Below are 57671 nucleotides of genomic sequence, written 5' to 3'. Positions count from 1 at the left end.
GTCATTTCTTTCATTTGAGAAGGAAATGGAAACAGTTTTAGCGTGCAAAGAGCTGCTTTTCCTTTCCAATCTCCGAAAACATCGAAAAACTCCGGAAAATAACGTTGAATCAAATTTTGAATACGTCCTTCTGTGATGGCAAGCTGTTGAGTGAGCTGATCTCTTATTTTGACGCCTTCTCTTAGTTCCGCGTAAATACCGTCCTAAGAGATTTGGTACGGAGTATCGGCCGTCTTTTATCAGCTGTGCAATCACTCTGGCGTCTTTTGTATCGTTTTTTGTTGGAGAGTTGTCATCAAGCTCTTTGCTTTTCTTTACATGCATCGGATTGACTAGCACAAAGTCATAGCCCTTTGCGGTAAGAAAATAAGCGAGATTTAACCAGTAAGGTCCGGTTGGTTCAACCCCAAAAATCACATGGTTCTTATCATTTTCTTGTTGGTGTCGATTCACCCAATCTAAAAGCATTTGGAAACCATGTATGCGATTTTCAAAGATCAAGCGTTTTCCAAATTCAATTCCTCGATCGTCTTGTGCCCGTGCCACGTGTTTGTCTTTGGCAATATCAATGCCGATTATTAATGTTGATGGTGTGATTTGCGAGATTTTTCGATTTTGAGTATAATTCATTATTGAGTCCTCCTTGGTAACTTATTAATTCGGGGGCAATGCATTGACACCCTGTACTATACCAAGAGGGCTCTTTTTGTTTCAAACCTCAAATTTCTTCATTACAGGAATGCTCCTTGAATAATATAAAAATTGATTTTCTTCAATAATCTTTTTGACGATTTTTAAATTAGAGATTTTAGTATTTGCAATAATTTTACAATAATTGAATTTTTTTAATTTATTTATGTTAATTTCATTAAAACCTCTCGTTGCTTTTCATATGCAGCAGCCATATATGCTTCTCTTTCATCTTTATTTTTCTTTTTCCATTCTTTAATAAAATTTTCATATTTCGGAATAACCTCATTAATTGACCCAAAGTCTTTTACCATACCATATTCCAGCCATAACGCTTTATCACAAAACTCTTTCATTTGGCCTATTGAATGGCTAACGAAAATCATGGTTTTTCCCATTTCTTTAAATTCCTTCATCTTCGCCAAGCTTTTCTCAGCAAAGGCTTTATCTCCGACAGATAAGGCCTCATCAATTATTAATATGTCAGGATTGACAGTAACACTAATAGCGAAACCAAGTCGAGATTTCATCCCGCTTGAATAAGACTTAACTGGTTGATCAATAAATTTCTCTAACTCGGAAAACTCAATAATCTTTGGTTCCATTTCTTTAATTTCTTCTTTGCTAAAACCGAGCATTAAACATTTTAATTCAATATTGTCTCTGCCTGTTAAATCATTTTTTAAACCAGCATTTACCGCAATTAAAGACGCTTCACCATTTACTTGTATAGTTCCAAATGTTTGAGGAACTATACCAGCAATTATATTAGACAATGTCGATTTTCCCGAACCGTTAATCCCTAAAAAACCAATAACATCACCTTTATCTGCTTCAAAACTGACATCTGCTAGTGCATAAAAATCTTCTCCATAGCTTTTTGGAAAAATCAAATCCAAAATTCTTTCCCTATTGTTGTGATATAGTTTATATTTTTTTGTTATATTTCTTGCAATAATTGCCTTTTCCATAATTCTCACAAACCTTTATAATTTATAAATAGTCAATAAAATGTGATCTAAATTTCACATGTATTCTAGAACCGAAAAGAAATAGGACTATGACTACTCCCCAGAAATAAAACGTATATTCCCAATTCGTAATAAAATACCATTCTGTTCCAAATAAAGATACACGATAACCTTCAGTTAAATAATAAAGCGGGTTTAACTTTATAATAGTCACTAATATATCATTTTCTATAAAAGAGGAGATTGGCCAAAGGACAGGAGTTAAATATAGAAACATTCGTAATATTGCATTTAAAAACATATGCACATCTCTTATAATTGTCGACAGGGTCGATGTTATTAACGAGATGGAAAAAGTCAAACAAAAGGTAGCAAAAATAAAATATAGTAATTGTAAATAATAAATATTAATATAATATCCCATAAAATTTAGGATAATTATTGCTATAAGCATCATAAATAAATGTACGTAAAATTGAGAAAAGATAACAAAATTAGGGATAACGCTTATCGGAAAATTCATTTTCGATAGCATTTGCAACCTAGAATAAATTGATTTTGAACCTTGAATCGTTGCCTGATAAAAGAAATTCCACAAAATAAAACCAACAATCAGCCAAGCAATATAGGAAACATCCTGGCCCTCCATTATCTTAACATTAGCTCGTTTATTAATCGCTCCAAACACAAACCAATAAATTAAAATTTGTATGGTTGGGTTAAGTACCTCCCATGCCATTCCTAAATAATTGCTTTTGTTTTTGCTTTTTAATTCGTATAACGAGAGTCTTCTAATCAAGTAAAAATGTTTCAATTGCTCTTTTATTACAGTAATTACAGAGTTCATATAGATACCCTTCCAAGTTCACATTAAATTTTTGATAATTAATCATTATGCTTTTAGCATTATACTAATAATACTTCTAAAAAACAATAAAAGATTAATCAACAATATGTGGAAAGATAAAAGGTAGGTCAATGCTATCGATATAATTGAGAGCAAAACAACCTACCTCCTTTTTTAAAATCACCAAAAAACTTTTACAAATTAATATTATATGTTCTTTGCTTTAGTTACTTCTTCTAATAGAAGATCCCATTTACCGCCAATCTCTTCAAAGGAATATCTTTTTACACTTTCCCTGCCATTCATTCCTATTTTTTTCCGTAATTCCTTGTCTTCAATAAGCTGATTAATTCGTTCAGCAAATTTATCAATATCTCCTTCTGGAACTAGAATCCCATCTTTTTCATTTTCAATAATTTCCCTTGGCCCTGAACAAGCAAAACAAACACAAGGCAAACCGACAGACATAGCTTCTACAATTACCATACCAAATGATTCATTTCTTGAACTTAAAGCGTAGATCGATGCATTTGCCATTTCGTTTAAAATATCATTTGTTTTAGGCAGTAGTAAGACATTATTTGATAAGTTATATTTCTGTATAAGTTCAATCATATTGCTTCTTTCTACTCCCTGACCGAATATCTTTAGTTTCCAATCAGGATGTTTTTTTACGACTTTATTGAAAGCTTCTATAAGTAAATCAAACCCCTTTTCATGCACAAAACGCCCAGCTGAAATAATTACTTTGTTTGTATGATTGGAATAAAATTCTGGAATCTCTGTAGCATTTTCTATCTTAACAATTTTCACTTCTCCATTTGGAAATATTCTTTTATAATCATTAACCTCATTCTCTGATAAACAAGAAATAGCATCAAGTTTGCCGTAATATTTTTTTATTTTATTTTGTATGCTTTTATTATAAATAGCAAACTGTTTGTGTTCTTGGCCTATTTTAATGATATTTTTATTAGCAAATTTAACTGATAATACATTAAAAGAAGGAATTGTTGTAACTAAAATACCACTTTTCACATTTTTAATTGCTCTCAATAATTTAATATCTGTAAACAAATTAAACATGTGGTACAAGTCCTCAGACTTATCTATAAGTACGCTTGGTATTTTTAGTAAAGTACTCTTTACTATTCTTTTATATATTGGGAGTGGTTTGCTATTTTTCCCGGGTCTTCGAGCGTCCAACAAATATTTTATTCTTATCCTACTGTCAATGTAAAATAAAGGCTTTTTACTAGTTTTTCTAACACTTATTATTTCGACTTTATATCCTTTTTTAACTAAAAAGTTTGCTGTATTAACAACTGTTCTTACCGTTCCGCCCATACCAAAAATGTTATAGGTCAAAAATGTAATTTTCAATTTAACCACCCAAGTTTTTTATTTCATTATAAATTCTTTTGCAATTTTCTTTATCAACATAATCAAAATATTTCTTTTTCCGTAAACCAATTGCATTTTCTATGATAAAGTCATTCTTTATTATTTCTTCTAATTTTGAAATAAAATGTTGATCTGATTTCACTTGATAACCCGGAAGATCTTTATTCATATCGACATAAGAACCACGATGTATTAAGTAATCTTCTAAATCAAATTGATAAAACATGATAGGTTTATTTTGAAAAGCAAAATCAAAAGCAATACTTGAATAATCTGTAATCAACATTTTTGAGGTTTTAATGAGATCCTGTATATCAACCTCGTCCGGACTTAATATTTCTATATAGTCACTAATTGTTTTAAAGTAACGTGCATATTTTAACATTTCTACATGTAAAACAAATTTAATTTTTACATCATTATCTTGCAACAGCCTATTTAACTGCATATTATTTAGTAACCCGGAATAAATTTTAAAAAATTTTGAGTCAAGAAAATTATCATCAGATTCAATCAGCCATTCTCTCCATGTTGGCATCCACAATATTTCTTTTTTATCCTTATCTTTGGGATTCAAAAAATCAAATCTAGCTAAACCAGTAATCATTACTTGATTTTCTTTAAAGTTCATTTGATTGATCAATATATCCTTCTCTTGTGTTGAAGATACTACAAATTTTTTTATTTTCCCATTGTATGATTTTGAATTAAAAAACAATTTTTTCATAGCTATAATACCATGCTGGAGGTAAATGACAGATTTTTTATTTTCTCTCATTTTAGAATGAAAAAGAGTTGGAATTACATCCCTAATACCATGACTTACTATTAAGTATTTAGATAAATGATATAAATAAAAATGTTTAAAACTATCATATATTACTACTTTTTTACTATACGAACGGAGCTTTTCTATATCATAATTATTATCTTTTGCTACAAAATAAAAATCTTCAGGTATATTTTCTCTATAGCAATATCTAAAAAAGGCTAAACCATTATCCCTTGCTATTTGTCCTAAATTTTCACCAATTAACCATACTTCTTCTTTCTTAAAAGCTCTTGCAAGTTTAGCTGCAAATTTAGCCAATATATTCTTAATTTTCAAATTCCAACTTAAACCTAAGTTACCATTTATCGGTGTTTCTTCTTTCAACTCAACGACTAAATTTTTGTTCTTATTTAAGACAGTTATAGAATAGTCTTTGTCTTTATATTTAATTTCCTTAGCTTGATTCAAAACAGATTCGTCTACAATCATTAAAGGGAATGTGCTTTTCTTATAAACATCTGTTAGAGTCTGGAAATATAGAATATATTTATCTTTACCTAACTTTTCTTTAAGATTCGCGAAGTTAATCTGCACTTCAAAATCTGTTTCATCCTGTTGATTAGTTCTTACTTTTGCAGGAATATTATATTCTTTATTATCTGAACCTAAAAAAATAACAGATCCCTCTGTTAAAGATATCCCTTTTATCTTCCTTATTTTCAAAAACAGATTTTTATTATCAATAACTATTTTAGTAATATATAGGCTGGTACTTTTCCCAACCTTCAACATCAATTTTCTATCTATATTATAAAATGGAAAAACATATATATTTTCTTTATCAGCAAAATTATAAACAGGATATGTTCTTGCAAAGTATTCATTTCCATTTTCTGATACCAAATAATCTGTATAAATATTTCCACCTATTTTATATGTTACTTTTATATTTAGATCTATGTTTATATAATTTCGGATATTTTTTCCAAGACAATCCGAATCAATAACTACGCTTAATTCATTTCCGTTTTGACTAAATGTATTTAATGAATAATTTAGATTTGAATCAAACGCTGAAATTAACTCTACATTTAATGTTTGGTACCCATTATCGTGCATCTTAATTTTGCACAATATTTTAATGTTTTTATCAGTTTTCTCAATTTTATTTATTTCATGAATAGAGTCGATATTATATACAACAAATGATAAATTGTAATCTTTCGTTAAATACGGTCTAATTGACTTAATATTATTTTTAGTAAAAATATACTTTATAGGCGAAACAACCATACTTGACGATCTTTTTTGGGGAAGGTCATAACTTACTTTTAGATTTTTTACTATTTCATTTTGTTCAATTGTTAATATCAAATCATATACACCATTCAAACTAAAATAATCCTGTTTATTTATATCTCCCCTAATCGAAAAAGATCCATCCGCATGAAATATAATATTTTCTAATTCGCTAAAGTATCCGGTCATCCGGTGTTTTACTAAACATCTTCTTAACTGTAAATGTTCAAGCAATTTCTCATCTAAACTATTTAATTTTCCCGAAATAATTATACTATTACCTTCTATTGTTATGTTGTTAATTATTGGTGATACTTTTTTTTCTAAAAATAAATCTTCTGGTTTTATATATATATTTTCTCCTTTTGAATCACTTTTTTCGGGAAAATAACTTAAGAGGTAACCATTAGTATGGACATCAAAAGGAATTCCACTTACTTTTAGTTCATCATTTATTATGCAACCTAATAATAAGTGATATTCTGATATCATTGGGCTAAATGTATCCAAAGGAATAGAAACTTCAAAGTCCTGATGAAATGTATTTATTCTATATTTTTTTACCTCTTCAGTATCTGAATGTATACCTGGTAATGCCAAAAGAAATAAATTTTGTTGACCCTCGAAAGCGTTTTTATTAATAATACCTTTTATTATTAATTCGTTGTCTTCACATTCTACACTAGTAACTTTATCAATAATATTTAATTCTGTTTTTTTATAAAAAGTGATGAGACTAATATCTCTTTCATCATTAAAATAAATATTTAATTTTGCCTTTTCATTATTTTGGGTTGTAAAAAATAACGAGTTTACATAATTTCCATTTTCAGCATTTAAAACATCAATATAAACAATATCTTTATCTATTTGAAACTTTAATTTCAAATGCCATGCTAGACCATTCTCAAGAATTCTTTGTAAGCCAATCGGATCAATTTGAAAAATGATCTCATCCTTTTGCATTTTATATATAGGAAAATGAAGCTCTTTTTCTAAACTTACAAATATTAATGAATTAATATATTTTTGTGCAAAATCTAAGTCACTTTCTTCTATGAAGTCCAATAAAATTTTTATATATAGATTATTTCTCAAATCTATATCAAACGATTTAAGCTTAGGAATAATTCTCAAGTTGTAACAACCCCTTTTTCAATGTACAGGTTATATAAACGTTAACTGATTATGCCTCTTAATAAAACATTATTATTCAGGAATTATTTATATGAAGTTATTATTTTACCAAAAGTATTTTACTACAGAAAATAATATTGCTCAACTTGATATGAATAAATTTTGGTATAAAGCATTTTGCTAGATCGAGACAAGAAGCAGGAGTCCAAACGTCTCAAGCTCATGAACAGTTTCAGCAGCTTAGAGACCGCTGAAAAAATCGTGTATTTGATTTGATCATTCAAAATTTGATTCATCACCACTTTTTGTGATTTTGGCAAAAAAGAAGAAAACACTTACGAAAACCTAGCAATAATATTAGCTACCACACAAACATAAGGAGGTTGTTTTTTGCAAGCAAAAAGTGCAGAAAAATGCAGCGAAATTTACATAGGCTTGCAGTGATTTTTGCATTAATTACCATCTTGTGTTTTTATAGAAGAAAGGGCATTTTTCAATCGGTAACTTTCCCCTGTGAATGCTATGACATGTGCATGATGCACTAGTTTGTCCACAAGTGCAGAGGTTAGTCGATTATCCCCAAATACACGATTCCATTGACCAAATTCAAGGTTAGATGTCACTATAACGCTTTTATGTTCATAACAGTCTGCGATAATATGAAACAATAATTCAGAACCTTGCTTTTGAAAAAGGACGTAGCCCAATTCATCCAATATAAGCAAGTCGCACTTCTCAATTTGGCGTTTTAACCGGTTTAGTGTGCCCTCTTTCAAGGCTTCCTCTAATTGGGCTACTAAATCAGCCTCCCGGAAGAAACGCACTTCATATCCCATTTCACAGGCCTTTACTCCCAATGCTGTTCCTAAGTGCGTTTTCTCTGTGCCCGGTGTCCCTAAAAGTAGTAGGTTTTGCTTTTCCTTGATGAAACGAAGATCGCAAATTTCCTCTTTCGAGGTTGTAGCTGGCAAGTGCAGCTGCTCGGTCCACTCATAGTCCTTAAGCCATTTAAGCTCTCTAAATCTAGCCTTTTTAATCAGTCTAGCAATCTTCGTTGTCTGCCTGGAATTTACTTCAATCAATAATACATCACGCAAAAACTGTTCTTTACTTTCGAACGGAACCTGCTCAAACTCTTCAATAATATGGGCAAGGTGAAGAGTTTTACAAATAGCCTTTAAATTCGCCATTAGGAAACGCCTCCTTCCAAAGAAGGACAAAGCCTTTTATCATAGGCATTCAAATCTGTTTCATAGTTAAGCAGTATCTCGGGTGTATGGGCTTCACTTAGTTTCTCTGGATAAGCTGCTTCTTTCGCTTCCAGGATAAAACCAAGTTCATGTGGAGCCCTTTCAAAACGTTCTTCTGTTTTTAAAACCGCATGAATATCATTTAACGAATATTTTTCTAATAATTTCTTTATCCCCTTGACTCGAGATTTGGTTTCTTCCGATCGTATCGTCAGATACGTTTGAACTCTCTCCGGCAAATACTTAAAAAAACGCGAATACCTTACAGACCGTGGCTTCTTCTCCCAATCCATAAAAATATCATTCCAGGGAATCCTCCTTGTAGTATTCATATAGGGACGGGCTTCTTGGTAAACCACTTTTCCATCGTTCGTATAACAGGTAAATTTATCCCATTCCATCTTGATGAATAAAGTCTGTTTCATTTTCGCTTTGTGGATAACAAACTTTTCACCGTCGACTTCAATTTCCCCGTATTTATTAACCTTTGCGGATTTCACTGAAAAAATCGGAAGATCCGTTAAAGGCAAGGGTTTCAAATACTTTTTATCCTCAATCCACAGCTCCTCAATCAATACATCTTTTTCATAATGTGGACGTTTTCGGTCTTTTTCCATTTCTTCTTTCATCCAAGTCGCTAATTGCGGAAAACTTTCCATTATTGGTTCCGTTGTAAACAAATTATTCCTTGTATAACCAACTTTCTTTTCCACATTGCCTTTCTCATGTCCACTAGACGGGTTACACGGTTGAACTTCAAAGCCATAGTGACATTTAAATCTAATAAAAGAGTCAGTGTATGTTCGCTTGTCCCCTTTACCAATTGAAACAACTGCTACAGCTAAGTTATCAATTCGTAAATAGGTTGGAACTCCCCCCGCCTGATGAAACAGTTGTTTTAATCCTTCTAGGAAACATTCCGTATTTTCACTTGGAAGAGGGTAGGAAAATCCCGCGTTACTCTGTGGAAAACTCATGACAAGTGCCTTTATATCCTTATAGGCTCCATCTTTTACAACAGTCATGTTACCGAAATCCACTTGTGCTTCTCCAGGAGAGAGTTTCTTCAAAACTTTCTCCATCTGCGTATTTCTTAACTGTCCTCCAATTACGGTCAGTCTTTCTTGCAATTTCATTTATTGAAGATTTGCAAAACTAAAAAAAGCAAGATTCCTCCTGTTGCAAGGGATATGAATCTACAGGATCATCAGAAAGCACGCTTAGAAGAGTACCCAGAACTTGCTTGTGCTTATGATTTAAAGGAACTATTTCGAGATTTCTATAAGTTGACCGATTACGATGATGCCCATGATCTTTTAGAAGAATGGATTCAATTAGCACGGAATAGTCCTTACTCATCTTTCCATAAAGTGGCCAACACATTAGAAAAGTGGAAAGCACCCATACTCCAATATTTCATCTCCACACACGAATGTCCGAACAGAAGGAACCAATCATAAAATCAAAAATATAAAACAGAGGGTTTATGGATATCGGAATCTAAAGCGTTTTCGACTTCGTGTATTTTGGGATACGAATGTTGATCAAATTGCTTAAGGGCTCTTCTTCAGCAGCTAGCATGATAGTTGGTAGAAGACAGCCGTCAAGGAAGGCACTTGACTACTCCCATTCTACCAACTTAGTGGTCAGTAAGCTGAAGAAGGAGACGGCCTGATTGACATCTAAATCCAACTAACATGATGCAAGGTTTGTGTACAAATCACAGAAAATGGTGAAGAGACCAAAATTTTAACGAAAAATGAGCAAACGAAAGTTACGAGGATTTGCCGAAGCTCATGAAGACCCTTCAGCGAATATTTGTAGAACGTATTGTTAACCAAATGTTGTAAAGAACAAACAAAATAAGGAGAGTCACCTGTGTGGAGATAACACCCCCTCTCAATTCCAAATCCATATCAGCTGACCTATCGATCTTACATTACACAAAATTCTTGACTCTATGACTCTAGCACAAATCACCGATCAAACTGGTACTATATTGTCATTCCAAATAACTGTTTAACTCAAGTTTGACACCATTTCACTACATGTGGATAACTAAAGGTGATTATACCAATAGTTATCCACTTTTTTTATCGAAAATATAATCATTATGTAGTGTTATGTGGATAACTTTTGTATATCCAATAATATGTAATATATGTTATACTATTAGTGCTATGTATATTCGAATTAATAAGCAAAAAAATAAAAATGGTTCTGTTCGTCAATATCTACAAATATGTCGTACATTTCGTGTAGACAATAAAGTTCGGCAACAAACGCTTTGTAATCTAGGGAGGTTAGAACATTTATTAGAGAATGGCTCTGTCGATAACATAATCGAGGGATTAGCCAAATTTTCAGAGCGTTACTTTGACCGAATTCACGGGCAAGGCTCTTCCTCTTCTGTCTCCGTGCTTTGGACAAAAGAGTTTGGGCCGGTTTATCTGTTCCGAAAGGTATGGGAAAAGTTAGGGCTTGGTCGGCTATTACGTAAAATCATGGATGATTCCGAGGCTGCTTCTCAGTATGACGAAGCCATTTTTGCCATGGTGTTAAACCGTCTCATGGATCCCAATAGTAAGCATTATATCTTCAAACAATGGATCGACACGATTTATGCAGAAGGTCTTTCAGACATCCAACTCCATCACTACTATCGTGCATTAGACTTCTTAAGTGAACAAAAAGAAAAAATTGAGGAACAACTTTATGGACATTTAACCGATTTAACCTCATTAGAAGTAGATATCGTGTTTTACGACACGACAAGCACCTATTTCGAAGGAGAGGAAGCAGACGAACTGCTGGCTCACTATGGTTACTCCAAAGATCATCGTGGAGATCGAAAACAAGTCGTGATTGGCTTATTAATGACCAAAACAGGGATTCCGATTGGGCATCAAGTCTTCCCTGGAAACATGCATGATACGAAGACATTTGGCATGGTGGTTGGAGACCTGAAGAAGCGCTATCCTATTCAGAAAGTCATTCTAGTGGGAGACCGCGGAATGGTTAGTGAAGCCAACTTAGATCAAATTCGTGAACTGGGCATGGAATATATTGTGGGTGTCAAATTACGAAAGTCGAAGAAAGCCCAAGAGCTATTATCCATCCGTGGGCCATATAAGAAGGTTCTCCCGAATCTAAAAGTGAAGTCAAAGAAAATCGATGGCGAAACGTATGTACTCTGTTACAATCCGGACGCTGAAGAACGTGATCGAGCGAGTCGTCAAGTCGTGTTAGAAAACCTTCAATCGAAGCTTGATGAACTCGGTCCATCTGGACTCGTCAAAAACCGTGCGTATTCCAAGTTTTTAACGATAGAAAAAGCATCGGCCAAAATTGATGAAGAGAAGGTATCCAATGACGAAAAGTTTGACGGAAAGTACGCCATTCGGACCAACTCGTCATTAACGGATGAAGAGGCAGCACTTGCCTATAAAGAGTTGTGGAGAGTGGAACAAGCCTTTCGTAACCTGAAGTCGAATCTAGAACTTCGCCCGATGTACCATCGAGTGGAATCTCGTATTCGAGGCCATATCATGGTTTGTTTCCTTGCGCTTGTCATGGAATCCTTTTTGGCCTATAAGCTAAAAGAAATAGGATGCCAAACAAGTGTAAAGGATATTTTGCATGATGTAAGCCAGATGAAGGCCTCGAAAATACGCGTGAATGGTGAAGAGCAAATCGTTCGTACAGAATTACAAGGTCAAGCAAATCTAGCATTTGAAGCACTTGTCACACAAGCGCCTCCTAGAGTATTAGAAAAAAACACGTGCCACTAACAAGTGTAGTGGTACGTGTTGTGGGTAAAGTCCAAAACACCAGTATTTTCGGGCTTTTCTTTAGTGTACTCTGTCAAACTTGAGTTTAAAATTAACTTTTTTTCAAAACAAAAATAAAAAAATTGGATCTTCCAAGAGAGAAGATCCAGATACAAGTTATTTATAAACAGGTATATCCAAAATTAATGTATTTACACCTATTTCTTCATATAACTTATATATATTGTTAACTTGTTTATAAGCCCAGCCTATATCGGTAGCATACTGATGTGTAGCGTATCCCAATTTATCCATTGCTTCTGGATTCCAACGCATTTTATATAATGTGTTTTGACCAGCTTTAATATATTTATTTCCTATAAACGCTGCTCCCCCTACAATCGCCTTATACGGAGTAGTCCAATCATTTTCATAAGCGGTTTTTGCTGCACCATTATACGGATTACTATCTACTGCACCAATACCGTACATGTTATAAACAATTTTACCATTGTACACAAACTTTGCACTTTTTCCATTTCCTGTTTCTAAGATAGCATGAGAAATAAGATACAAATCATTTATATTATTTTTATTCGCAGCATCAACAAAGGCTTGTCCCATACCTTGGAGATCTCCTTTTCCGTTTAAAAACCTATTCAATTGATCCACAGTTGCCCCACTTGGCTTCGATAGATCAAGAAATTGATATCGTTGCTTTTCATCATTTTTAAAATTCGACGGGTCCAAGTAATATTTAACATCTGAATAAGTAGCATTTCTCCATGTGTTATAACTTATTTTATGCCATTGGGCACCCAATTCCAGCACTGTTAATAGCTGTCCCTTTTTTACCTGTCCGTATATATGGCTATTTAAACTCCTGTCAGCACGAACATTCACAAGATCTCCGGTGACTTCTGCGATCTTAGAATTTATAGTGGCCAACGAACTATGGACATATAAATCTTTATTATTATATCTAATCTTATACCATACCGAACTTCCAGAATATGTATCTCCTTTTACATTTTTATCAAGGACCAAAAACGCTGTTCCCTTATCAACTGTTGTATAAATATTATTGTTAGAATCTAACTTTGGTGAAGTTCTAAGTCGTACACCACTTTCAGTAATAGAACCACCTTCATAAATTTTCACAAAATCACTGCTTATATATGCCGGTTCATTCCGGTACTTATCAGTTTGCGGTGAAGCTTTCATTTGTATTTCTACAGCTTTAGTTAAACTAATATTATAAGAAGTGTATTTAATACTTGGTTCATTTGGTTTAACTACCCAATTTGAGTGCAAAAACACTTGCTTTCCATCTAATATTCCGCGGTACCAGATATTGTTTCCTACTTTTTCAGTTTTATTTACATAAAAAATATGATTCTTATATTTAGTCAAGTCATTATATACAATATCCTTGGTTCCGCCCCATGCTTTGCTGTATGCATGGCCAATTCCCTTTACATATAGAGTCTGTTGTTTCATGTCTACACCAACATGACTTCGGACATCTACATCCTCAGCATTTACCCAGCCTACAACGCCGTTTTCACTGCTCGGCTGCCTGCTCATTAGATAAAATGTTTGGCCGTCTAAACTCGCCTCTTTTTTGATATAATAAACGGAATTTGTTAATCCACTGGCGGTAAATGTCGTGTTATATTCACCTATCCTTTTAAAAATTTGAACTTTTTCATTCTTAAAATGGCCAAGTTTACTTGTACTCGATTCTTTTAAAGTATTCACCCAATTTGAATGTAAAAACACTTGCTTTCCGTCTAATATTCCGCGGTACCAGATATTGTTTCCTACTTTTTCAGTTTTATTTACATAAAAAACATGATTCTTATATTTAGTCAAGTCATTATATACAATATCTTTGGTCCCGCCCCATGCTTTGCTGTATGCATGGCCAATTCCCTTTACATATAGAGTCTGTTGTTTCATGTCTACACCAACATGACTTCGGACATCTACATCTTTAGCATTTACCCAGCCTACAACACCGTTTTCACTACTAGGTTGTTTACTAATTAAATAATAAGTGTTATTATGCTCCTTTGCCTCTTTTTTAATATAGTAGACGGAATTCGTTAAACCTTTAGCAGTAAAAGAAGTTTTACTATTACCTATTTCTTTATAAATTCTTACATTTTCGCTCCGCAAATGTCCTAATTTACTAGTATTATAGGTTTCAGCAGATGAAGAAGTAGGTAAGATTGTCAATACGAAAAATACGGCTGTTATAAATGCGATAATATTTCTCATTAAATCCTCCTTTTACTTTAAAATGTCGATATTCCTTAGATGATTTTAAGGTATTAAAAACTTTTCTAATTGCTATAATAACATATTTTCTGATGATGTATAAAAGTTTGTGAAAGCATTTTGCTAGACCAAAAGAAAAAAGGTAGGGTATTCTCTGATTTGACCAACAACACATTCCAGAGAAAGGAGAGCCCTACCTATGTCTAAAAGTATACCGAATGTAGACTGGGTCAATCAACTGGAAAGTGCGATTCGCCAGTTTGTAAAGGAAAAATTAGAACTCATCATGCGTGAAGAAATAAAACATTTCCTCGAAATGGAACAGACTGGAACGTCAAATATGAGAAACGGCTACTATCAGCGAAACCTAGATACGCAATACGGTCGGATTGAAGGGCTTTTAGTCCCAAGAGACCGAAACGGGGAATTTCAAACGCAGTTGTTTCCCCCTTACCAACGCCATACCGGCTGGCTCGAGGAAGCTGTCATCAAGATGTATCAAAGTGGCATGAGTACACGTGAGATTGGCAAGTTTATTGAACGAATTTTAGGAAATGCTTATTCTCCTGCAACGATCAGTCGTATGAAGGAGGACATCGAGAAATGGCATACGCGTCCTCTACAAAAGCGATATTCGGGATGGGTTGTACGTGAAACTTCGTCGAGATACGGTAGAAAAAGAAGTTATTTATGTCGTGTTAGGTGTAAACGAAGAAGGATATCGGGAAATTCTTGATTTTTTCGTAGGAGGAAAGGAAAGCGCCTATGGATGGCAAGAGATTCTTCAACAGCTCTACAAAAGAGGCGTACAAGAAGTGCTTCTGGGCGTATTCGATGGACTACCGGGTCTGGAAGAAGCCTTTAAGGCGGTTTATCCGAAAACCGATGTTCAGCGTTGTGTCGTTCACAAAATCCGTAACACACTCAGCCGTGTTCGAAAAAAAGACCAATTGGAAATGGCAGAAGATCTCAAACTAATTTTTTGCGCACCGAATAAGGAAATAGCGTTACAGATGTTTCAACAGTTTGAGTCAAAATGGTCAAGCAAGTATCCGTGAGAAGTTCAATCTTGGGGAAATGAGTTGGATGTCCTTCTTACCTTTATGAATGATCCAAGCAGGATTCGAAGTGTGATTTTACACGACCAATGCCATCGAACGATCAAGGAGATTCGGAAACGTCTAAAGCCGATGAACAGTTTGAGCAGTTTAGAAGCCGCGGAAAAAGTCATGTATTTGACCATCCAAGACTTTAATGAGAAATGGGCAGGGCGAAAGTTGCGAGGATTTGCCGAAGCTCAGAAGCCCTCCAGCGAATGTTTGAAGAACGTAATGATTAACCAAATAATGTAAATCGATAAGATGAGGGGATCTTCCTTTCCACACAGGAGACTGAATATTCAGTCTCCTGTGTGGAAGAAACAGACCCTCTCCATTCTAAATCCATTTCAGAGATGCCCTATCTATCTTACATTATACAAAATTCTTGACGGTACCTATTTTCTTACTTTTTTAACAAAACAATTGGATTAAAAATTTTAGTCTCATCGACAAGAAAACTATCAAATAGAAGAGGTGTCTCCTGTTATAAGGGCAAAAAATTAAACAATCAACTACTAAAAAGCAAATGCTGTAATTAGTGAACTTGAATTCTTAGCGCCAAAAAAAAGGAATCAAGAAATCTTGATCCCATCAATTTAAGTTATCTTTCGTGTAATTTTTGAATAAAAAAACTGGCATGGAATCTCTGAAGAAAAAATACTAAGTTAGGGTTTACTTAAAACAACACTACCTATTCCTTTTCACTAATCCAATTTCTGCAATTACTTCTATTTTTAACAAGCTAAACAATTAACAAAACATTACATCCCGAAGTATTGATCTAGATGATGCATAGATTCTCAAAAAATAAAGTAGAATTACTTACAAGGTGCTTTAATCATTGAAGTAATTTAACACTAAATCCCTATTCGATACTTCAAAAAGTATAAAGACCGATCCCTTGACTCATTGATAACTATACCACTATTGTGTACATACAAGATTCTCGATTGTATGGCAAAATGTATTTAACATCGATAACCGACTTTAGTAAACATGTTTCAGAATTTTACCGTAAGTTTAATAAATAAAGAATAATAGTTAATAGTTCTCTCTTTGTTAAAAATGCCAAAAATATAAATAAAAAATTTCATAAATTGAAGCAGAATTTACGGCTTTGTCTTTAAATCAGAACTTCTGCAGAATTTTAATTGTAAATTTTCAGGAATTAATTCACTATAAATACTAATATCCATAAAATAAAAATCAAAAAAACACACTTTCCACAACTCTTTTAGAAGCTTCACCGTCTTCCAAATAACAAAATTTATTATAGAACATTTCAAAAGAATGTGGAACTTCAAAATTGTTACGTTCAAAATATTGAATTTGCTGTAGCACCTCATCTGTAGTATATGCCAACGGTCCAGGTGCTTCTTTTTCAATATCAAAATAGAAACCGCGAAGTTTATCCCGATAACTATTGATATCATATACAAAAAAGATGATCGGCCGTTTTAAATTAGCATAATCGAAAAATACGGATGAATAATCAGTGATGAGGAGATCTGAAATTAAATACAAATCACGAATATCTTCATAATCGGATACATCATATGCAAATCCCTCAAAATTACTTAAATCAAGGTTTTCTGCAATTAAATAATGCATTCTTAACAGAATGACATAATCATCCTTTAATTGCTCCTTCAGTTTTCCTAAATCAAGAGCTAAATCAAATTTATATTTTCCAACTTGGTAAAACTGATCGTCGCGCCATGTAGGAGCGTAGAGAATCACTTTTTTCTTTACTGGAATATCCAGTTTTTTCTTTAATTGATCAATTATTTGCTTTGTGTTATGTGTATACAAAAAATCATTCCTTGGATATCCTGTTTCTAAAATTGTTTTTTCAAATTTAAAAGCCCGTGCAAATATTTCGGTTGAATATTGATTAGGTGAAATTAAGTAATCCCATCGTTTTGCTGCATTGGTGAAATTTCGCTTATATTTTTCAGTATTCGTTCCTGGCATATGGACTTCTTCCATATCATTTGCCAGCTTTTTCAACGGTGTGCCATGCCAAGTTTGTAAGTATATTGTATGCTTTGGCTTCGGGATCCAAAGCGGAAGCCGGGTGTTGAAAACCCAATATTCCGCCCTAGCCATTGCAATCAACCATTTTAGAGAAAAACGTTTAAGATAAGGCACTTTTTTTTCTACAAAAACATCTGTATACCCTTTCTGTACACTCCAAACCATTTTGAATTCCGGATGATGCTTCTGCAAATACTCATAGATTGCCCTGGGATTGCAGCTATATTGTTTTCCTAAGTAGCTTTCAAAGATAATAAAATTTTTTTTAACTGGCAGTTTAGAAATAACTATAAAGATCCATTTGTATATCTTTAACGCGATTGACTTAACCTTGAATTTCTTTACCAATCCCATGAATTTTTGATTCATAACTTACACCCTTATACATAAAATAATCCGATTGAAACAGTTCCCTAATTAACCTTTCACTAGATTTTCCATCCGAATATTGATTCCATTTTTTCGAAAACTCAACAATGCTTTCAATATTATAGTCGCCTTTCTTAATATGCTGAATAATTTCATCCGTGTTATAGACTATCGGCCCCGGAACTTCTTTTTTATAATTTTCTATAATACCCCTTGTATGGCTATATTGATCAAAATCATAAACAAAGAACAACATAGGCCGTTGAAGTAATGAAAACTCAAAAGGCACCGAAGAATAATCAGTAATTAATATATCCGTAATAATTAGCAATTCATTGATATTGTCATATTCAGACAAATCATAAACAAAACCATTATAGATTGATTCTAAATTTTTCGCCTGCTTGCGAACAGCAGGATGCAATTTTATGATGATTATATATTCATCGCATAAAGCATCGTACATTTTTTTAAAATCTAACTGAATCCGAAAATTTTCTATTAAATTATCTCGATATGTCGGAGCATATAAGATTACTTTTTTATTTTTCATTGTCGGAAAACGAGAAAACCAATAGTCTCGAATCTCTTTTTTGCTTTTTAAGTCAAAAAAAAGGTCGGTACGCGGAACCCCTGTTTTTAAAATCCGATCAGGGGTAAGATTAAATGACTCCATAAAAATTTTGGCCATCTCATTCGAACCGACAACAACTTTATGAAATTTTTCATACACTTTTAAAAATCTTTTTTGAGCTCTTTTGGATCGCTTTTTAATAGATAAATCTTTTAAACCGAACTGTTTTAAGGCTCCTGCAGCATGCCATAATTGGATGCATTGAACTTCTTTTTTAAACGAAACAGCCGATAGGAAACCGTAGTAGTTGTCAATAAATATATATTTTGAAGTAGCGAGATGGTAAATCGATTGAATCATGTCTATGACATTCGCCGTTTCAAAAGATAAAACAGGTTCATCGACTTCTTTTAAAAAATCAGTTTTTTGTTTTGCTAAAAAAATTACATCTGCATTCACATTTTGTTTCCGTAAAGCCCTATAAACATATAACGAATTGTCACCAAAAGAAACAACAAATGTCACTTTATTTTTTAGTGGAAAAAGTTTAAAAATTTGAAAAAAAACTTTAAAAACAACTAAGTAAAGCCAAATAGCCAATTCCCTAACCATTTTTTATCATTAAATCCTTTTTAATTCTAGTTGTCGAAATGCCAATTGTTCTTGGTAAATATATTACTTGGCAGTAATCTTTCAAAAAATCAAAATGTCCTTTCCAGTCATCGCCCATTACAAAAATATCCACATCATGTTCTTGGATGTCACGAACTTTTTGATCCCAAGATTCTTCAGGAATAACTTCATCGACATATCGAATTGACTCAAGGATTAATTTTCTATTTTCATATGAATGATAAGATTTTTTCATTTTTTGCTCATTAAACTCATCTGTTGAAAGACCGACAATTAAATAATCCCCAAGTTCTTTCGCTCTTTTTAATAGATTGATATGACCCCAATGCAGCAAATCAAATGTTCCATAAGTAATAACTTTTTTCACCTTTATCCCTCCTCCTATTTAAGGAAAGTATCCAAAGAACCATTCATATTTATATAATTCTGCTATATTATCATAATAAACAAAAAAATCCACAAAGGATTTACATTTAATTTACATTATTATAACTTTTTAATACAACATTAATCAAATTTAATTTTTACATTACAAATGGACAGTCAAATCAAAATAAAAAGCCTTTCATTTTTTTGCACATCATCCATTATAAGCCTTAACAAATTTAATTTCAAACTGATATTTTAACATAGACGAGATGCTATCCATTGAAAAAAGTCTTCCTGCAGGAATTACCCTTTTTGAAAAATTGGTTGTTAAATAATCTCAAATGGATTCGGCTTTATATCTTCAAAACCAAAATAATACAGAATCCCCTTTACAATTCGTTCTGATGCCTTGCCGTCTCCGTAAGGATTGGATGCTTGCGACATTTTCTGGTATACCTTTTCGTCTGTAAGCAGTTGTTTAGCTAATTGATATATTTGTTCTTCATCAGTACCGGCAAGCTTCAAGGTTCCTGCTTCAATTCCTTCAGGTCGTTCAGTTGTATCGCGGAGAACTAAAACAGGTACACCTAAAGACGGAGCCTCTTCCTGCACGCCGCCGGAGTCTGTCAGGATAATATGGGAACGGGCGGCAAAATTGTGAAAGTCCAAAACTCCCAGTGGTTCAATTAAATGAATCCTGCTGTCATTTCCGAGAATTTCAACTGCTACCTCGCGAACAGCCGGATTAAGGTGAACAGGGTAAACAACCTGGATATCAGCAAATTCTTTTACTAATCTTTTAATGGCCCGGAACATACTTCTCATCGGATGCCCTAAGTTTTCGCGTCGGTGTGCAGTAAGCAGTATCATTCGGTCATTTCCAATTTCATCAAAAATTTCGTGGTGATAATCATCTGTTACTGTTGTTTTTAAAGCATCTATTGCCGTATTGCCTGTTATAAAAATCGAATCTTCCGGCTTATTCTCTTTTATTAAATTTTCAAATGCTTTCTTAGTGGGAGCAAAATGCAAATCCGCCAAAATTCCTGTTAATTGGCGGTTCATTTCCTCTGGAAATGGAGAAAATTTATTATTAGTGCGAAGCCCCGCCTCCACATGGCCAACGGCAATCTGGTTATAAAACGCAGCTAAACTAGCAATAAATGTTGTCGTGGTATCTCCATGAACAAGAACAATGTCAGGCTTTACTTTTTTCATTATGCCATCTAAGCCTTCTAATCCTCTTGTCGTAATATCAACTAACGTTTGCCGATCCCTCATAATATTCAAATCATAATCCGGAACGATACCGAAAACATCCAATACTTGATCAAGCATTTGGCGATGTTGTGCCGTAACGGTTACAAATGACTCGATTTTGTCTGTATGTTTTTTGAGTTCCAGCACTAACGGAGACATTTTTATTGCTTCAGGTCTAGTTCCAAAAATCGTCATTACTTTAATTTTTTTCAAGAACATCACCTTCACAAATTTTTTTCGAACATAATATATCTTAACATTTTTAATAAAACTCATTAGCATTGCATAAATATAGTTAGAATTTTCTGTTAATTAATTTTTGTGAACTTGTGCCAAAAAGACAAAACCTAAAGAAAGGTGGCACTGCCCATTTGGTAAATATATACAGTTAAACCAGAGCGACAACGACAAAAGGGAGATTATGGACTGGCTCGCCCATCAAATTTTCGCAACCAAACATAAGCTGGTTTCCACAGAGCTCTCTTTAACCAACGAGTAATTCGAAGTAGGGATTTCTTACTTTTCATCTCCAATTGAATGAGAACATGTAAGCAATACGTGATCAGGGCTAAGAAAATTTGATTTTGAATAGCTGTTTCACTCATTCCATAAAAGTGCTTAATTTCTACGTGTTGCTTGAGCCATTTGAAAAAGAGTTCAATAGCCCAGCGAGATCGGTAAATATCACTTATCTCTTCTGGTTTTAAATCAAATCGGTTGGTGATGAAACGAAGTAAGTTCCCTTTTGTGTCCATAACTTCTAGTAGACGAAAGACATTTTCAGTACGATTTTGTGTGGTACCAATGTAGACCATTTTATCGGATAGAACGTGACAATCATCAGGAAGTGAAAATGTATAGACTTCACGAATGACTGCGTTTTTCTTCAGTCTTGAAACGAAGAAATAGCCATCATCTGTCATCCGATCAAAACGTTCATAGTCCACATAACCGCGGTCAAACACATACATGGCTTCTTGATCATCCACTAGGACTTCGAGTTGATTTCGGTCATGTTCTTTTGCTGTCGTAATCACTGCTTTTTCAGGATAGACGGTGTCTTTATCCATGAAAACAAGCCGTAAGTGTAGCTTTACACCAGCTTTTGTTTTCCGGAATTTTGCCCATTTATAATGGGTCAAGTTCAACGGGAGTGTACTTGAATCAATGATTTTCAGTGGCATATTCTTTCCGTTTTTATAATGGTACCGTTGAATTTTCCAAACAAGATCCAAGAACAAATTTGCAAGAATGAGTGGGTGGATCTGATTGTTTTTTCGGGATAGCTGAGAGGCACTTATCGATTCAAATCCGAGTGCTTTTTGAAGATCTTCGTCTACAAGTGCATCACTCATTTCCTCTAAGCTCTTAAATTCGAGCAGCTGGGCTACCAATAAAAGTTTAATATAGGCTTCTGTTGTCAGCTTTTTTGTGTAATAGTCCTGTTTCAATTCTTTGACTTGTTCGCTAAGTTTTTGAATATTTATGGGTGAAACCCATTTACCAAATGATGAAATTAGTGTATTCTTGTCCATAATGGTTATCCTTTACGATTGGATTTGGGCAGGAACCACCTGTACTTCCATTGTAAAGGTTTTTTTTGTTTCGAAATCAATAAAAAATTGAACATTCTTAGTATTTTGAATCATCAGATTTAATTACTGCAATGCTAGTGAATAAAACTGATTTGTAAATTTCTTGAGATTCCCTTATTTTTTACCTAATATTTCCGTTTTCTAATCGAATATTCCAAAAAGTCCTCCTTTAGTTCATCTCGGCTTAGAATAGAGAATAAAGGATACAATTGCCTCAGGGTAACCAAGTTAGTCGGTGATGCTCTAGCAGAATAGCGAACATCTCGCTGCCGATAAATGTTTTGATTCATAAATTTGATTCATAAAGTTGACCCTTTCGACTCATTGGCGAAGCTTAGGATCTGTCGCACAATTTGGAGCAAATCCTATATTTTTCTATACAAATTTAAAAATGTTCTCCAACCTCTCGTTTTTCTCTGCATATGCCGATAAGAATTCAAAGGCAGCCAGCTTCCTATGGAATGCTTGTCAACACACAATTCGCAGTATTTCTTTTGACTATGTCTTAGTTGCCGCAAAAAAAAATGTGCCTAAATCGACAGTAGACAGGGATGAAGCTTTTTTTATTTAGCACAATCCTCACTATTGTTTCATATATTATGAACCGACAGCTAGCAACACTATGGAAACAACAACTAAAAAATGACAGCGTTTTGCCTTGACGTTGATCTTTGTCTAAGCTACCATTCTCAACAAAAAAATCGACAAAATCACTATTTCCCGGAAAATGTTATATTATATACTTCCTTCCGAAAAAATTTATCATTAATCCGCAGCGACAAAATATTTAATTAAATACTCTCCCCATACCTGATTTCCTTTTTCGCTCGGTTTGGATCGGTCTTCTGTAACGTATTGCTTCAATTGCTCGTCTTCCTTATCCGGCCAATTTTCCCAATGGTTTAAATATGTAAAATGGTTTTCTTCGGCATATTGTTTGAGCGCATCTACTTCCTTAGGATAAAATTTTGCACCAAAGAGCGGGTGTGCAGGCTGCAGCATAATCGATACGTCAGGATTTGCTTCTTGAATTTTCCGCAAGATGTCCGTAATGTTGCTTAGAGTATTGTCAATGCCGACAACGCCGTTATCATTCAAAATAAACGGCTCGAAAAGGAGGATGTCAGGTTTTTTGTCTGCAATTTTTTTATATAATTTTTTATTCAATACACTATGCGTTGTCTCCTCGGCATCGGAAACAATCGAGATGTTAAAGAGCTCATCTCCATATGCAGAAAGAAGCTCCTTTTTCAGTTTTTCCGGCCACCCATTTTGATCGGAAGGAACTGATTCAGATCCCCAAATTACAAAGTTCAATTGTTTCTCTTCTTTTAATGCTGTTTTGATTTTTTTCTGAACATCCTCCGGTAAATTTTTGGCGTAGTCCTCTCGTGTATCATTTTGTTTACTATTGTCTTCCTTTATATTTTCTGCAGATGATTCCACAGAAGCAGCTGTCGGTTTTGAAATTTTCTGTTTCCAATAAAAATGGCCGACAATAATTGACGCTATACATAAAACGACAACATTACTAACAATAATCCTTTTTTTCACAGATAATCCTCCAAACGACAAATTTCTCACTTTATTATAGCGGAAAATGCCCTGCCGTTCCATGCTGTCAATTCATTTTTTCAAGCGGTGCTGACAAGTGTATACGAAAATATTTTCCTCACAAATATATTGTCTTAATAGAATTGGAAACTTATAATCAGATTAGATAAATTTAGTAATGAGGGATGAAATTATGAGATCAGATAGACAGAGAAAAAAGAGAAAGAAATGGCTCTGGATTTTGTTATCAGTCATTGTAGTTTTCATTATTGCCACGGGATCCTATGCCTTTTACATTTGGAACAAAGCACAATCGACCATTGCCAACATTCAAGAAAACATCGGGCGGGATAAATCAGACAAACGCGATCAGAAAGTCAACTTTAAAAATCGCGATCCTATTTCCATATTGCTGATGGGTGTTGATGAAAGAAAAGGAGACCGAGGACGGTCTGATTCGCTCATTTTGATGACAGTCAATCCAAAAGAACAGTCAATGGAAATGGTCAGCATTCCCCGCGATACAAGAACAGAAATTGTCGGAAAAGGCATTCAAGACAAAATTAACCACGCCTATGCTTTCGGCGGAACAGAAATGGCTATTAAAACGGTTGAAAATTTCTTAGATGTGCCGGTTGATTATTTTGTCAAAGTGAATATGGAAAGCTTTCGCGATATTGTCGATGCAGTCGGCGGTGTGACGGTTGAAAATGATTTAGATTTCACTTATGAGGGCTACCATTTTGAAAAAGGAACCATTCACTTGGATGGCAAAAAAGCTCTTGCGTATTCAAGAATGCGATATGATGATCCAAGGGGCGATTTCGGCCGCCAGGAAAGGCAGCGGCAAATTATTGAGGCGGTTATTGAAAAGGGAGCAAGCATTACATCCATTACAAAATTTGGAGAAATGTTTAAAGTCATTGAAAACAATGTAAAAACAAATCTTACATTTGATGAAATGTGGGCAATTCAAGAAAATTACAAAGATGCCCGAAAAAATGTCATTCAGCATCAAATAAAAGGGAGCGGGAAAAAAATTAACGGCATTTACTACTATATTGTGCCTGAAGATGAACGTCTTTCCCTTTCCAACGAGCTGAAAAAACATTTGGAATTAAAGAAGGAAACCGCTGAAAAATAAAAAATAGTGCGGCAGTTCACCATTCGATCGCATTTTTATAAGAACTGCCGCCATTCCCTATAATAAAAAATCCCCGCAAGCCTAGAATAATTCAGCAGCATTATGATTTTCGTTTACAATCATAACAAGATGGCTTCTCATATAAAATAAAGGAATGGTATTCCTTCCCCTCATTGATCCTTCTCTTATATGTATCATTGATATGAGACGCACTTTTCATTTTGTTGTAAATGATACTCATATGCTTCTCCACTACTACTTTCTCATGATTGATTAAAACGATTGTTGAATGCTTTCCTTTTGAAACGACATGTCGAATAGCCGAATGCGCAATCCATTGGCAGTCTAAATGCTCCATTGATTTAGTAGGGAAAAAACAAAGATCAAGGGCAGGAATGCATACAGGAAGCATGCGCTGGCGCGGCAGGATTTTCTTAGCTGCCTCAATGATACCGTTAAGAGACACACCATAATAGCTGCAGCTCTCCGCCAAAAGATCCTTCGGCTTCTTTTTCACAAGATACTTTTCATACTTTTCAATAACAATTGTCCAACATTCCCCATACGTATTAAAAAAAGGAAGCAATGCTAACGTGTCACAAGTTACAATATAATTTTTGACCTGCTCCACTCTTTCACCCCTTTTTCTTCACTATTTGACAATCCTTGCATGACATTAGACTTTTTTACTAGTTCTTTCGATGTATATTATACACGAATTTCAAGAAAATTTGGTAAATTTCTAAACTTTTTTGTAAAAAAAGAAAAAAATTCCATGATAAAACCAAAAAATTAGTATAATATTATCATTACGAGGTGAACTTATCGTGAGAAAAAAATCGACGATGGGGCGAATGGCATCTATTTTTTTATTTACGTTTTTTCTTTTAAGCGTTTTTTTTATTACGTGGCGCTCGAAGCATGTCGATTCAAACGACTCTTTTGCAAGCATTGAACCTCAAATTCCGACCATCTTTGTCCATGGCTATAAAGGAACAATGCGCTCGTTCCAACATATGCTGCATCGTTTTGAATATGATTACCGCTGGGGAATAAAATCAATGGTCATTCGAGTTGATCGCATGGGCATTGTCCATATTTCCGGAACAATCCCACAAAACTTAAAAAATCCTTTTATACAAATTGTTTTTGAGGAAAACCGCACAAGTATTGAGGAAACGGCAAATTCTCTGAAAAAGGCAATGCGCTTATTAAAAGAAAACTATTCGGTAGACGAGCTATACATTGTGGCTCATTCGATGGGAGGACTCGTTTCGACAAAATATATCGAGGACACGAACAACTTGAAGGATTACCCGATTGTCCGCAAAATGGTGGTCATAGGCAGCCCGTTTCAAGGAATAGAACAGGAATCTTACCATAAGCTGAATACAGGTAAAGCAATCATTGATTTAAAGCCAGATTCTCATGCTTTACTAGAAATATTGAACAACCGGAATCAATTTTCTAAAAAAACGAAAGTTCTCAATATCGCAGGGATCAATCCCGAGTATAAAGACAGTGATGGAGTTGTCTCCATCCAGAGCGCTCTCAGCGCTAGAAATATTGTTCCGTTAGAAAATTATCATGAAATCATTGTTAAAGATAAACTTGCCACACACAGCGGTCTTCATGAGCATCCGAAAGTGGACAAGTATATCGGCGAATTTCTATGGGGGTACAATTGAGTTGGGGAAAGTATTTCTTCAACCGAATGACCTTTTTTCAATAAAAACCCCGATTCTTCTCCCTCCTTTAAAAGGAGAAAGAAGAGTCGGGATAAATGTTTTATACATGAGATACAATGAGAACACATTTTCCTTTTATTGCGAAATCGCCCGTTTGGTTCGGCAAAATAAAATGAGCCCCTTTTTTTAGTGTGTATGAACGGCCATCATGAGTAAGCTCCCCGTCTCCCTCAATCACGCTTGCAAGAAGGAACGGATGATTTTGAACAAACTTCCCTTCGCCGTCAATCTCCCATTTGTAAACTGAAAAAAATTCGTTTTTGATAAATGTGGTAATCGTTGCTCCTTCCTTTACTTCCACAGAACGTTCAATCGTGTAATCTTTATGAGGAACAGTCGCCACCTCTATCGCTTGTTTCAAATGCAATTCTCTTTTATTTCCGTTTGCATCTACGCGGTCGTAATCATACACTCTGTAAGTCGTATCAGAACTTTGCTGCGTTTCAAGGATGAGCGTTCCTTTGCAGATGGCGTGGATGGTGCCGCTCGGAACATAAAAGAAGTCGCCCGGTTTTATTTTTACTCTTCTCAGCAATTGATCCCATTTTCCACTTTGAATCATGGATACGAGCTCTTCTTTCGTTTTGGCATGATGACCGTAAATGATCTCCGCATTTTCTGAGCAGTCAATGATATACCAGCACTCCGTTTTTCCTAATTCACCATTTTCGTGCTTTTTTGCATATTCATCATCTGGATGCACTTGTACGGACAAATCGTTGTTTGCATCCAGAATTTTCGTTAAGAGAGGAAATCGATCCCCTTTTATTCCGCCAAACAATTCTCGATGGTTGTCCCATAATTCACCCAATGTTTTCCCTTTAAACTTTCCTTCTGCTACAATGCTTTGACCATGCGGATGGGCAGAAATCGCCCAGCATTCTCCTGTTGTCTCCGTTGGAATTTCGTAATGAAAATGAGTGCGAAGGTTTTTTCCTCCCCATATTCGATCTTTAAAAACAGGCTTTAAAAAAATTGGAGACTGCACCATCTTGTTCCACTCCCTTTCTGCAATAATTTCCCCATTATTTATATTAAGCAGTTCTTGAAATTTTTTCACCTTTTTTCATTTTTTATACAGAGATCGCTGAAGAGGAACCTTCAATATCAAAACAGAAAAGGATGCTGAATTCTTTAAAGCATCCTTTTCCTTTTGATTTGTTATCAAATTTTCGGATCACTGTTCGTTAGCATATACAGTGCCAGCCGCCTGACTGGAAGCCTGCTCTTCTTGAGAAGCTTTTTCCGGATGAAACTCTCCTTCCATTTTTGAAACAACAACTGTTGCGACACCGTTTCCAATTAAATTCGTAATCGCACGGGCTTCTGACATAAATCGGTCAACACCGATGAGAAGTGCAATTCCTTCAACCGGAACCATTGGAAATGCAGCCAAAGTAGCGGCTAATGTAATAAATCCGGAACCAGTCACACCTGCAGCGCCTTTTGAAGTCAGCATTAAAATTCCAAGTAGAGTCAGTTCTTGCCAAATGGTTAAATCGACTCCATATGCCTGTGCAATAAAGATAGCCGCCATTGACAAATAAATCGACGTTCCATCTAGGTTAAAAGAATACCCAGTCGGAACAACAAGACCAACAACAGACTTAGAACATCCGTACTTCTCAAGCTTTTCCATCAATTTTGGCAATGCGGATTCAGAGGAGGAAGTTCCTAACACAAGCAATATTTCTTCCTTTATATATGCGATAAATTTTAGAATGCTGAACCCGTAAAATTTTGTGATCAGTCCCAACACGATCACGATAAATAAGAACATCGTCATGTAGACAGAGGCCATTAATTTTCCTAAAGACACAAGCGATCCCAGACCGAAATTTCCGATTGTATAGGCCATTGCACCAAAAGCTGCAATCGGTGAAATTTTCATAACCATATTTACGATGCCAAAAAAGATATTTGTTAATTGTTCAAACAAATTCATAACAGGTTTTGCTTTTTCCCCTAGTCTTGCCGCTGCTAATCCGAAAAGGACTGCGAAGAATAAAATTGGCAAGAGCTCTCCATTCGCAAGCGCTCCCACAGCATTTTCTGGCACAATGCTCATGATAAAGTCCAAAGCACCGTGATTTGCTTCTTCTGCTTGCTTCGTATATTGAGAAATATCGCCTCCTTGCACACTATCGGTGTTAAAGCCCTCACCAGGCTTCATCATGTTTACGACAAAGATCCCGATAGCTAGAGCTATCGTCGTAACAATTTCAAAATAGATCAGAGCTTTCCCGCCGATCCTGCCTACTTTTTTCAGATCACCCATCGATCCGATACCGATGACAACGGTGAAAAATACAATTGGTGCAATCACCATTTTCACTAGTTTAATAAAAATATCTGCCAAAATCTTTAATTTTGCCCCGAACTCCGGGAATAAAAATCCAACTGTAATCCCTAAAATTATTCCGATAATAACCTGTACTGTCAGGTTTTTAAAGTTTATTCTCATTTATCTCTCTCCTTTCCCCTTTGATAACGTTTTCAAATGTCCGTAAATCTATGTTAATAGAATGTTCAAAAAGTTTTAATATTATGGTTTTATTAATCTTTTTGTTCTTTTTGGTCTCAAAATTAATTTGAATGGCCAAAAATGAGAAAGGATCAGCACCTCCCTAGTCATTCTGGGAAACAGAAGCGGAAACTCTTAATAGATTCATTTTTGCTTTTCAACTACTCACACTTAAAGTCTAACGAGCTTGTCACTCCAAAGAAACGTAAACGGCTTGCTCTCCTTCCTTAGCAGAGCAGGTTAACTACTGCCCAACGACTCTCATGCTTCAGTCGTAACTCCAACGATGACCATTTTCATAACCGATTGTCCATTTGTAACCCCAAAAAAAATCAAAACACAACGGGCGATAGACGATGCGATCGAGTTTTCTTAGAATCATTCATTCGTTTCAAATAGTTACTGCCGATAAGCTGAAAGGTTTTATTTCAGCCATTCCTGTAAAGAAAGTGCAGCCACTGTGATGTCCATGTACTTTATCTTACATCTTTCCACCGAATGCTCGTTGGACTATTTCTTGTGGTGTATCATGCGTAAAAATGGATGAGAGCGGCGAATATAACACCTCTTTTTTTTCTCTCAAATTCCATAACTCAAGTTTGACACCATTTCACTACATGTGGATAACTAAAGGTGATTATACCAATAGTTATCCACTTTTTTTATCGAAAATATAATCATTATGTAGTGTTATGTGGATAACTTTTGTATATCCAATAATATGTAATATATGTTATACTATTAGTGCTATGTATATTCGAATTAATAAGCAAAAAAATAAAAATGGTTCTGTTCGTCAATATCTACAAATATGTCGTACATTTCGTGTAGACAATAAAGTTCGGCAACAAACGCTTTGTAATCTAGGGAGGTTAGAACATTTATTAGAGAATGGCTCTGTCGATAACATAATCGAGGGATTAGCCAAATTTTCAGAGCGTTACTTTGACCGAATTCACGGGCAAGGCTCTTCCTCTTCTGTCTCCGTGCTTTGGACAAAAGAGTTTGGGCCGGTTTATCTGTTCCGAAAGGTATGGGAAAAGTTAGGGCTTGGTCGGCTATTACGTAAAATCATGGATGATTCCGAGGCTGCTTCTCAGTATGACGAAGCCATTTTTGCCATGGTGTTAGGTAAAACTTATAAAAATCAGGTTGCTTAACCATGCCCTTCATCAGCTTTCCGCATTGTAGTGGCTAGAATGGAAGCCGTCAAGGAAAGCGCTTGACCTCTTCCATTCTACCCACTTAGTGGTCTGCAAGCTGACGAAGGAGCTACTCTAGATTGAGTATCAATCTCGCTAACTTATTGCCGGAATTGTGTGAACATCACAGAATATGGTGATGAGACATTTTATTTAGGTGGATGGCCTAAAAATTTACAAGAAATTTTTGGGATGAAACCGATTGAAACAGACAGCCTCTATCCAAAGGACCGGAATTACGTTTTATACCATGATAAAAAGTATGAGTTGAGGGATTATGCCACAGTCCTGGAATTATATACTGCAAAGAGTGAAGGAATTTATTTGCAAGATTTTTATGCCAATACACCCGCAATAACCAGCCATCAATATCAAGCTGGTAAAGCTTATTTCATAGGTGCGAGATTAGAACGACAATTTCAGACTGATTTTTATAATAATTTAATGGAGGAATTGTCGCTAAAACCCGCCTGTCCTGTTCAGCATGGCAAAGGTGTATCTGTCCAAGTAAGGCATGACAATGAAAATGACTATATCTTTGTAATGAATTTTACGGAGGAAGCACAATCCGTTACGTTTCATTCAACGGTCAAGGATATGATAACCGGCAAGGAATTAATAGGTGAAGTGACCTTAGAAAAATATGAGGTAAAAATTGTAGAAAAAACGAGAACGAATTAGCTGTTTTGCACACAATCTCATGAGCGGGAGAAAAACCTCCTGCTTATGAGAGTTTTATAATCTGTTGGCAACAATCAATGTCTTTTTTATATAATAATGAAAGTTTTGAAGTTCAGTTTATTGAAAGCGGTTTCACAAGCTATCGTATTCGGTTAATGACAATCCTTTAGAAACTTGAATAGAGTAATTGGTTTTTTCAGGAGAATAACGGGTTGACCTATAGATATGCCCTATATTTCCAAATCTATAAAACGAACAATCAACCTCATTAACTATAAAATTTTTACGAAAATACGAACTATTTCCTTTACTCTCAACAATTTTGTATTACTATCTTTTTCAATTGGTGATATAATGTTCAAAAAATATTTCCTTTTCAAATTTTTTTTCGAGGCGATGAAGGGATGAAAGTAAAAGATGCATTAAAAATTGGCGAATTAGCTTCAGGAAAGATCGTTGCTGGTGAAAAGGGGATTTTCCGGAAAATAGAAACCGTTGAAGTCATGGAAGTACCGGAAGTATTGAATTGGGCAACTCCCGGTATGTTAGTATTAACAACCTTTTATTCAATAAAAGACGATCCGGATAAACAAATTCAAGTTGTAAAGGATTTGATATCGATTGGGGCGGCTGGTTTAGTTATAAAAGTCGGAAGATTTATTGATACGCTTCCGGAAGAAATGATTGCCATTACCAATCAACATGACTTTCCCATCATCTCTTTGCCTAAAAACATTTCCTATATAAACGTGTTAACACCACTTTATGAATGTTTATATAAAGAGAAGTATTTTGGACAGGGTCGTTCGGAAAATCCTTTGTCAAAATTTGGAGCAATGGAAATCGATTCGGTTCAAGAAGCGCTTGATGTGCTATCAAAGATGTTAAATGGATCCGTTTATATAGAAGATAACGAAGGAAGACTTCTATATGCTGCAAAAAACTTTACATCCGATGGATGGAGAAAGTCAACGGCACTTTTTTCACTGCCAACCTATCAGCGGTATGATGAAATGTTGGAGGAGTGGACAACTAAATTTTCACACACGAAAAATATTTTATTTAGTATAGAAGGATATCGAAAGCAAATGATTATCCCGCTTACTTATAAAAACCGCGTATTTGCCGTTGTCCACATTCACTGTATCAATTCTTTAATCACGGATCCTGTCTTTCAAAATCATTTAGAAGAAGTGGGGAACAAGCTAAAAGATGTATTATTGAAAGAACAGTTGTATAATCAGAGAAAACGTCTAAACGATTATGAACAAATGAATGGGTTTCTGAAGGGTTTTGACCATTTGGATCAGGCAAACGAAAAGAATAATGTCATTATTCACTTTTATTCGGACAGTTTAAACATCCCGTATTCCAATCCGTCTTTGATTGACTATGAAGGTTTAATTCGAAATAAGTTAATGGATTTCATTGAGCAATTGCAAATTCATAAAAGTCAAGTGTTTATCTTTATGAAAAACAGAAAATTTTATGCGCTCCTAACAGGTATTGAAGAGAATTATAGTGAAATGGTCCAACGGTGGAAAAACCAAATAGAGGCGTACAATAAATTGGATCCTTTAAGGGGATTATATGTCTCGATTAGTCCTTATTTTGGAAAAGGAGCCAACCTCGATACGGTCGTGCAATCTGTTACAAAAATCATCGAAGTCGGTTCGAATGTAAAAAAGGGAGAATATGTTTACACATATAATGAAATGGGAATTTATCAGTTTTTACTAAATTTAATTGATGACCCGTTTGCGAAACAATACGCACTGAACTTTTTGGCGCCATTGCTGGAAGATAAAAAGAATGATTTATTAAAAACATTGGAAGTTTATTTACAGGAAAATGGCAATGTTTCAAAGTCGGCAGAAATTCTGTTTATTCATCGGCGTACGATGACCTATCGATTGAAAAAAATTGAACAATTACTAAATATAGATTTAAACAATTCGGAAAATCGTTTTATTTTAATATTTTGCTTAAAAATCATGAAAATAGCTTAAGAGAGGCGAAATAAATGGTTCGTCTCTCTTTTTTGATTCATCACCACATTTTGTGATTTAACCCAAAAAATAAGGAAAACACTCACGAATTCCTGGCAATAATGTTAGCGTCACTTAACATAACAGGAGGTTCTAAAGTGTTTTCCGTATCACTAGATTTGCCAGAATTTGAAGTTGTTAAACAAGTGTTTCTTGAAGATTGCAGTTTGTTACATGTTGAGAAAAATACTACAGAAGAACGCTGTTCTTACTGCGGTTTTTTTTCTAGTCATGTCCATGACTGGCGGACAAGAAAGGTTCGTGACTTGTCCGTATTAGGTAAGCCCCTTTTCTTGTTTGTCAGAGTGTATAGATACCGTTGTCACAACTGTAATGAGGGATTTTCACAAACATTTGAATGTATCCGTCCTAATAAGCATCAGACCAATCGGTACAGAGAATATCTGTACGAAATGTGCATTGGCTCTACTATCCAAGAAGTGAGTCGAAAGGAAAAAATACCTTATACAACCGTTGAGAGAATATTTTATTCCGTTGCTAAAGAAAAAGAGAAGGAGCATTTAGAAACTCTTGAAAGTGTTTTAGAAAACAATGAATTAATCCTTAGCCTTGATGAGATCGCTGTCCGAAAGGGTCACCGATATGAAACAGTTCTTATGGATACCCAATCCGGGAGTGTGCTTGGTATGGAACATCAACGGAGTTATCGTTCAACTCAGATCTTACTTGCCAAGAAGATTCTGTCTGATAAATGCGTTCATACCGTTGTTATGGATATGTGGGATCCCTTCCATAAAGCTGTTAAATCTATATTCCCAGAGGCCTGTATCGTCATTGATAAATATCATGTGGTGCAAAAGGTGACACATGCACTTGACCAAGTTAGAAAGAAAACTCCTGGACTAAAAAAGGGACGGTTTAAACTCTTGAAAGGTTCTGAAAAGTTAACGGCTAATGAAAAACAACAATTAGACGAGATGCTCAAAGAGCATTCAGAATTGTCATATGCCTATTTTCTAAAAGAACTCTTTAGAGAAATATACCAAGTGAATGACTATGATACAGCTGATTCACTCTTAGAAGAATGGATTCAACTCGCATGGAGCAGCCCATTTCCTTCATTTCATCAAGTTGCCAAGACGATAGAAAATTGGAAGGCACAAATTTTACAATATTTTCTTACCCCTTTTACGAATGGCCGGATTGAAGGTACAAACCATAAGAGTAAGAACATCAAAAGACGTGCTTTTGGCTTCAGAAACCTTGAAAGATTTCGGCTACGTGTATTTTTGGAATGTACAGGTAAAACTTATAAAAATCAGGTTGCTTAACCATGCCCTTCATCAGCTTTCCGCATTGTAGTTGGTAGAATGGAATCCGTCAAGGAAAGCGCTCGACCTCTTCCATTCTACCCACTTAGTGGTCTGCAAGCTGACGAAGGAGCTACTCTAGATTGAGTATCAATCTTGCTAACTTATTGCCGGAATTGTGTGAACATCACAGAATATGGTGATGAGACTCTTTTTTTATCAAATAGATCATTTGCGTAAAGATCAACAATGCACAATATGGATAATTCAGAAAGAAAATGATTTCACTCTTTTTGCATTTATAGAAATAGTTGAAAAATTTATAATGGTGAAAAATCCGATAGAGGTGGTTCAATTGTTAGGGATTATTCGTGTTTTAACAACTGATGATGAAAAAATTTTAAATGAACACGGGAAGAAATTGAAAGAATATTTTTCCATAGAATCGGTCACACGCTGTATTCCATCGCAACCTAATGGAATATACGATGATGAATCGGAGAAAAAAGCCATACCCAAAATCGTTGAGTTAGCTAAAGAATTGGCGGAAAAACCGAACATTGATGCCATTACCATTAGTTGTGCTGCAGATCCAGGCTTGGATGAAGCAAGAAATGAAATTGATTTGCCGGTTTTAGGTGCTGGGGGTTGTGGGGCGCATGCTGCAAGTATGGTAGGAAACCGTATTGGCATCATTGGCATTACCGACGCACCTCCAGCACGAATGAAAGAGGAATTGGGAAGGAAATTCCATTCCTACTCCTATCATCCTTCTCTTAGAAAAACAACCGATTTATTCGCTTCCACGGCAAAAGATGAATTATTAGAAGTAGTAAAGGATGTCATCAACTCTGGCGCCGATTGTATCCTGTTTGCTTGTACAGGTTTTTCCACTATTGGACTTAAAGATTATTTAAACGGAAAAATTTCTGTACCTGTTATCGATTTAGTGGAGGCGCAAGGGATTGGTTATCAATTAATTAAAAAGGGGTCATAAAGATGCAAAATAGGACATTCAATTTAACCTTTTTTATTTTTTCTGTTCTTATTTCTATTTTTGGCGCCATTATCGGGATGCAACTAATTACAACGCTCGGTATTACGCCAAATACATCCATTATTGGCGCATTAATCGCCATGTTATTTGCGAGAATTCCAATTAAAATCTTTGAACAATTTAAGTCGTTGGAAAATCAAAATTTAGTTCAGACATCCATTTCAGCTGCCACTTTTGGGGCTGCCAATAGTTTATTAATACCAATTGGACTTCCATTTGTAATGGGCTTGCCGGACCTTATTATCCCAATGTTAATCGGAGCCGGATTGGCGCTTTTAACCGATGCCCTTATCCTTTATAAAGTTTTCGATACGAAACTTTTCGGGGCAAACGAAGTATGGCCTCCAGGTGTTGCCACGGCCGAAGCTTTAAAAGCCGGTGATGAAGGCGGCAAAAAGGCAAAATATCTTGGATTGGGGATTCTTGGCGGATTAGTTGGATCCCACTTCGGCATTTCCATGTCGGCCTTTGGTGTTGCATTCATCGGGAATTTTTGGGCTTTGAGCATGTTCGGTATTGGTTTATTACTTAACGGATACTCGCAACCGTTGTTTGGCTTGAATTTAGGAGACTATTATATCCCACATGGCATGATGATCGGCGCAGGTCTCGTTGCTCTTATTCAGTTTATCATTACTTTTACGAAAACGAGAAAACAAGGTGGAAAAGTTACAGACACAAGCGGATACGAATATACCCGCGGTGCTGACGATATTAAAAAAGGTTTTGGTTTTGGATTCCTGCTTTACTTAGGAATCGCTATTCTAATTGCCGTCATGGGCGGGCTCATTACTGAAATGCCATTTGGTCAATTGATTCTTTTCATTATATTTGCTGCTTTTGCTGCATTAGTGCATGAAATTATAGTCGGGATTGCGGCTATGCACTCCGGTTGGTTCCCGGCATTTGCGGTAACACTTATTTCATTGTTAATCGGCATGATACTCGGCTTCCCGCCAGTTGCATTAGCATTGCTGACCGGTTTTACAGCAGCAACAGGACCTGCTTTTGCAGATTTTGGATATGATTTGAAATCCGGCAACATCATTCGGACTGGCGTTTCCGTTGAACAAGAATTATATGGACGGAAAATACAATTGAAAAGTGCATTTATCGGGTTCATTATCGCAATTGTGATGGTTGCCCTATTTTCCAAGAACTTTTTTGGACAAGGCTTAGTTCCGCCGGTTGATCATGTATATGCATCCACCATTAAGTCTGGATTAAGCGGGAATGTTGGTCTTATGTTGCTCTTATGGGCCATTCCCGGGGTGATTATTCAGCTGATTGGCGGTACGGAAAGACAATTGGGCATTATGCTGGCTACTGGGTTGCTTATTATGAATCCTTTAGCAGGATGGGCTGTTATTGTCGGTTTAATAATTCGCGTTCTTGTTATCAAATTTATAGGATCTGAAGCTGAAAATAAGATGTATACGACCGCAGCTGGATTTATTGCCGGCGATGCATTATATAGTTTCTTCTCATCCGTGTTTAAAGCGAAATAATGAGGTGATAGAATGGCTAGAAAAACATTAACGATGGAAGATGCGAAAAAAGCCGTTTACGGCGGCTGTATTCTCGGCGGGGGAGGCGGAGGCTGGATTCATGACGGTCTCCAAAAAGCCGAGTCTACTTTTTCCATTGGCCAGCCGGAATTAGTTTCAATTGATGAATTACAGGGCGGCGATTATGTAGTCAATGTTTCATTAGTAGGGGCTCCATCTTCTAAGGAAGCTTCTGTTAGTTCCGACCAGTTTGTTGAGACTGTAAACCGGATGCTAAAGGAGTTTCACCATCCTATTAAAGCGCTTATGACAAATGAAAATGGGGCAGCAACAACGATAAATGGCTGGCTGCAGGCAGCGGCAACCGGGCTGCCGGTTATTGATGCGCCAAGCAACGGACGCGCCCATCCAACAGGGGCGATGGGCTCCATGAATTTGTCTGAAGTTGACGGTTATGTTTCGATCCAGTCATTTGCCGGCGGAAAAGGGAAAAGACAAGTGGAAGGTGTCGTAAAATCATCCCTGGAATCAGCCGGTAAAATTGTCAGAAGTATTTCAGTAGAAGCGGGCGGAATGGTTGCCGTTTGCCGAAATCCGGTAACTGTTGATTATGTAAAAGAAAATGCAGCAGTAGGCGGCATTACTCAAGCAATTGAACTCGGCGAAGTCTTTTTGTCAGCACCGGAGGGACCGGAAAGAATTGAAGCCGTTGCGTCCCATTTAAAAGGGCGTGTTATTCATTCCGGAACGGTTAGTTATTGCGAGCTTGAAGAAAAAGGCGGTTTTGATGTAGGGTTTGTAAAAGTTGATGACTTGGAATTAACATTTTGGAATGAGTACATGACAGTCGAAGTCAATGGCCAGAGAAAAGGGACATTTCCTGATTTAATTATGACTTTCAATGCCGAAACAGGAATGCCGGTTGTCAGTGCTGAGGTGAAAGAGGGACTGAAAGTAGCCGTCATTTCCGTTCCAAAAGAGAATTTGAAATTAAGCTCAACCATGTATAACTACAATTTGTTAAAAACCATTGAACCTGTTATTAACAAAAAAATTGTATAAGGAGAGAGTGGGATGTCTTTAAAATATACAATGGAAGTTTTGGAATTACTAGATGATGCTTCAGTTAATGGAGAAGCGGTTGTCCGCTTATTTGAAGGAAAAAAATATGTGGAAGCAAGCTACACAACAGTAACTGGTGAAAATGGGTCAACAGATTTTGTCAAAATATTAATTAAAGGGACAAATGGGAAATCGAGCGGCGGACATGCTCCGACATTGGGTGTTGTCGGAAGACTTGGCGGTTTGGGCGCACGTCCAAATCGGATTGGATTTGTTTCCGACGGTGATGGAGCAGCCGCGGCTGTAACAATAGCTTTAAAACTTGCAATCATGTCCGAAAAAGGGGACCGGTTGCCCGGTGATGTTTATGTAACGACACATATTTGTCCGGATGCGCCTACACGGCCGCATGAACCTGTAGATTTTATGGATTCTCCTGTTGATATATTAACAATGAATCGATATGAAGTAGTCCCGGAAATGGACGCCGTTTTATCGATTGATACAACGAAAGGAAATAAAGTGATAAACCACCGTGGTATTGCGATTTCTCCAACAGTCAAATCAGGATATATTTTAAAATTCAATGATGATTTACTGCGAATTATGGAAATGACAACGGGGGATTTACCAGTCACGTTTGCTGTCACAACGCAAGATATTACGCCATACGGCAATGGCGTCTACCACTTAAATAGCATTCTTCAGCCTGCCGTTGCAACAGATGCACCGGTTGTCGGCGTCGCTATCACTGCCAAAACAGCTGTGCCGGGATGCGGTACTGGTGCTAGCCATGAAGTCGATATTGCCCAAGCTGTAAGATTTTGCATTGAAGTGGCAAAAGAATATACACAAGGCAACTTTGAATTCTATGATAAAGAAGAATATGAACGTTTAGTGAAACTCTATGGTTCCATGAAACATTTGCAAACTTTAGGGGATGAGTAATCATGGCTAAGGTTGGTGTACTAACAATCGGCCAATCCCCTCGCACAGATGCCACTCCTTCCTTTCAAAAAATTTTCGGTGCGGGTGTAGAAATCGTGGAAAGAGGCGGATTGGATCGGCTAACGGAAGAAACGATGGATGCCATCAAACCTGAGGGTTCGGACACAGTTTATATTTCCCGACTCCGCAATGGTCAATCAGTCGAGATTGGAAAAAGCAAGCTGCTTCCATTATTACAGGATGAATTGACCAAGTTGGAACAAGATGTGGAAGTAGTGATTATGTTATGTACCGGTGATTTTCCAACATTAGTGACAACAAAACCAATCATTTATCCGGATAAAATTTTAGTGCATACAGTTCAAGCCATTATGACGGGCGGCAGTAAATTAGGGTTAGTGGTTCCATTAGAAAAGCAGCGGCATTCATTAGCGAAAAAATGGGAGGGTGTCGGACTGGAATTGGTAACGGCAGCCGCTTCTCCTTATGAAGAAAGCGATATCGCCGGAGCGGCAGCATCCTTAAAAGAACAGGGTGCAGAGTTAATTGTGTTGGATTGTATGGGGTACAATGAAACCCATAAACTTGAAGCGAAAAAAGGGAGCAGTTTGCCGGTGATTCTTCCACGTACACTTGTGGCACGGATTGCCACAGAATATGTCTTTTAGTTGATCCGGATCTATCCGGATCTCTTTTTAAAGTAAGAAATTACATTTTGAACTTAAATGCTGAAGTGCTTAAGCAGGAGCGAGGTTTCCATCGCCTCCGTACGATTTGGACAACATCGGATCACAAGCCCCATCGTGCCTTTTATCTCCCCGAAAAAGCATTCGCTTTTTCTTTATGCGATGCTGTTTCACCGATGTTGTTCACAGTCCTGCGGCTCTAGGCCTGGAAGCAGATCGCTTAATGGGCGCTTTCGTTTTCCTATAGCATGGAAGGATGTAATCTGAAATGCCAGTATTGGCTTTATTTGTATTAAGCCTCCTTTGGGGATCGACATTTTATTTTACAAAATTGCTTTTACCAGATTTTCATGCGGTTTCTATTGTTTTTTATCGTTGTTTATTTGGCGGTCTAGTTTTGTTGCCATTCGTTCTATTGAAAAAGAAAAAAACAGACTTTAAAAATAAGGGTGCCTTAATTGGAATTACCTTGTTAAGCGCAGGTGTTCCATGGGTATTTATGATTTTTAGCCAAAAGGGTTTAGATACAACCATTAGTGCGGTTATCAATGCAACAGGTCCGATTTTTGGCGTTTTATTTAGTGTTTTTCTATTAAAACAGAAGGTTCATCGACAAGAACTATTAGGTGTCGCCATTGGCTTTATCGGTATAGTATTATCTTTTGTTTTTGGATTTTCTTCAAGTGGGCAATTTCAGGTAATGAGTGCCATATTTCTGTTAGTAGCAGTCAGTTTTTATACATTGTCTTCGATTTTGACAGGCAAGTTTTTGAGTTCGGTTTCTGTCTACACATTGTCCTTTGTTTCAATGGCTGTCGGCAGTATTTATTCCGGTATTTTTATGCTTTTACTGTAGATGAGCAAAATCACTAACATAAATTTACATCGAAACAAAAAAGGAGACATGAACCCGATTCCTTGGTTAGAATAGATGTGCCAACAAACCATTCACACAAGGAGGTTCATGTCTCATGAATAGATTAGCACATCATCAAGGAATCCACAAGTTTTTCACGATGTTGGGGTTGGCACTTTATTTTTCAAAACCTGTCATGAAGCATCTCGTTCATATCGTGGATGCGATGATCACGAAAGGCTTTTCTGGAACGTTGACCGATCTTCATCATTGGAGCTTTCACCCCAATCATCGAACGACACTCAGCCATTTTTTCACGAAAAGCCCTTGGGATGAAGAGACGCTGCTTCGCAAACTCCAGCAATGGATGCTTCATCGTGTCGAACGGATCGCCAAACAGAAAAATCAACCCCTTTTTGTTTCGATCGATGATACGATTTGCCAAAAAATCAAGCCTTCGTCACGGGCAACGCACGCCATTCAAGGGTGTGATTGGCACTATTCTCACACAGAGAAAAAGTCGATCTGGGGACATTCTCTTGTTTGGCTCATGGTTCATACGATGACCCAGGCTTTTCCCTTTGCGTTCCGCCTCTACGACAAGGCCGCTGGGAAAAGCAAGGGGGAACTCGCGATCGAGATGCTTTCTTCTTTGGATGTACGCCGTCCCGTTTATGTGCTGATGGATTCGTGGTATCCATCGCAAGCGCTCGTGGAAGCCTGTCTGAAAAAAGGATTTCACGTCATCGCGATGCTCAAAACGAACCGGATTCTCTATCCGAAAGGCATCGCCATCCAAGCCAAACAGTTTGCCCGCTATATCGAACCGAACGACACCCATCTCGTCACGGTGGGAGAAGAGCGTTATCGCGTGTATCGCTACGAGGGATCGCTGAAAGGTCTCGATGATGCCGTTGTGTTGTTGGCTTGGAAAGCCGATCAGCCGATGACACCCGAACATCTTCACTGCGTCTTGAGCACCGACCGGGAGCTAAGCGATGAAGAGATCTTGCGCTACTATGCCCAACGTTGGTCGATCGAATGCTTTTTTCGACAAGCGAAAGACCAGCTGAAGCTCGATGGGTACCGCGTTCGTCAACGTCGGGCGGTGAAACGGTATTGGATCTTGGTGCAACTCGCTTATGTGTACAGTATGGTCGAGTCCAACCGGGATTTCTCTACTGGGCTTGATCTTCTCCGAACGAAGAAAGGGCATAGTCTCGTCGAGTTCATTTACCATGCAGCGAAGCAAGATATTCCCATTGATGTTGTCAAAAAACAGCTCCATGTGGCATAAGGGATACCCTGTTTGTCTCTTTTGGTATGGTAATTATTGTTATGAAAATTGCTCATCTACAGGCTTTTATTTGATCTTGATAGCTATCAATATTTATTTAGTGGAAATAATTTTTTCTATTTTGTTATGTTAGGCGTATTTAATTCGGGTATCGGGAATCTGTTGTATTTTTATTTAATTAAATCCGGCGGCGCCATTTTTGCCTTATTTATTACCTATTTGATGCCAATTACCACGATTCTGTTAGGTGTTTTTTTATTGGATGAACCACTCGGTTTCGGTACGATCATCGCTTTCATTTTTGTTTTGGCAAGTATATATTTTACGCAAAATAAGGAGTGAAAAGGGTATGAGCAGTTTTCAAGAAACCGTTCATAATTTAATGAAAAATAATTTTTCAGTAGACAAAAATATATCTATCCTTGTTTTAACGGATAATAGTACAGAATCGTTAGGGAGAAAATTTGAAAAGGCTCTAAAAAATGATGGGTGGAAAACGAAAATTCATGTAATGGAAGATCGGAGTAAATCAGGGGAAGAACCTCCGCAGGAAACGGCAGAAAAAATGCTGGAATTTGATCTTGTCTTTTGTTTAACGAAACATTCATTGACCCATACTGCTGCAAGGAAAACGGCCAATCAACATGGAGTTAGTGTCATTACCATGCCGGGAATTACAGAAGATATGTTTTTGAATGGTGCGATGAGTGCAGATTATAGCATAGTTGAAAAAGAAACAAATGAAGTAGCGGAAAAATTAACAAAGGCAAAAATGGTTATTATTAAAACCGGCGACAGCTATGAATTAAAGATTCCTGTTGAAGGCAGAGACGGCATACCAAGTACAGGTGTTTTCCGCGGAAAAGCGGCATCCGGAAATCTTCCTTCAGGTGAGGCGTATATAGCTCCATTAGAAGAACAAGCGGTAGGAAAAATTGAGATTACAGGTTCGATTGCAGGTATAGGTTTAGTCGATGAACCTGTTGTATTAACGATTGAAAAGGGGAGGTTGGTAGATGCCACAGGTGAGACAGGTGCTCAATTGCTGGCGCTGCTCGGGGATGGAAACGGCCGTTTGTTAGGCGAGTTAGGCATCGGAACAAACTATGCAGCAAGAATCACAGGCGTTATTTTGGAAGATGAAAAAGCGTACAATACCGTCCACGTTGCATTCGGTTCCAATCACACCTTTGGCGGAATGGTTAAAGCAGATGTTCATATTGATTGTGTAACGAAAAATCCGACAGTGGAGTTTGTTTTTTAATGGAAGGAAGCAGTATACAATCCAGTAATATTAAACCATGAAATGTTTGCAGCATAAAAAAGCACGGCCATCAGCGGTATACAACCCAGTAATATTAAACCACCATTTCTCATCCTTTAGGATATGAAATGGTTTGAATTTTGCCTGTTGCGTTTAGTTGATTGCAGCTGGAATTTGTATAAGTTAAGCTAAAAAACTTGTTGGAGGCGATTAAGTCCTGAATTTTGTGTGAAAAGGAAGCGGTTTGATTTGCCGGGGGTCTTCGCACCCATTCATACACTCCCCCTTTCCTTTTTTAATGCGGGACATGCGGTAAAGGAATGCGCAGCAAAGGAATGCGGACTATGATGAAACTCGTCCAATCTTCTCCGGATGAGGCGCGGATCATGGCTAGTGCTTGTCTTTTCTTTCGATCGATTCCAATAAAGACGATGCCTTCATTTCCGCCTCCATTTATGTTTAAGGAAAATGAGGAGGGATTCCTCGTCTTCCTGTTTTTCAGAACAATAACCTGTGACCAAATCACCGATTGCTCCCATGGGATTCCCCATCTTCCTGTTTTCCAAAAGACAACAAGGATCTATTTCTAGGGGAAAAGGAGAGCCTGTCTTGTAAACTAGGCTCTCCTTTTTGATGCAGTGTTTGGCGGGGATGCGAAAATTGTCGAAATGTTGGTGGTTGAAAGAGAAGATAAAGTGTATTACAATAGCATTAACAGAACATATGTTCTTGAAATGTATGGTGGTAAAGTTTTAATTAAAACGGCTGCTGGTTGGGATGCACCAAGCAGTGCGTTTTTGGAAGGCGATGCGCTCCTTTTTGTTTGAAAACTCTGTCAATGATTTTGGCTTTTCTTTAGATGAACCTCAACTCCTCTCCACATTCTCCTCGAAAGGATGATCCCTGTTATGTTATGAAGGAATACCTCGATTTAAAACTGGACTTTATGTTTAAACAATTGTTCGGTCATCCGAGCCGAAAGCAGATAACAATCGCTTTTTTGAATGCGGTTTTGCATCGGACAGGCCATGACCGGATTGTTGATGTGCAGTTTGAAAACATGGAGCTGACAAAAGAGATAGAAGAGGGAAAAATGAACCGGTTGGATGTGCTCGTGTGGACCGACCGAGGCGAGCGGATCAACGTGGAAATTCAAATCATTGACCAGCACGATATGCCGGAGCGGATTTTGTATTACTGGGCGAGGCTCTTTTCCCAGTCGCTTTTCAAAGGTCAAGGGTACAGCGAACTTCCGCCCACCATTATGATTGCCATCCTCAACTACCCGCTCTTTCCGCATGAAACGGACCGTTTCCACACCATCTTTCATATCCGCGAAGACAAAGAACAATTTCTTTGGAGCACGCATCTTGAATTTCACGCCATTGATGTATCACAATTTATGGTAAAATGGAAGAAATACAGACGTGAGATCAAACGATCTTCGGAGTGGCCCTGGTTGATGATGCTGTCGGCGGTAGATGCCCGGAAACGAGAGATCGATGAGACGATTCTCAAGGAACTGGAGGTGTTGGCGATGAACGAGCAAGAAATTCGCGAAGCATTGGAAGAGTGGGAGAAGCTAAGCGTCAGTTCGGAAAATCGCTACGCATATGAAATGCGGCTGAAATGGCTGCGGGATCAATTGTCCAACCTTCTGGGCGAACGGCGTGCGGGAATGGAGGAAGGGTTGAAACAAGGGCTAAAGCAAGGATTGGAGCAAGGGATGAGACAAAAAGAGCGTGAACTTATTTGCAAAATGAGGGGAAAAGGAATGAGCGTAACAGAAATTGCGCAAATGCTGGATTTGCCGGAAGAAGAAATCCGTCACCTGTTGAAAGAGTAGTTGGGTATGGTGCCGGTCTCATCCTCACGGGATCGTATTCCCCGAATAGCCGCTGTATGTTATACCAGTCCAAAAGTTCCAAACTGAATTGTTTCATGCTGCCGGCTGGCGTGCAAATGAAACATATAAACGTCCATTCGGAAGAATCAGAGTGGAGAGGGGAAAGTAGGTGATGGGCGTAAAGCTTGTTTTACGAATATATCATCGGTGGAGAAAACGGTAAGAATTTAGAAAAAAACACGTGCCACTAACAAGTGTAGTGGTACGTGTTGTGGGTAAAGTCCAAAACACCAGTATTTTCGGGCTTTTCTTTAGTGTACTCTGTCAAACTTGAGCATAAAAAAAGACTGCCGCCTCGCGGACAGTCCATTTTTGCTGAAACGATGGCTAGTTCAGCTTGCTGCATTTCTTATTTCTTTTAATAGCTTTCCATATTTCGCTTCATATTCTTGGTAAAGCGGCACAAATCGTTCCTGCCATTTCTTTCGCTCTTTTTCCGTTAACGTATGAATATGTATATTTGGATTTTGCCTCATTTCTTCAAGCTGTCTTATATTTTGCTGTTTTGATTGCTTCATATTCCAAGCTGTCGTTTCTTCTATTGCTCCCATAATTTGTTTTTGAACGTCTTTAGGTAGCTGATTCCAAAATGTTTCATTGACCATTACGACATATCCTAAATAACCGTGATTGCTAATTGTTACATACGGATGAAATTGATAAAATCTTTTTGAATAAATATTCGAAATTGTGTTTTCTTGTCCGTCAAATGCTTCCTCTTCTAATGATTCATAAACTTGATCAAATGAGAGGGCAATCGGTTCCGCTCCTAACATGTTAAATTGTTTTTTTATGACTTTATTAGGCATGATCCGAAATCTTTGGTCTTTGAAATCATCCGGATTTTTCATAAACATTTGACTATTTACCATTTGTTTGAATCCATTTCCCCAAAAAGCCAGTCCTTTAAATCCTTTCGGTTCTAACATACTGAGCAGCTCTTCGCCAATTTTTCCTGTTAAAACCCTTTCAACATTATCATCGTTTTGAAAAATAAACGGTAAATCTAACACTTCCCATTCCGGAACCAATTCTGCCACGTTTGAATAGGAAGGAGCAATCATTTGCACTTTGCCTTTTCTTAAAGCTTCTATTTCATCTTTATCTGAATATAATGAACCGTTTGGAAACACAATCACTTTTACTCGGCCCTTCGTCTTTTCCTCGACCAAATCTGCAAACCTTTGGGCAGCCAAGCCTTTTGGCGTATCCTCCGCCACTACATGGCTGAAATAGATTTTAATTTGCTCTTTTAGCCCCTCTTGCTCATCATCGTAAACCGGTGGATCATTTTGAGATTGTATAATGATATTATAGGAAAATAACGCAAAGGCTAACCCGGCACATACTATAGCCAAATACCTCACGATTTTTTTCTTCATGATTCATCACACCATTTGTTTTTGATCATTTTAACATAAATTATACCAAGCATGCTCTTTCTCTAAAGTAAAGGAAAGCAAATCTGTGATAAAATAAAGCAAGTATGAACGTTTAGCTAAAAGAGGTTGCCTTATGAAGCGATTACCAATTATATGGAAAATAACAGGTTTAATTTTTATTATTGTCTTTTTATCGCTTTTTTTCGGAGGATTATTTATTGTAAACGAATATTTAAACCAAAAAGAAGAAGAGCTTAAACAGCAATCTATATTAGCTGCGAGGACGGTTGCGGCGCTGCCTGAAGTCAGAAACGGGCTCAATGGAAGCTTGAAAGATCGCCAGCTGATTCCTTCGATGATTGAACGTCTTCAAATCATTAACGGAACAGAATATATTGTTGTGCTCGATATGGATCGTACCCGCCTTTCCCATCCGGTCAAATCTTTAATCGGAACAAAATCGGAAGGAGAAGATGAAGGTCCTGCCTTTGCCGAACACACATATACGTCAAAAGCAAATGGAGAAATCGGCACTGTTATCCGCGCCTTTGTACCTGTCATGAATAAAGAACATAAACAAGTTGGAGTCGTCATCGCAGCCTATAAGCTTCCAAGCTTATATGAGCTGCTTGCAAATTTAAAATCGCAAATTTTTTCGATTTCTTTTCTTGTCTTACTATTAGGCGGTTTGGGGGCCTGGCTCCTGGCAAGACATATAAAAAAGCAGATGTTTCACTTGGAGCCTTTTGAAATAGCTAAAATGCTAGTTGAACGGACTGAAACATTTAATGCTATGCACGAAGGAGTCATTGCCATTGATAAAAATGAACGTATAACTATTTTTAATGACCGTGCCAAACAAATGATGGGCATTGAAGGAGATGTGATCGGAAAGCCGATTCGCGACGTTATTTCCGACACCCGACTCCCGGAAATATTAGTAATTGACCGTCCTATTTATAACAAAGAATTGCAGGTAAGGAATCTAAGCATTTTAAGCAATCGCATCCCGATCAGAGTGAATAACGAAACGGTCGGAGCTGTCGCCATTTTCCAGGATCGAACTGAAATCAAAAAGCTTGCGGAAGAATTAACCGGAGTGAAAGCTTTTGTTCACGCGCTTCGTGTTCAAAATCATGAACATATGAACAAATTGCACACGATAGCAGGTCTCATTCAGCTTGGACATAAAGAAAAAGCGTTAGAATATGTATTCAAAATAACGGAAGAGCAAGAAGAGCTGACAAACTTTTTAACTGAACATATTAAAGATGAAAGCATATCGGGCCTTTTACTCAGCAAAATCAGCCGGGGCAAAGAGCTCGGAATTAAAGTAGTCATTGACAGAAACAGCCATTTGGAGCGATTTCCAAAAAATATCGATCATAACGACCTGGTGATCATCATTGGGAATTTAATTGAAAATGCTTTTGATGCCTTTCAAGAGTCGACTGATCCTGACAAAGAAATATTCGTCAGCATCGATCAAAATAAAGAAATTTGCACGATATTAGTTGAAGATAACGGTCCTGGCATAGACGATTCTGTATTACCGAACATTTTTGAAAAGGGTTTTTCCACAAAAAACAAGCAAAATCATGGAATAGGCTTATATCTGGTCAAACAAATTGTTGACCGAGCAAACGGTCACATTCAGGTTGAGTCGCAAAAAGGTATGGGAACTACATTTATCATCACATTTGATATGTAAAAAACAAAGGGGGCAAAAAATTTGAACAAAAAAATTAGTGTATTGTTGATTGAAGATGATCCCATGGTTCAAGAGGTGAATAAACAATTTATCCAAAAAGTCGACGGCTTTACTGTGATTGGAATCGCAGGGAACGGAAAAGAAGGCATAGAGCTTGTTCGAGAATTGAAACCTGAACTAGTTATTATAGATATTTACATGCCTAATCAGGATGGATTAGAAACGCTTAAGCAAATCCGGTCAGAGGGTCATTCCGTAGATGTCATTGCGATTACCGCTGCGAGAGATATGGAAACTGTTCGCCGTGTCCTGCAAAACGGCGCTTTTGACTACATTATGAAACCGTTTAAATTTGAACGGCTCCAACAATCATTAAAAAACTATTTGCTTTATCATAGCCAGCTGAAGGAAAAAGAAAAATTAACGCAAAAAGATGTAGACACTATGTTGTTAAACAATAAATTCAAGAAAAAGCCAGAGAATCCAGAACTGCCTAAAGGGTTGAACCAAGTAACACTTGATAAGATTATCCGTTTCCTTCAAAATCAAAAAGAACCGATTTCCGCTGAAGAAGTTGCGGAAGGAATCGGTATTGCACGCGTTACTGCACGAAGATATTTAGACTACCTGGCGAAAATCAAAAAAGTCTCAATCCATGTTCAGTACGGCAGCATCGGAAGACCTGTCAATCGATATATGTTTCATTCTGATTAAGCTTGACAAGAGGCGAAAAACAAACGAAAAAATCATTGAGCTGGACCACTTTTCTCATTTTTAAATTGCTAGGACAAATAAATGCTATGTTGGCTTTATCAGGGGAACAGTCATCGCACGTTGAATACTAATGGTGTCAATTTTCTCTTACGGACATTTTCTTTTTTAATCGGGACATAGAAAGGCTTTCGAACCTACATTATGAGTTCTCAATAAACAACGATTATTCTAAAAACGAGTTCAGAATTTTTCGCCGACTTTGCCTTTCAATGCGTTGAATTTTCAACTTTTTCCCTCCTCCCTTGCTTTCCTTCAACCTATTGTCCGCTCTTTATCTGTTCCTTAGCCATTACCATTTTCAACTTTGCTTTTAAATTTTTTACCCCACTTTTTTAGTGGAATAACTGCCTTGTAATGATCCGTTACAAAATGCCCCATGCTAAACAAAGACACGTGATTTTTTTAAGTAAGCGTCGACGTTTTAAATCGGCAAAATATTTCAGCAAAATCAAAAAAACTCCAACTTCAAAACTTAATGATTTGAGAGTTGGAGCCATGTTCAATCAAATTAAATTTTTAGTTTGCTGTAGAAACAAAGGATTAGTCCAATTCTATAAAACTATTAGTTTATTTTATTTGGTCTTTTATTTATATAATAAGCTGTTGCTAAAGCAATTAATGCAATAATGATCAAACCAATATACCCTAATTTTGCACCGAATAAAAAGATGGCAGTCGTTGGAACCGCTCCGTCAACAAGCGATGATATTGAGTTCGCTCCTTCCGGGAAAGAAAAGCCTACATTTTTTGCTGCTTGTGTGAAAAGTGGTGAAATATATGTTGCCAACAATAGACCAAAACCTAATGCAATCGTGCTTGCTACAACTGTTCGAACAACGTTCCCTCGGAAAATCGGAACCATCATACTCACAATGAATGGTATTGTTGCCAAGTCGCCAAACGGCAATACTTTGTTACCAGGAACAATAATTGCCAGTAACAGTACAATAGGCACCATGATCAAAGATGAAGCGATCGCTGCTGGATGTCCTACTGCCAAAGCACTGTCCATCCCTATAAATACTTCTCGGCCAGGAAATTTTGATTTTACAAATTCACTGGCAGATTCAGAAACTGGTGCAAGGCCTTCCATTAAAATGGATACCATCCGCGGTAAAAGAAGCATAACAGCTGCAGTTGATACTCCTAAATTCAACACTTCTTTAACATTCCATCCTGCCAAAATTCCGATAATAAGACCTAATATAAGCCCTAATACTGTCGATTCACCTAAAATTCCCAATCTTTTTTGAATTGATTCAGGATCAGCTTTTAAATTTTTTAATCCAGGAATAATGTTGAATAGTTTTTCTAAAGGCCAAGCAAATAAAATATACGGCGTAGACGTTCCATGAGGAAAAGATATGTTAGGATATCCATAAAATTGCTCTACATGTTTTTGAGACATATCAGCAAGGACTAAAAGGACGATTGCATGTACAGCGGCTGTTACAATCCCCATTGTAAAGCTGTCGGTCATAATGCTGACAAGCGCGCCTGTGAATGCAATATGCCATAAATTCCACAAATCAATATTCAATGTTTTTGTCAAACCTACAATTAGTAAAATTAAATTGACAGTTAATCCGATTGGTATTGCCAATGCGCCTACAGTTGATCCAAAGGCAATGGCAGAAGTAGCCGGCCAACCAACATCAATAATGCTTAAATCAATACCCAGTCTTTCAACCATATCTTTTGCGGCAGGTCCTAAATTGTCCATGAGCAGACCGATAATTAAATTAATACCAATAAATCCAATTCCAACTGTTAAACCTGCCCGAAATGCACGCCCCGGCTTCATTTTTAATACTAGACCAAATAGAAAAATGATGATAGGCAATACGACTGTAGGTCCTAAATCAACAATTTTTTGGATGAAATCCATATACTCCCATCCCTTCATTGATTATTTTAATGCTTCTAATATATCGTTAAATACCTTTTCCTTTCCTACACCTGTTAGTAAAGGAACGGCATTAACAACCTTTGTTTTAATGCTTGGTGGAACAACGGTCGTAGATACGATGACATCATAATCATTTCCTGTTGACAGAACATCCGACACTTTTGATTGATGAAGTTGAACATCTATTTGTTTTTCTTCAAAAAATTCCTTCAGTTTATTCATCACCATTGTTGATGTTGCAACCCCAGTCCCACAAATGACAAGTACTTTTTTCATTTTTATTCCTCCTTTTAATATTAAAAAAATTGTTTATTTTTAAAATATTTGAGATTCCAAATATGCAGCGATTTCTTTCTCGCTTTTCATTTCTTTTAAAGCAAGTAGTTTTTCTTCTTTTTGAAAAAATTCCATTAAGCTTTGAAGGAGTTCTATTTGTTTTTTGCCATCGTCCATCGCAAGCATCAAAATAATTGATGCATGTACTTTATCATCAGGGCTTCCCATTGCTGAAAACTCTACAGGCTTCTTTAAAATTGCAACTCCTATGGCAGTTCGAGCAACATGATGAGCATCTGTATGCGGAATTGCAACACCAACTGAAGTTAATGGCAATCCAGTCGGAAATTGGGCTTCCCTCTCTAAAACTGCATTTTTAAAGGTATCCTTAACAAAACCATGTTTATACAAAGTATCAGAGAGTTTAGAAAGAATGTCATTTTGATCATTTGCTTCAACATTTAACAAAACACAATTTTCGTGAATAACTTTTTCAACGGAATTCATGAATCTTTCCTCCTAATTAGGTCAGAAACCCAATTGTATAAAAAAAATCAATTCTGACTATTTACATTTGTTCTTTTTTGTTACTTTTGTTTTAATTATATTTGTAATCGTTTTCTTCTGTCAATATATAAAATGAAATTCATGATTGAGATGTTTTTAAAAAAATTTTTTTATCAAATTGTTTACCAATTTTCAACAATAGCTGCAGCAGTCTGTTCATCAATAATTAAAACATTGATGAAGCCCCCGTTTAGTGCACCTTTTATACTTTCAAGTTTATGAATTCCTTCTACAACAGCAATCACTTGGTCAACCTTCTTTAATTCGTTTAACGAAACTCCAATGACTTTGTTTGTAAATGAATTAATAATGACATTCCCACTTTCATCAAAAAAGCGAAATCCTATATCACCAACTACACCAAGCTTCCGTAAATAATGCAAATCATTATCCTCTAAATAACCTAGCTTACGCAGAGTGGATGATTTATGCGGGTTGCCGATCCCAATAACCGCCATATCTATATTCCGGCCTTCTTCAAGCACTGCTTCGATATCCGGCATTGCTAATAATCTTTCCTTTAATTCTTCTGTTTCCACAATCGCTGGGGCATATAAATAAAGACAAGTGCAATTCATCTTTTTAGCCAATTCATGAGCAAGTTGGTTTGCATGAATTTCGACAAATTTTCTCCCCATCCCCCCTTCAAGTGGAATAATTTTTAAATCTTCTTTTCGAATATAAGGAAATTCTTTCACAAGTTCTGCGAGCGTAGTCCCCCATGAAATACCTAACCTTTTCACCGATTTTAAATTTTTGGAAAGATAATATGCGCCCGCACGTGCTACAGCTTGCTTAATCATATCAGGTGTTAATCCTACTGTAGGTACGACAATGGCATCCTTCAATCCGTAATGTTTCTCCAATTTTTGCTCCAGTTCAACTGTATGGGCGCTTTCATCTTTAATAAATATTTCTATAATTCCTGCTTCTTTAGCTCGTTGCAGCATTTTTGAAATAATCGGTCTTGACACTCCTATTTTTTTCGCTATTTGTTCTTGCGTCCAACCTTCCATATAATATAATGTGGCCACTTTAACAAGTTGTCTTCTTTCGTCCCACGCTAACATTTCGTCACCTCTTCTTTTTTTCTCAATATCATTTGATCCATCTGATTACTTATATAATTCTATAATAAACGTTTCATGAGATGAATAAAAAGCTTCTGTTTTCAAACAAACGAACTTACTTTTTTATAAAGGAAAAAAATAAGAGCTTATTTACAAATTTGTTTTACTAAATGTTAATTAGTATAACAATTGTAAATAAGCCCTTTTTATATCACGCTATTATTTTTTACTTTTGTCTATAATGTTTCTTGCGACGTCAAAAAACGATTCAGATATGGTTGGGTGAGGATGGATCATATTGGCCAGTTCTTCTACAGTGCCTTCCAGGGATATGAAAGAGGAAGCTTCTGAAATCATTTCTGTCACGTGTGGGCCAACCATTGTGACTCCAATTATTTCTCCATATTTTTCATCATACACTATTTTTATAAATCCTGATGTGTCGCCAGAAACAAGCGCTTTTCCATTTCCGGCAAGATCAAATCTTTCAGCCTTTACTTGCAGCCCTTTGCGCTCGGCCTCCTCTTCTGTCAAGCCAACACTAGCTACTTCTGGAAGCGTAAAAATGCACCTGGGAACAACTTTTTCATCCATTTTCCGTTCACAGCCTGCTGCGTTCGATGCGGCAACAATTCCTTCCATATATGCCGCATGCGCCAGCTGATATCCTCCTATGACATCGCCGACAGCATAAATATTCGGATAGCTCGTTTCCATTTTTTCGTTCACTTTAATAAAAGGCCCGTTTTGTTCTAGCTTTAATGCCTGAACGGCAGATAAATTAGGTTTTCTTCCAACGCTTACTAAAAGCGCCTCCCCTTCTACCGATACCGATTCGCCTTTTTCATTTAGACATTCGACAATGGTTTTGTCTCCGTTTTGTTTCACGCTTGTTACTTTCGCATCTGTTAAAATTTGGACTCCTTTTTTCTGCAGCGATTTAGCAAGCGCTTTGGAGGCGTCAGCATCTTCAGTTGGAATAATCCGTCCGGCCATTTCAATGATCGTTACATTTGTTTTTAGACTGGAAAAAATAGTCGCTAACTCCACCCCAATGACTCCGCCGCCAATTATGGTTAGGGAGCTTGGTATTTTTTCAATATCAAAAATGGTATCGCTTGTATAAAAAGACGCAGAGTCCAGTCCATCTATTGGGGGAACGGAAGGAGATGAACCGGTTGCCACAATAATTTTGTCTGTTTGAACACGTTCCTCTTTTTTATCCGAAACTACTTTTACAATATTTCCTTCTTCTACAAAGCCTTCTGCCTCATATACATCAATTTTTCCTTGCTTTAACAAAAACATAACACCGTTTCTGAGACGGGAGATGACTTCGTCTTTGCGCTTTTTCATTTTGTCTAATGAAATCGTGATGTTGTCCGTTTGAATTCCCCATTCTCTTGATAATTCAATTGCCTCAATAATTTCAGCGTTTTTCAACCATGTTTTGGAAGGGATGCAGCCTCTATTTAAACATGTGCCGCCCAAAAAATCTTTTTCGACTAGCATTACTTTTTTTCCAAACCGAGCTGCATGAAGTGCTGCCATGTAGCCTCCTGGTCCACCGCCAATTACTGCAATATCATACGATTTTGTCAAATTGAGCCCCCTCCTTATAAGATCATTTCATACGGGTTTTCAAGAATGCGTTTTACTTCAGCCAAAAATTCTGCAGCAGGTGCTCCATCTATTACACGGTGATCAAAAGACAGGCTGACTGTCATCATCGGCCGAATGACGATTTCCCCGTTGACTACTACAGGTTTTTCTTGGGTTCTACCAACACCTAAAATGGCTATTTCCGGCTGATTAATAATCGGTGTAAATACATCTATCGGATACATGCCGAGATTGCTGATCGTAAAGGTAGAGCCTTTAAGCTCGTCAGGCCGGAGTTTTTGTTCCCTTGCACGTTTGCTTAAATCTTTTGCTTCTGCACAAATAGCGGCCAATCCTTTCTGCTCAACTTGTTTAATTACCGGCACCATTAAACCGTCTTTTACCGCAACTGCCACTCCAACATTAACTTCATTTTTATAAATGATTTCATCATGCTCCAAATGAACGTTCACTTCAGGGAATCGTGATAAAGCTGTACCGACTGCTTTGATAATAATGTCTGTATAAGTTAAACGGAATCCAGTTTGTTTTTCGACAACCGGAAGAAGCGCTGTTCTCATTTCGATTGCTTTTGTCATATCAATATCGCTGGCCAATGTAACATGTGGAGCAGTAAATGCGCTTTGCACCATTCTGTCGGCAACCACTTTCCGCAATCCGGATAGTTTCTTCCGGACTTCAGGCTGCTGAGCTTTCTGACTTGATGCTTGAATGGCGTTGATAACATCCTGTTTCATCACCCTGCCTCCTGCACCTGAGCCTTGAAGCGCCTTCAAGTCTATATTCTCATGCTCTGCAATTTTTCTTGCCAGCGGCGATGCTTTCGGTTGTGCCTTTTCTGTTTCTAAATATTGCTTCACATCTTTAAGGTGTATGCGTCCTTTTGGCCCGCTTCCTACAATGTTTCGAAGATCCACTTGCGCTTCTTTTGCTAAACGTCTTGCGGCAGGTGTGGCTCGTACTTTACCATTCTCATTGCTTTTTACTTCGACAGCGTCTTCGTTTGTTTCAGACTGTTCAGTCTTTTCACCGGATTGTTCGTTTGATTCCTCTGATAAAGCCGGCGGCTCGTCAGGAACCTTTTCCCCCGGTTCGCCGATATATCCGATCACTTGATTGACCGGAATTTGGTCATCCGGTTGGAAATATTTTTTCAACAATATTCCTCTGTCATATGCCTCAACTTCAATATTGATTTTATCGGTCATTATCTCAAATAACGGTTCGCCGATATCAACGGACTCTCCTTCTTCTTTAAACCATTGAAGGAGTGTGCCGACTTCCATCGTACTGCTCAGCTTCGGCATAAAAATTTCTTTTGCCATCGGTTCTCCCCCCTTTTTATTTAAATTGAACCGTTTCTTTTACTGCTTTTATAATATCCGGTACTTGCGGGACAGCTGCTTTTTCTAGATTCGGATTATAAGGAATAGGGACAGGCAGCCCGCCAAGACGTTTGATTGGGGCATCGAGATAATCGAAGGCCTCGCTCTCTGCAATGACACTAGCGATTTCACCGCCATATCCTCCGCGTTTTACAGCTTCATGGACGACTACAACTCTACCTGTCTTTTTCACAGATTCGACGATCGTTTCTTCATCCAGCGGGACAAGCGTTCTTGGATCGACAATTTCGACGTCAATTCCTTCTTTTTCAAGCTCTTTTGCCGCTTCTAATGCTTTATGCACCATAATCGCTGTTGCAACAATCGTCACATCTTTACCTTCCCGTTTAATATCCGCTTTTCCTAATGGAATCGAGTATTGTTCTTCTGGAACGTGGCTTTTTGTTTTGTAAAGGAGTTTGTGTTCGTAGAAAATAACTGGATTATCATCGTCAATCGCTGCTTTTAATAATCCTTTTGCATCGTAAGCTGTTGACGGCTGTACGACTTTCAGCCCCGGAATGTGCGCCATCCAAGCTTCTAAACTTTGAGAATGCTGGGCAGCTGCGCCTGTACCTGATCCGGCAGGAGTTCTTACAACCATTGGAACTTTCCCCTTACCTCCGAACATGTATCGGAGCTTTGCAGCTTGGTTCACAAGCTGATCCATAGCGATTGTGATGAAATCTGAAAATTGAAGCTCCAAAATCGGCCGCATGCCTGTCAGCGCTGATCCGACAGCCGCACCTGCAATGGCCGCTTCAGAAATTGGCGTATTTCTCACGCGTTCCGGACCAAATTCCTCGATCATCCCCCGCGTGACACCAAATGCACCGCCGTAAACCCCGATATCCTCGCCTAATATATAAACATCTTCATTTTTTCTCATTTCTTGACTCATTGCTTCTCGAACTGCTTCTAAATAAGTGATCTCTCTCATCGCTTTTCCCCTCCCTAAATTTACGCATAAACGTCTTCAAGCAATGTATCAACAGACGGTTCTGGACTGTTTTCCGCAAATTTAACAGCGTCTTCAATTTCCTGGAATGCTTCTTCTCTCAGCTGTTCAGCCTTTTCTTCTGTTAATACTCCTTTGTCAATCAAGTACTCTTTAAACCGTTTGATCGGATCTTTTTTTCTCCACTCTTGCTCTTCTTCACGAGTGCGGTATTTTTTTGCATCGCTTTTTGAGTGGCCTTTCCATCGATATGTTTTTGCTTCAATCAGCACAGGGCCCTTCCCTGATCTGGCATGTTCAACAGCTTCATAAACTGTATTCATCACTTCAAGCATGTCGTTTCCATCGATTACTTTGCCTGGAATACCGTAAGCCTGTGCACGATCTGCTATATTTTCAATATTGAACATCTCTTTTACAGACCCGCTCATTCCGTATTGATTGTTCTCGCAAATGAACACAACTGGAAGATCCCAAATGGAAGCAAGGTTTAATGATTCATGGAAGCTTCCTTCATTTGCTGCACCATCTCCGAAGAAGCACAATACAACATACCCCTCATTTTTCATCTTTGAAGTTAATGCCGCACCGACTGCCAAAGGAATGCCTCCGCCAACAATTCCGTTTGCCCCTAGGTTTCCTTTCTCTACATCTGCAATGTGCATGGAACCGCCTTTCCCTTTACAGTATCCGGTCACTTTGCCAAACAGTTCGGCCATCATTCTATCGACTGTTGCACCTTTAGCAATGCAATGGCCGTGACCTCTGTGTGTGCTGGTAATTTTATCTTTCTCTTGCAAAACGGCAATTGATCCTGCTGCTGTTGCTTCTTGTCCTACACAAAGGTGAGTCGTTCCATGAATCATCCCTTTTGCAAAAAATTGGTCGACTTTTTCATCA

46 protein-coding genes and 4 pseudogenes (2 of these 50 running past the window's edge) are annotated in these 57671 nt (G+C 37.1%); 23 read left to right on the top strand and 27 right to left on the bottom strand.

All coding sequences use genetic code 11. From position 1 onward, the window contains the following. The 7 genes and pseudogenes from NSU02_RS03295 to NSU02_RS03265 form a co-directional block, all read right to left on the bottom strand. Positions 1-630, bottom strand: a pseudogene (locus NSU02_RS03295) (IS110 family transposase) (it extends 652 nt beyond the left edge of the window). Between the two features lie 224 nt (positions 631-854). Further along, a complete protein-coding gene (gene tagH, locus NSU02_RS03290; protein ID WP_339194213.1) occupies positions 855-1661 on the bottom strand; it encodes a teichoic acids export ABC transporter ATP-binding subunit TagH in 807 nt (268 codons plus the stop codon). 22 nt (positions 1662-1683) lie between these two features. Then, a complete protein-coding gene (locus NSU02_RS03285; protein WP_339194212.1) occupies positions 1684-2508 on the bottom strand; it encodes an ABC transporter permease in 825 nt (274 codons plus the stop codon). Between the two features lie 207 nt (positions 2509-2715). Further along, positions 2716-3891 carry a glycosyltransferase family 4 protein gene (locus NSU02_RS03280; protein ID WP_339194211.1) on the bottom strand — a complete coding sequence of 392 codons (1176 nt, stop codon included), beginning with the start codon at positions 3889-3891 and terminating at the stop codon, positions 2716-2718. Between the two features lies 1 nt (position 3892). Beyond that, entirely contained in the window at positions 3893-7120 is a 3228-nt protein-coding gene (locus NSU02_RS03275; RefSeq protein WP_339194210.1) for a CDP-glycerol glycerophosphotransferase family protein, read from the bottom strand. A 452-nt stretch (positions 7121-7572) separates the two neighbouring features. Further along, positions 7573-8310: an IS21-like element helper ATPase IstB gene (gene istB, locus NSU02_RS03270; protein ID WP_339194209.1), complete on the bottom strand. Its 738-nt coding sequence runs from the start codon at positions 8308-8310 to the stop codon at positions 7573-7575. After that, a complete protein-coding gene (locus tag NSU02_RS03265) occupies positions 8310-9452 on the bottom strand; it encodes an IS21 family transposase (protein WP_339194208.1) in 1143 nt (380 codons plus the stop codon). Before NSU02_RS03265 ends, istB begins: the two co-directional genes overlap by 1 nt. Positions 9453-9560: 108 nt before the next feature. Here NSU02_RS03265 and NSU02_RS03260 point away from each other — a divergent pair, with 108 nt between their 5' ends. The 3 genes from NSU02_RS03260 to NSU02_RS03250 all read left to right on the top strand — a co-directional run bounded on the left by NSU02_RS03260 (position 9561) and on the right by NSU02_RS03250 (position 12161). Then, entirely contained in the window at positions 9561-9830 is a 270-nt protein-coding gene (locus tag NSU02_RS03260) for a transposase (RefSeq protein ID WP_339194207.1), read from the top strand. Further along, positions 9784-9927: a transposase gene (locus NSU02_RS03255; protein WP_339195654.1), complete on the top strand. Its 144-nt coding sequence runs from the start codon at positions 9784-9786 to the stop codon at positions 9925-9927. The genes NSU02_RS03260 and NSU02_RS03255 overlap by 47 nt, the downstream gene beginning before the upstream one ends. 623 nt (positions 9928-10550) lie before the next feature. Further along, positions 10551-12161 carry an IS1634 family transposase gene (locus NSU02_RS03250; RefSeq protein WP_339192846.1) on the top strand — a complete coding sequence of 537 codons (1611 nt, stop codon included), beginning with the start codon at positions 10551-10553 and terminating at the stop codon, positions 12159-12161. A gap of 156 nt (positions 12162-12317) precedes the next feature. On the opposite strand, the gene NSU02_RS03245 is transcribed toward NSU02_RS03250, so the two are convergent. Next, positions 12318-14423, bottom strand: a complete 2106-nt coding sequence (locus NSU02_RS03245) for an N-acetylglucosaminidase (protein WP_339194206.1) — start codon at positions 14421-14423, stop codon at positions 12318-12320. 199 nt (positions 14424-14622) lie between these two features. Between NSU02_RS03245 and NSU02_RS03240 the strand changes: the two are divergent. After that, positions 14623-15762, top strand: a pseudogene (locus NSU02_RS03240) (IS256 family transposase). A gap of 967 nt (positions 15763-16729) precedes the next feature. On the opposite strand, the pseudogene NSU02_RS03235 reads toward NSU02_RS03240, so the two are convergent. The 6 genes and pseudogenes from NSU02_RS03235 to NSU02_RS03210 all read right to left on the bottom strand — a co-directional run. Then, positions 16730-17923, bottom strand: a pseudogene (locus NSU02_RS03235) (CDP-glycerol glycerophosphotransferase family protein); the annotation flags it as partial. Continuing rightward, a complete protein-coding gene (locus tag NSU02_RS03230) occupies positions 17886-19115 on the bottom strand; it encodes a CDP-glycerol glycerophosphotransferase family protein (RefSeq protein ID WP_339194204.1) in 1230 nt (409 codons plus the stop codon). The pseudogene NSU02_RS03235 and the gene NSU02_RS03230, both read right to left, overlap by 38 nt. After that, complete coding sequence (tagD, locus tag NSU02_RS03225) at positions 19108-19503, bottom strand: glycerol-3-phosphate cytidylyltransferase (RefSeq protein WP_339194202.1); 396 nt, start codon at positions 19501-19503, stop codon at positions 19108-19110. Before tagD ends, NSU02_RS03230 begins: the two co-directional genes overlap by 8 nt. A gap of 329 nt (positions 19504-19832) precedes the next feature. Beyond that, a complete protein-coding gene (gene wecB / locus NSU02_RS03220; RefSeq protein WP_339194200.1) occupies positions 19833-20984 on the bottom strand; it encodes a UDP-N-acetylglucosamine 2-epimerase (non-hydrolyzing) in 1152 nt (383 codons plus the stop codon). 200 nt (positions 20985-21184) lie between these two features. After that, the gene (locus NSU02_RS03215; RefSeq protein ID WP_003352762.1) at positions 21185-22300 is read right to left on the bottom strand and encodes an IS4 family transposase; all 1116 of its coding nucleotides are present in this window, start codon (positions 22298-22300) and stop codon (positions 21185-21187) included. Positions 22301-23125: 825 nt separating this feature from the next. Continuing rightward, positions 23126-23914: an SGNH/GDSL hydrolase family protein gene (locus NSU02_RS03210; protein WP_339194199.1), complete on the bottom strand. Its 789-nt coding sequence runs from the start codon at positions 23912-23914 to the stop codon at positions 23126-23128. A gap of 193 nt (positions 23915-24107) precedes the next feature. On the opposite strand from NSU02_RS03210, the gene NSU02_RS03205 reads away from it, so the two are divergent. Continuing rightward, positions 24108-25058, top strand: coding sequence for a LytR family transcriptional regulator (locus NSU02_RS03205; RefSeq protein ID WP_339194198.1), 951 nt, complete (start codon positions 24108-24110; stop codon positions 25056-25058). Positions 25059-25158: 100 nt separating this feature from the next. Here NSU02_RS03205 and NSU02_RS03200 read toward each other — a convergent pair whose 3' ends face one another. Beyond that, a complete protein-coding gene (locus NSU02_RS03200; protein WP_339194197.1) occupies positions 25159-25689 on the bottom strand; it encodes a competence protein ComK in 531 nt (176 codons plus the stop codon). 196 nt (positions 25690-25885) lie between these two features. On the opposite strand from NSU02_RS03200, the gene NSU02_RS03195 reads away from it, so the two are divergent. Beyond that, on the top strand, positions 25886-26746 hold the full coding sequence (locus NSU02_RS03195; RefSeq protein WP_339194195.1) for an alpha/beta hydrolase: 861 nt from the start codon (positions 25886-25888) through the stop codon (positions 26744-26746). A gap of 100 nt (positions 26747-26846) precedes the next feature. On the opposite strand, the gene manA is transcribed toward NSU02_RS03195, so the two are convergent. Continuing rightward, positions 26847-27797, bottom strand: a complete 951-nt coding sequence (manA, locus tag NSU02_RS03190; RefSeq protein ID WP_339194194.1) for a mannose-6-phosphate isomerase, class I — start codon at positions 27795-27797, stop codon at positions 26847-26849. A gap of 186 nt (positions 27798-27983) precedes the next feature. Next, positions 27984-29270, bottom strand: a complete 1287-nt coding sequence (locus NSU02_RS03185; RefSeq protein ID WP_339194192.1) for a dicarboxylate/amino acid:cation symporter — start codon at positions 29268-29270, stop codon at positions 27984-27986. A gap of 809 nt (positions 29271-30079) precedes the next feature. Here NSU02_RS03185 and NSU02_RS03180 point away from each other — a divergent pair. The 13 genes and pseudogenes from NSU02_RS03180 (at position 30080) to NSU02_RS03120 (ending at position 43210) form a co-directional block, all read left to right on the top strand. After that, positions 30080-30490 (top strand): hypothetical protein, encoded by a 411-nt coding sequence (locus NSU02_RS03180; protein ID WP_339194191.1) that lies wholly within the window; start codon positions 30080-30082, stop codon positions 30488-30490. Positions 30491-30682: 192 nt separating this feature from the next. Further along, positions 30683-31213, top strand: a pseudogene (locus tag NSU02_RS03175) (beta-galactosidase trimerization domain-containing protein); the annotation flags it as partial. 404 nt (positions 31214-31617) lie between these two features. Then, positions 31618-33222, top strand: a complete 1605-nt coding sequence (locus tag NSU02_RS03170) for a PucR family transcriptional regulator (RefSeq protein WP_339194189.1) — start codon at positions 31618-31620, stop codon at positions 33220-33222. Between the two features lie 137 nt (positions 33223-33359). Then, a complete protein-coding gene (locus NSU02_RS03165; protein WP_339194188.1) occupies positions 33360-34553 on the top strand; it encodes an ISL3 family transposase in 1194 nt (397 codons plus the stop codon). Positions 34554-34887: 334 nt separating this feature from the next. After that, positions 34888-35529 carry an aspartate/glutamate racemase family protein gene (locus NSU02_RS03160; protein ID WP_339194187.1) on the top strand — a complete coding sequence of 214 codons (642 nt, stop codon included), beginning with the start codon at positions 34888-34890 and terminating at the stop codon, positions 35527-35529. Positions 35530-35531: 2 nt separating this feature from the next. After that, the gene (locus NSU02_RS03155) at positions 35532-37097 is read left to right on the top strand and encodes an OPT/YSL family transporter (protein WP_339194185.1); all 1566 of its coding nucleotides are present in this window, start codon (positions 35532-35534) and stop codon (positions 37095-37097) included. Between the two features lie 12 nt (positions 37098-37109). Then, positions 37110-38159, top strand: coding sequence for a DUF917 family protein (locus tag NSU02_RS03150; RefSeq protein WP_339194184.1), 1050 nt, complete (start codon positions 37110-37112; stop codon positions 38157-38159). Between the two features lie 12 nt (positions 38160-38171). Further along, positions 38172-39107: a DUF1177 domain-containing protein gene (locus NSU02_RS03145; protein ID WP_339194183.1), complete on the top strand. Its 936-nt coding sequence runs from the start codon at positions 38172-38174 to the stop codon at positions 39105-39107. A gap of 2 nt (positions 39108-39109) precedes the next feature. After that, positions 39110-39775, top strand: a complete 666-nt coding sequence (locus tag NSU02_RS03140; RefSeq protein WP_339194182.1) for an AroM family protein — start codon at positions 39110-39112, stop codon at positions 39773-39775. 286 nt (positions 39776-40061) lie between these two features. Next, positions 40062-40649 carry a DMT family transporter gene (locus tag NSU02_RS03135; RefSeq protein ID WP_339194181.1) on the top strand — a complete coding sequence of 196 codons (588 nt, stop codon included), beginning with the start codon at positions 40062-40064 and terminating at the stop codon, positions 40647-40649. A 115-nt stretch (positions 40650-40764) separates the two neighbouring features. Next, complete coding sequence (locus NSU02_RS03130; protein ID WP_311066339.1) at positions 40765-41946, top strand: IS701 family transposase; 1182 nt, start codon at positions 40765-40767, stop codon at positions 41944-41946. 126 nt (positions 41947-42072) lie between these two features. After that, positions 42073-42288, top strand: coding sequence for an EamA family transporter (locus NSU02_RS03125; RefSeq protein WP_339195652.1), 216 nt, complete (start codon positions 42073-42075; stop codon positions 42286-42288). A gap of 7 nt (positions 42289-42295) precedes the next feature. Continuing rightward, entirely contained in the window at positions 42296-43210 is a 915-nt protein-coding gene (locus tag NSU02_RS03120; RefSeq protein WP_339194180.1) for an aminopeptidase, read from the top strand. 295 nt (positions 43211-43505) lie between these two features. Here NSU02_RS03120 and NSU02_RS03115 read toward each other — a convergent pair whose 3' ends face one another. Beyond that, a complete protein-coding gene (locus NSU02_RS03115; protein WP_339194178.1) occupies positions 43506-43736 on the bottom strand; it encodes a hypothetical protein in 231 nt (76 codons plus the stop codon). Positions 43737-43878: 142 nt separating this feature from the next. On the opposite strand from NSU02_RS03115, the gene NSU02_RS03110 reads away from it, so the two are divergent. Further along, the gene (locus NSU02_RS03110) at positions 43879-44037 is read left to right on the top strand and encodes a hypothetical protein (protein WP_339194177.1); all 159 of its coding nucleotides are present in this window, start codon (positions 43879-43881) and stop codon (positions 44035-44037) included. A gap of 86 nt (positions 44038-44123) precedes the next feature. Next, a complete protein-coding gene (locus tag NSU02_RS03105) occupies positions 44124-45056 on the top strand; it encodes an Rpn family recombination-promoting nuclease/putative transposase (protein WP_339194175.1) in 933 nt (310 codons plus the stop codon). A gap of 392 nt (positions 45057-45448) precedes the next feature. On the opposite strand, the gene NSU02_RS03100 is transcribed toward NSU02_RS03105, so the two are convergent. Continuing rightward, positions 45449-46498, bottom strand: coding sequence for a DctP family TRAP transporter solute-binding subunit (locus tag NSU02_RS03100; protein WP_339194173.1), 1050 nt, complete (start codon positions 46496-46498; stop codon positions 45449-45451). A 133-nt stretch (positions 46499-46631) separates the two neighbouring features. Between NSU02_RS03100 and NSU02_RS03095 the strand changes: the two genes are divergently transcribed. Both NSU02_RS03095 and NSU02_RS03090 read left to right on the top strand, forming a co-directional pair. Continuing rightward, the gene (locus NSU02_RS03095) at positions 46632-48209 is read left to right on the top strand and encodes a sensor histidine kinase (protein ID WP_063386326.1); all 1578 of its coding nucleotides are present in this window, start codon (positions 46632-46634) and stop codon (positions 48207-48209) included. A 63-nt stretch (positions 48210-48272) separates the two neighbouring features. Then, on the top strand, positions 48273-48923 hold the full coding sequence (locus NSU02_RS03090) for a response regulator (RefSeq protein ID WP_063386369.1): 651 nt from the start codon (positions 48273-48275) through the stop codon (positions 48921-48923). Positions 48924-49545: 622 nt separating this feature from the next. Here NSU02_RS03090 and NSU02_RS03085 read toward each other — a convergent pair. The 8 genes from NSU02_RS03085 to pdhA form a co-directional block, all read right to left on the bottom strand. Next, complete coding sequence (locus NSU02_RS03085; RefSeq protein ID WP_063386327.1) at positions 49546-50871, bottom strand: PTS transporter subunit IIC; 1326 nt, start codon at positions 50869-50871, stop codon at positions 49546-49548. A gap of 21 nt (positions 50872-50892) precedes the next feature. Further along, positions 50893-51168, bottom strand: a complete 276-nt coding sequence (locus NSU02_RS03080) for a PTS sugar transporter subunit IIB (protein ID WP_339194170.1) — start codon at positions 51166-51168, stop codon at positions 50893-50895. A gap of 39 nt (positions 51169-51207) precedes the next feature. Beyond that, a complete protein-coding gene (locus NSU02_RS03075; protein WP_339194168.1) occupies positions 51208-51675 on the bottom strand; it encodes a PTS sugar transporter subunit IIA in 468 nt (155 codons plus the stop codon). A gap of 182 nt (positions 51676-51857) precedes the next feature. Beyond that, the gene (locus NSU02_RS03070) at positions 51858-52805 is read right to left on the bottom strand and encodes a sugar-binding transcriptional regulator (protein ID WP_339194166.1); all 948 of its coding nucleotides are present in this window, start codon (positions 52803-52805) and stop codon (positions 51858-51860) included. A 219-nt stretch (positions 52806-53024) separates the two neighbouring features. Further along, positions 53025-54407, bottom strand: coding sequence for a dihydrolipoyl dehydrogenase (gene lpdA / locus NSU02_RS03065; protein ID WP_130157755.1), 1383 nt, complete (start codon positions 54405-54407; stop codon positions 53025-53027). 14 nt (positions 54408-54421) lie between these two features. Continuing rightward, complete coding sequence (locus NSU02_RS03060; protein ID WP_327848377.1) at positions 54422-55753, bottom strand: dihydrolipoamide acetyltransferase family protein; 1332 nt, start codon at positions 55751-55753, stop codon at positions 54422-54424. Between the two features lie 16 nt (positions 55754-55769). Continuing rightward, the gene (locus NSU02_RS03055) at positions 55770-56753 is read right to left on the bottom strand and encodes an alpha-ketoacid dehydrogenase subunit beta (protein WP_063386333.1); all 984 of its coding nucleotides are present in this window, start codon (positions 56751-56753) and stop codon (positions 55770-55772) included. A 20-nt stretch (positions 56754-56773) separates the two neighbouring features. Beyond that, positions 56774-57671, bottom strand: the 3' portion of a protein-coding gene (gene pdhA, locus NSU02_RS03050) for a pyruvate dehydrogenase (acetyl-transferring) E1 component subunit alpha (protein ID WP_066246927.1). Its footprint extends 83 nt past the window's final position; 898 of the gene's 981 nt are visible here — the last part of the coding sequence; its start codon lies off the right edge, out of view; its stop codon occupies positions 56774-56776.

This window comes from Aeribacillus sp. FSL W8-0870 (assembly GCF_037963755.1).
GTDB lineage: Bacteria > Bacillota > Bacilli > Bacillales > Aeribacillaceae > Aeribacillus > Aeribacillus composti.
This window is presented reverse-complemented; position numbering and strand designations above follow the sequence as displayed.

What these genes read in the sequence shown, in the direction of transcription:
- tagH (WP_339194213.1), bottom strand. Translation starts at nt 1,661, where the DNA reads ATGGAAAAGGCAATTATTGCAAGAAATATAACAAAAAAATATAAACTA.
- NSU02_RS03285 (WP_339194212.1), bottom strand. Translation starts at nt 2,508, where the DNA reads ATGAACTCTGTAATTACTGTAATAAAAGAGCAATTGAAACATTTTTAC.
- istB (WP_339194209.1), bottom strand. Translation starts at nt 8,310, where the DNA reads ATGGCGAATTTAAAGGCTATTTGTAAAACTCTTCACCTTGCCCATATT.
- NSU02_RS03265 (WP_339194208.1), bottom strand. Translation starts at nt 9,452, where the DNA reads ATGGAGAAAGTTTTGAAGAAACTCTCTCCTGGAGAAGCACAAGTGGAT.
- NSU02_RS03260 (WP_339194207.1), top strand. Translation starts at nt 9,561, where the DNA reads ATGAATCTACAGGATCATCAGAAAGCACGCTTAGAAGAGTACCCAGAA.
- NSU02_RS03250 (WP_339192846.1), top strand. Translation starts at nt 10,551, where the DNA reads ATGTATATTCGAATTAATAAGCAAAAAAATAAAAATGGTTCTGTTCGT.
- NSU02_RS03245 (WP_339194206.1), bottom strand. Translation starts at nt 14,423, where the DNA reads ATGAGAAATATTATCGCATTTATAACAGCCGTATTTTTCGTATTGACA.
- NSU02_RS03230 (WP_339194204.1), bottom strand. Translation starts at nt 19,115, where the DNA reads ATGGTTAGGGAATTGGCTATTTGGCTTTACTTAGTTGTTTTTAAAGTT.
- wecB (WP_339194200.1), bottom strand. Translation starts at nt 20,984, where the DNA reads ATGTTCTTGAAAAAAATTAAAGTAATGACGATTTTTGGAACTAGACCT.
- NSU02_RS03215 (WP_003352762.1), bottom strand. Translation starts at nt 22,300, where the DNA reads ATGGACAAGAATACACTAATTTCATCATTTGGTAAATGGGTTTCACCC.
- NSU02_RS03205 (WP_339194198.1), top strand. Translation starts at nt 24,108, where the DNA reads ATGAGATCAGATAGACAGAGAAAAAAGAGAAAGAAATGGCTCTGGATT.
- manA (WP_339194194.1), bottom strand. Translation starts at nt 27,797, where the DNA reads ATGGTGCAGTCTCCAATTTTTTTAAAGCCTGTTTTTAAAGATCGAATA.
- NSU02_RS03185 (WP_339194192.1), bottom strand. Translation starts at nt 29,270, where the DNA reads ATGAGAATAAACTTTAAAAACCTGACAGTACAGGTTATTATCGGAATA.
- NSU02_RS03180 (WP_339194191.1), top strand. Translation starts at nt 30,080, where the DNA reads ATGTATATTCGAATTAATAAGCAAAAAAATAAAAATGGTTCTGTTCGT.
- NSU02_RS03170 (WP_339194189.1), top strand. Translation starts at nt 31,618, where the DNA reads ATGAAAGTAAAAGATGCATTAAAAATTGGCGAATTAGCTTCAGGAAAG.
- NSU02_RS03155 (WP_339194185.1), top strand. Translation starts at nt 35,532, where the DNA reads ATGCAAAATAGGACATTCAATTTAACCTTTTTTATTTTTTCTGTTCTT.
- NSU02_RS03150 (WP_339194184.1), top strand. Translation starts at nt 37,110, where the DNA reads ATGGCTAGAAAAACATTAACGATGGAAGATGCGAAAAAAGCCGTTTAC.
- NSU02_RS03145 (WP_339194183.1), top strand. Translation starts at nt 38,172, where the DNA reads ATGTCTTTAAAATATACAATGGAAGTTTTGGAATTACTAGATGATGCT.
- NSU02_RS03140 (WP_339194182.1), top strand. Translation starts at nt 39,110, where the DNA reads ATGGCTAAGGTTGGTGTACTAACAATCGGCCAATCCCCTCGCACAGAT.
- NSU02_RS03135 (WP_339194181.1), top strand. Translation starts at nt 40,062, where the DNA reads ATGCCAGTATTGGCTTTATTTGTATTAAGCCTCCTTTGGGGATCGACA.
- NSU02_RS03130 (WP_311066339.1), top strand. Translation starts at nt 40,765, where the DNA reads ATGAATAGATTAGCACATCATCAAGGAATCCACAAGTTTTTCACGATG.
- NSU02_RS03125 (WP_339195652.1), top strand. Translation starts at nt 42,073, where the DNA reads ATGTTAGGCGTATTTAATTCGGGTATCGGGAATCTGTTGTATTTTTAT.
- NSU02_RS03120 (WP_339194180.1), top strand. Translation starts at nt 42,296, where the DNA reads ATGAGCAGTTTTCAAGAAACCGTTCATAATTTAATGAAAAATAATTTT.
- NSU02_RS03110 (WP_339194177.1), top strand. Translation starts at nt 43,879, where the DNA reads ATGTTGGTGGTTGAAAGAGAAGATAAAGTGTATTACAATAGCATTAAC.
- NSU02_RS03105 (WP_339194175.1), top strand. Translation starts at nt 44,124, where the DNA reads ATGAAGGAATACCTCGATTTAAAACTGGACTTTATGTTTAAACAATTG.
- NSU02_RS03100 (WP_339194173.1), bottom strand. Translation starts at nt 46,498, where the DNA reads ATGAAGAAAAAAATCGTGAGGTATTTGGCTATAGTATGTGCCGGGTTA.
- NSU02_RS03095 (WP_063386326.1), top strand. Translation starts at nt 46,632, where the DNA reads ATGAAGCGATTACCAATTATATGGAAAATAACAGGTTTAATTTTTATT.
- NSU02_RS03090 (WP_063386369.1), top strand. Translation starts at nt 48,273, where the DNA reads ATGGTTCAAGAGGTGAATAAACAATTTATCCAAAAAGTCGACGGCTTT.
- NSU02_RS03085 (WP_063386327.1), bottom strand. Translation starts at nt 50,871, where the DNA reads ATGGATTTCATCCAAAAAATTGTTGATTTAGGACCTACAGTCGTATTG.
- NSU02_RS03080 (WP_339194170.1), bottom strand. Translation starts at nt 51,168, where the DNA reads ATGAAAAAAGTACTTGTCATTTGTGGGACTGGGGTTGCAACATCAACA.
- NSU02_RS03075 (WP_339194168.1), bottom strand. Translation starts at nt 51,675, where the DNA reads ATGAATTCCGTTGAAAAAGTTATTCACGAAAATTGTGTTTTGTTAAAT.
- NSU02_RS03070 (WP_339194166.1), bottom strand. Translation starts at nt 52,805, where the DNA reads ATGTTAGCGTGGGACGAAAGAAGACAACTTGTTAAAGTGGCCACATTA.
- NSU02_RS03060 (WP_327848377.1), bottom strand. Translation starts at nt 55,753, where the DNA reads ATGGCAAAAGAAATTTTTATGCCGAAGCTGAGCAGTACGATGGAAGTC.
- NSU02_RS03055 (WP_063386333.1), bottom strand. Translation starts at nt 56,753, where the DNA reads ATGAGAGAGATCACTTATTTAGAAGCAGTTCGAGAAGCAATGAGTCAA.